The sequence below is a fragment of the Mycobacterium sp. SMC-19 genome (assembly GCF_045310815.1).
Taxonomy (GTDB): Bacteria; Actinomycetota; Actinomycetes; order Mycobacteriales; family Mycobacteriaceae; genus Mycobacterium.
In genome coordinates, this window is sequence record NZ_JBJIAM010000003.1 from 282,778 (window position 1) to 339,112 (window position 56,335).

A 56,335-nucleotide genomic window follows, 5' to 3' on the forward strand; every position below is an offset into this window, starting at 1 on the left:
CCTGGCGATCGGCGGCGACCTGTCGATGATGGTGGCCCCCACCGATGAGCAGGCCGTCGCGCGCCTTGGAGTCGGAGGTGGATTCTTCTCGTTCGGGATCATGCACTACTACATGACCGGCGAGCACACCCCGGGCCGGACCGGGGTGTGGAACCGCTACCTCGAAGAGGTCGAGAAGGACCCGACGCTGGCCTATGGGCCGGGCCGCGGGGCGATCGGAAGCCCAGCGACCGCAAGGGAGTTCCTGCGCGGCTACGAAGAGAGCGGCGTCGATGAGCTGATCCTGTTGCTCAACCCGCGCAGCCATGAGGCGACCATGGAGGCCATCGAGCTGATGGGCAAGGAGGTGCTGCCGGAGTTCATCGAACGCGATGAGAAGGCGGTCGCCGAGAAGGCCAAGCGGCTCGAACCGGTGCTGGAAAAGCTCGAGGCCCGCCGACCCGCGCCCACCGCGCCGGCATTCGATGAGTCCTACTCGTTCGGCGGACTGCCGACCGGTCGAGGCGGCACGTTCACCGCCACCGAGATCCCCGAGGCGATGGCCGAGATGAACGAGGGTCGGGTGCAGGCTGCGCAGCTGGCCAAAGAAGAGAGAGCACGCGGCCAGCAGTGAGCGCAGCGTCCGCGCTGTGGCGCTACGACGGGCGACGAACCGTGGTCACCGGCTGCGCGTCGGGAATCGGCGCCGCGCTGGTGACGCAGCTCGGCGAACTCGGAGCGCAGGTCGTCGGCGTGGACCGGGTCGAACCCGCGGCTAGTGCCGACGAGTTTCACGCGACAGATCTGGCGGATTCGGCGTCCATCGACCGCGCCGTGGCTGCCATCTGCGAGGTGGGGCGGGTCGACGCGCTGTTCAACGTCGCGGGGGTGTCCTCGGGCATCGGTGACCCGGAGCGGGTGGTCACGATCAATTTTCTGGGCTTGCGTCATCTCACTGAAGCGCTGCTGCCGGTGATGCCGGCAGGTTCGGCGATCGCCAATGTGTCCTCGCTGGCGGCGACGGCCTACCGCGAGAACGCGCAGACAACCGTCGGCCTGTTGAACTCGCAGGGCATGGCTGCCGGATTACAGTGGTGCCGTGCCAATCCCGCCGCGCTCGTCGACGGCGGCTACCGACTTTCCAAGGAAGCGATCATCCTCTACGGCATGCTCAACGCCGGCCCGCTGGCGCATCGCGGGATCCGGATCAACTGCACGGCGCCCGGCGTCACCGAGACCCCGATCCTCGACCAACTGCGCAGCAGCTATGGGCAGGGGTTTCTCGATGACATTCCCAAACCGCTGGGGCGGGTCGCCAGCGCGGGCGAACAGGCTGCGCCACTGGTGTTTCTGAACAGCCCGGCCGCCGGATACATCACGGGGCAGGTGCTCTGGGTCGACGGCGGCAACATCAGCGGCCGAGCCGCCGCCGCACTGACCGACGGGTCGGTGCCGTGGCCAGCCTGACCGAGTTCCGGCGAGTGGCCGAGACGGTCCGCAACTGGGGGCGGTGGGGCGACGCCGACGAACTGGGCACCCTGAACCTCATCACGCCGCAGAAGGTCGCCGAGGCGGCCGGCCTGGTTCGACGCGGCAAGGTGTTCCCGCTCGGGGTGGACTTCGGGTCCTCGGGACCGCAGGGCGCGCTCCAGTTCCGGAACAACCCGATTCACGTGATGACCGTCGACGGCGGTGACGTCAGCACGCTGGCGCAGTACGGCCCGGAATGGCACCGCAACATCGCGGCGCAGCAACTGGGCGAGTTCTTCGTCGACAACCCGTTCCGGTTCAACGACGACATGATCGTGATGCCGTTGCAGGCCGCCAGTCAGTGGGATGCGCTCTCGCATGTCTACTACGACGACCAGCTCTACAACGGCTTCCCGGCGGGTTCGGTGACCAGCCTGGGCGCCTACCACTGCGGTATCGACAAAGTCGACGGCAAGGGGATCACCTCGCGGGGAGTGCTGCTCGACGTGGTCGCCCACCGCGGAGCGGACACCTTCCTGCCCTTGGGGACCCCGATCACCCCGGAGGAACTCGACGACGTCGCCCGAGCCCAACAGGTCAGCGTGGAACCCGGTGACATCGTGGTGGTTCGAACCGGTTGGTGGGAAAGGTTTTCGCAAACCGGCAACGGTGCCGAACCGGGTGCCGGACTGGACTGGCGGTGCGCCTCCTGGCTGCACGCCCATGACGTCGCGGCTGTGGCCGCGGACAACTTGATGGTCGAGGACCCGGTTTCGGGCGTCGAGGGAACGTATCTGCCCCTGCATATGTTGTGCCTGCGCGACATGGGGTTGATGCTCGGGGAGTACTGGGACCTCGGTGCGCTCGCCGCGGATTGCGCCGCCGACGGCCGTTACGAATTTCAGTTGGTTGCACCGCCTTTGCGGGTGACCGGCGGAGTCGGGTCCCCGGTGAATCCGATCGCGATCAAGTAACCCGGGGCAGGAGCAGCATGCGATTCGTCTTTGTGCACGGTGGATTTCATGCGGGCTGGTGTTGGAGTCGCACCATCGCGGAGTTGGCGAAGATCGGCCACACCGGTATCGCCGTCGACCTACCCGGCCACGGCGCCCGGCTCCACGAGGAGTCCACCCTGGCCAACCGCCGGGAGGCCGTGGCCGCGGTGCTGCAAACCGGCGACGTCCTGGTAGGGCACTCCGGCGGTGGGTTCGACGCCACCCTGGGCGCCGACAGTGCCCCGGATCTGGTGCGCCACATCATCTATCTTGCCGCGGCTCTGCCCAGAGAGGGCCGCAGCTACACCGATGCGATGACGATGGGTAGCGAGGGAGCCCAGTTCTTCGACACCGCGGCCGCTGACATGCTGAGCCATCTGCACTTCGCCGACGACGGGACGATGACCTTCGCCGACATCGGCGGGGCACGGCAGTACTTCTACCACGATTGCGATGACGAAACGCTGCGGTGGGCCTTCGAACGGCTCGGGCCGGAACGGTTTGGCGAGACCACGGTTGCGCCAGTGTCGGTGCCGCACTTCTGGGCGGCCGATATCGGCCGCAGCTTCATTCGCTGCGAACAGGACCGGGCCTATCCGCGCTGGCTGGCCGACCTGGTCTGCACGCGGCTCGGCGTCGAACCGCTGACCATCGACGCCTCGCACTCGCCGTTCCTGAGCCGCCCCGCCGAACTGGCCGAACTGCTGGTGCACGCCACCACGACCCGGCCGATCGGCCCGCTGATCCCTGACTGAGGAGTCCCCGTGCCGGTTACCCGCAAGTCCGTCGTCGTGGACGGCCTGAGCACTTCCTACCTGGAGGCAGGCGACCCGGCGGCCCCCGCGGTGGTCCTGTTGCACGGCGGTGAGTTCGGTGCCGGCGCCGAGATCGGCTGGGAACGCACCATTCCCGCGCTGGCCCAACGCCACCGGGTGCTCGCACCCGACCTGCTCGGGTTCGGGGAATCGGCCAAGGTGATCGATTTCAACGACGGGCGCGGCATGCGGGTCCGGCACGTCGCACGGCTCTGCGCGGCGCTGGGGGTCGAATCGGCGGATTTCGTCGGCAATTCGATGGGCGCGATCATGCTGCTGGTCGATACCACCTCGGAGGCGCCGCTGTTGCCGGTGCGGCGACTGGTAGCCATCTGCGGTGGCGGCGACATCCAGCAGAACGAGCACATGGCCGCGCTCTACGACTACGACGCGACGGTGCCGGCGATGCGCCGGATCGTGGCAGCGCTGTTTCACGACCCGGCCTATCCGGCCGACGACGAGTACGTGGGACGGCGCTACGCGTCGAGCACCGCACCCGGGGCCTGGGAGGCGATCGCGGCGGCGCGGTTCCGCAGGCCCGGTGCCGAACCGCCGCCACCGGCGTCGAGCAGTCGCCGCTACGACCGCATTTCGGTACCGACGCTGGTGATTGAAGGTGGCTGCGACAAGCTGCTCCCGCCCGGCTGGGCGGCCCAGATCGCCGATCAGATACCCGGCGGGCGCGCGACGGTCGTCGCCGACGCCGGCCACTGCCCGCAGATCGAACAGGCCGAACAGGTCAACGGCTTACTGCTGGATTTCTGTGCCGGGTGATCGGCCGAGTGCGATCGAAATATCGGATCTAGTTGGTTGTCGGTGGTGCTTGCGGTTGGAAAGGTTGGTACCACCACCATTGGGCGCGTTCGCCGGTGGGCCCAGGACACGGCGCCACTGTGGGCGGGGGCTGCTTGGGTGGGCGGGCCAGTGATGCGGAGCTTAGTGGTCGGCCGCTGTTGTCGGTGATGATGAGGTGGGCGGCGCCTCCGGTGATGGTGATGAGACCGCGGTGGTGTAGCCGATGATGGTAGGGGCAGACCAGCACCAGGTTGGCGAGCTCGGTCTCGCCACCGTCTTCCCAGTGCCGGATGTGATGGGCATGCAGCCCCCGGGTCGCCCCACAGCCGGGAACCACGCAGCAGCGGTCGCGGTGCTCAAGGGCGCGGCGCAGCCGACGGTTGATTGCGCGGGTGGCGCGACCGGCGCCGATGACCTCACCGTTGCGCTCGAACCACACCTCAAAGCTGGCGTCGCACAGCAGGTATTGGCGTTCGTCATCGGAGAGCAGCGGACCTAGGTGCAGCGCCGCGGCCCGTTCTTTGACGTCGAGGTGCGCCACCACGGTGGTGTGCTGCCCGTGGGGCCGGCGGGCGGTCTCGGAGTCCCATCGGCCTCGACCAGACGCATGAATGCATCAGCCGTCGTCGGTGGCGGGGACGCTTGATCTGTTGCGCAGCCGTCATGGTCGTGTTTCCACTCGGCCAGCAGGGCATCCAGATGAGACTGCAGTGCCGCGTCGAACTTGGCCGCGTCGAGGTGATCGAGTTTGATCCGCCAGCAGCTGGACTGCTCGTCGGTGATTTTGGTGATCGAGCGCGCCGGCTGCGGCCGGGGCTCGGGTTCGGGTCGCGGTTCGAGCTTGACCGCGGTGCGCAGCTGGTTGACCGTGGCAGAAGCCGCCAGCTGCGCATAGTGCTCATCGGAGCCGTCGCCGGCCCGCCCCGCGATGACGCCGACCTGATCGAGCGACAGACGGCCTTCCCGCATGCCTTCGGCGCAGCGGGGGAACTCGGCAAGCCGGTGTGCGACGGTGCTGATCGTGTGGGCGTTTCCCGGTGACACACCGGTTTTCCAGGCCACGAGCGCCGCGATCGATCGTGCGCCGGTAGAACCCCACAGCTCGTCGCGTTCGATCTGGGCGATGATCTCCACCATGCGCGCATCGACAGCATTGCGCTGACCGGTCAACTCCGCCAACTCCTCGAAGAGCACCTCGAGAGGCGTGCCACCACGCGCTTCGGCGCTGGCTGCCGGTGCGATCGAGGTCATAGCCAAAGCATTGCAGGGGGGTCTGACAACTCTGTGCCGCCGAATCTGCGATGGCTTAACCGACGTCGTGACGGACCGGGGGATTGGTGAACCAGACGTTCTCCTCGCGCAGGTTTGCGCTGCGCCAGCCATTTTCGGCGCGGACCAGCTCGTGGTGGTAATAGCCACCGCAGTAGCTCAAGCCCGTCATGCCGGGCAGCTGCATCGGGTTGTAGAACATCGCCCGCACGAGCGCTGCATCGCCGGTGTATTCCAACACCTCGATGTTGGTGATGTAGTGCATCGACATCGGGATTGCCTGGAAACCGGTCGCCAGCCAATCGGCGACTTCGTCACGCGTGCCGCGGATCGCGCCCGCTGACGTGTAGTCGATGACGGCGTTCTCGGTGAATACCGATCGATACAGCGCCCAGTCCTTGGAGTCGACGGCGCGGGCGTAGCGATAGAGCAGGGCGGAGATCTCCAGCCGAGCATCAGCCGAGACGGGGCCTGTCATCTTGCCGACTCTAGGTCGACTGGCCATTTAAATCAGTCGCTTGACTGAACTCGGGGAAACGGGTTGAGTCGAACGACGAGCGCGGTCGCGGCGGAAGGGTGCAGATGGGCAACGAATTGGCCGGCAAGGTGGCAATCGTCACCGGAGGTGCATCGGGTATCGGCCGCGGGATCGCCGAGCGATTCCTCGCCGAGGGGGCACGCGTCGTCATCGCCGATCTGGATCGCGAACGCGGCGAAGCGCTCGCGGGACAACTCGGTGCGGATGCGACGTTCCGGGTCGCCGACGTCTCCGAACCGGCCCAAGTGGGCGCGCTGGTCGAAACGGCCGTCGAGACGTTCGGGGGACTGGACGTCATGGTCAACAACGCCGGGGTCTCGGGCACCATGCACAACAGGTTTCTCGACGACGACCTGGCGGACTTCCACCGCATCATGGCGGTCAACGTGCTCGGCGTGATGGCCGGTACCCGCGACGCGGCCCGGCAGATGTCCAAGGCCGGCGGCGGGTCGATCCTCAATCTGACCTCGATCGGCGGCATCCAGGCCGGCGGCGGGGTGATGACCTATCGCGCCTCGAAAGCCGCGGTCATCCAATTCACCAAGTCCGCGGCGATTGAGCTGGCCCATTACGACATCCGGGTCAATGCCATTGCGCCCGGCAACGTTCCGACGCCATTCGTGGCGTCGTCGGCAGCGACGAACCTGGATCCAGATGACCTGGCGCGGTACGAAGCGGCGATTCGCGAGACGATGCGGGCCGACCGGCCCCTGAAGCGGGAGGGCACCGCGGCCGACGTCGCCGAAGCCGCGCTCTACCTCGCCGGCGAGCGCTCCCGGTACGTGACCGGCGTGGTGCTGCCGGTGGACGGCGGGACTGTCGCGGGCAAAGCGATCCGGCGGCGCAGCAAGCCGGCGGACGGCGCAGGCAATTAAATCAATCGCTTGACTTAAAACGTGAACCACGATTGACTGACGTCGTGACTACCGCTGATCGAGCCGTGCGGGCTGAGCGGGCCAACAGCACGCGGGAGGCGATCCTGACCGCGGCCGAACAGCTGTTCGCCGAACATGGGGTTTTCGCGGTCTCCAACCGGCAGGTCAGTGAAGCTGCCGGCCAGGGCAACAACGCCGCCGTCGGGTACCACTTCGGCACGAAGACCGACCTGGTCCGCGAGATCGAGCGCCGCCACCGGGTGCCGGTCGAGCGGCTGCGCGAAGAGATGGTGTCGGCTGCGGTGGATTCCACCGAACTGCGCCACTGGGTGTCGTGCCTGGTCCGTCCGCTCACCGATCACCTTGCCGCGTTGGGCAATCCGACCTGGTACGCGCGATTTGCCGCACAGGTGATGGCCGATCCGGCCTACCACAACATCGTCGTCAAGGACGCGCTGAGTTCGCCGTCTCTGGTGCAGGTCGTCGATGGCATCAACGCCTGCCTGCCGGATCTTCCGGTCCGGGTCCACCAGGCCCGCAATGTGATGGCCCGAAACCTGTTGATGCACAGCTGCGCCGAACACGAACGAGCGCTGGCGTCCGGAGCGTCGACATCCGCCAGCTGGACCGAAGCCGGCTCCGACCTGATCGACGCAATCGTGGGGCTGTGGCTCGCTCCGGTCACCGGAGTTCCAGGAGGTTAGCAATGAAAGTCGCTGCCGACCAAGACATCTGCGCGTCATCGGGGCAATGCGTGGGATTTGCGCCGCGCGTGTTCGACCAGCGTGATGAGGACGGCGTCGTCGTCCTGCTCGATCAGTCCCCGCCGCAAGAGTTGGCCGACGCCGTGCGCCAGGCGGCCCGCGTCTGTCCGTCCGGAGCCATCAAGATCGTCGAGGAGTGAGCGTGACCGAAGCGTCCACCATTGCCAGTACCGCAACACCGGAGTACCCGATGAGCCGGGACGGCCGGTGCCCCTTTGCGCCGCCGCCGGAGACCATGGCGCTGGCCGCGCAGCGGCCGCTGAGCCGGGTACGGATCTGGGACGGCAGCACACCGTGGCTGATCACCGGCTACGAGGCGGTGCGCACCCTGTTCTCCGATCCCCGCGTCAGCGTCGACGATCACCAGCCCGGCTTCCCGCACTGGAACGAGGGCATGCGCGCCAGTGTCGATCACCGCCCCAAGTCGGTGTTCACCTCCGACGGCGCCGAGCACATCCGGTATCGCCGAATCCTGTCGCCCGCACTGACCATGAAGCGCGTCGAGGCGATGAAGCCAGTGGCGCAACGGATCACCGACGAATACATCGACGCGATCTTGGCCGGTCCGCAACCGGCCGACCTGATCGAGGGATTCGCGCTGCCGATTCCCTCCCTGGTGATCAGTGAACTGCTGGGCGTGCCGTACGAGGACCATGAGTTCTTCCAGCAGCACGCCACCATGGGGGTGGATCGATACGCCACCTCCGACGACCTTGCCGCGGGTGCCACCGAGCTGTCCAAGTACCTGGTGCGGCTGCTGGAGGCCAAGATGGCCGACCCGGCCGAGGACATGGTCTCCGACCTGGGGAAGCGCGTGTCGAACGGTGATCTGTCGGTACGGGAGGCCACCCAGCTGGGCACGGGGATGCTCATCGCCGGACACGAGACCACTGCGAACATGATCGGTTTGGGTATCGCGGCGCTGTTGCGCGAGCCGGACAGGATCGCCGAGAAGACCGCGGTGTTCCGCGACGGCGACGACGCCGCGATCGCCAACGCCGTCGAGGAACTGCTGCGCTACCTGTCGATCATCCAGAACGGCCAGCGCCGGGTCGCCCTCGATGACATCGAGATCGCCGGCGAGACCATTCGCGCCGGCGAGGGCATCATCATCGACTTGGCGCCGGCCAATTGGGACGCCTCGGTCTTCCCCGACCCGGACGCGCTGGACCTGGCGCGCCCGGCCCGCCAGCACATGGCGTTTGGGTTCGGCCCGCACCAGTGCGTCGGTCAGCAGCTGGCCCGCGCCGAGATGGTGATCGCCTTCCGCACCCTGTTCCAGCGCATCCCCACCCTGAAGCTGGCGGTGGACATCGACGAGATTCCGTTCAAGAACGACCGGCTCGCCTACGGCGTCTACGAGCTCCCCGTCACCTGGTAACCGCCCGATTGGAAGTGGATTGACATGTCCAGCACATCAACTGAAGCCGCCGCGTTCTATCCCGCCGGCGGCTACGGGGCGCCCAAGGACCGGCACGGCCAGGCCGAGGCGGGCTTCGGCAACGTCGGGCTGCCTGCGGGAACCGAGGTGTTCTCCGCCGACAATCACATCTCGATCGCCGACGACATCTTCTACCAGCGGTTTCCCGAGGACCTCAAGGACAAGGCGCCCCGGATCTGGTACGAGGACGGCGCGTACATGGTCGGCCGCAAGGGACAGTCATTCCTGCCGGGCGACTTCTCGGCGGTCCTGATGCAATACGACGATCTGGCCGGTGCGGCCAGCAGCAATATCGAGGCCCGGATCCAGGAGCTGGCCACCGACGGCGTCGACAAGGAACTGGCGTTTCCGAACGCTGTACTCGCTTTGTTTCATTTCCCCGACAAGGAGCTTCGGGAGCGGGTGTTCCGCATCTACAACGAGTACATGGCGGAGCTGCAGGAGCGGTCGAACGGTCACTTCTACGGGGTGGGTCTGATCAACTGGTGGGACCCCGCAGGTACCCGGCGCACGCTGGACGAATTGAAATCCTTGGGACTCAAGACATTCCTACTGCCGCTGAACCCCGGCAAGGACGACGACGGCAACATCATCGACTTCGGCGCCCGGGTGATGGATCCGGTGTGGGACGAGATCGAGCAGGCCGGGCTGCCGATCACCCACCACATCGGTGAAACCCCGCCGAAGACGCCCTGCGAAGTCAACAGCGTGGTAGTGGGCATGATGGTCAACGTCGACTCATTCCGCGAGCAGTTCGCCAAGTACATCTTCTCCGGCATCCTGGACCGTCACCCGGCACTGCGGATCGGTTGGTTCGAAGGCGGGATCGCGTGGGTTCCGACCGCTTTGCAGGACGCCGAACACCTACTCGCCTCCTACCAACACATGTTCACCCACCAGCTGCAGTACGACATCCGGCATTATTGGGACACCCACATGAACGCTTCGTTCATGGTCGACCCCCTTGGCCTGCGGCTGATCGACCAGATCGGGGTGGACAAGGTCATGTGGTCCTCGGACTACCCGCACAACGAGAGCACCTTCGGCTACTCGGAGAAGTCGCTGGCCAGCGTTGTCGCAGCACTGGGACCGCAGGACGCGGCGAAAGTGGTGAGCGCCAACATCAAAGCATTCCTGGGTGTCTGATGGCGGCTGCTGCGGCAACGCTGTCGGCCGTGGCCGGCGGCGTAGAGATCGCAGAAGTCCCGGACCGAGCCCGGCTGCGCCGGGAAACGGGCACCCGGCTGCGAGCGGCGATGGCCGAGCGGGGTATCGATGCCCTGGTGCTGTTAGGCAATAGCGCCGTCACCTATGCCACCGGTACCAGCTGGCGGCTGGGTGACGCCGGCCTGTCCCACATCGATCGACCGGTCGCCGTGGTGCTTGCCGACGACCCGTGGACGCACCTGTTCGCCCCGTTGCGGAACGCCTGGGACACAGATCTGGCCGCCGATCACTTGCACGCACCGGCGTTCCTCGAATGCGACGAAGGTGTCGACCAATTCGCCCGAACCATCGCCGAATTGATCCCGGGCACCGCCGTGGTCGGGGTCGACGAATGCACCGGCGCCATGCGGCGTGCTCACCAGCGGCTGTTCGCGGCGCGCCGGCCGGTCGATGCGGCTCAGGTGGTCAACGCCGCCAAACTGACCAAGACCGCCGATGAACTGTCGTGCATCCGTACCGCATGCCGGATCACCGCACGGGCGATGGCCGCGGTGCACGCGACGCTGGATCCCGGTATCCGGCCACGCGACCTGTCGGCGCACTTCCTGCGGCGGGCTTTCGAATTCGGTGCCGACGCCATCATGCTCGAACCGATCTGGCAGGTGACGAATGACGGCAGAGCCCGCGGCGACCTGCCGCTGTTGGCCTCCGATCGGGAGCTGGCCGTGGGTGACGTGGTGTGGTCTGACACCTCGATCAGTTACGGCGGATACTGCTCGGCATTCGGACGCACCTGGTTCGTCGGAGCCGACCCGAACCCACACCAGCAGAAGCAGTTTCGACAATGGCATGCGGTGCTCTCCGCGGTGCTGGACGTGACGCGGGCCGGTGTCACCGCCGGAGACCTGGCCCGGGTGGCCAGTACCGCCAACGGTGGACGGCGGCCATGGTTGCCCCACGGCTACCTCGGCCACGGCCTTGGCGTGACTGCGGGCGAGGCGCCGATGATCGGCACCGACCTGGGTACCGAATTCGACGAGAACTTTGTGTTCGAGCCGGGCATGGTGTTGGTGCTGGAGCCGATGGTGTGGGGGAACGGCACCGGCGGATACCGCAGCAAGCACGTTGTGGTGATCACCGAGGACGGCTTCCTCTCGCTGACCGACGACCCTCAGGCGCCGTATGCGTACTGAGGTTGCGCCGGATGCGCTGGCGCTGGGTTGCGGGCGACGTGAGCGCGCGCTGGCTCAGATGGAAGCGCATGATCTCGATGTGCTGGTGTTGGGGCGCCAGGCCAATGTCCGCTACCTGACCGGCACTCCGCAACGCTGGATGGCGGGCACCCGTTCGTTTGCCCCCAACGGCGTACTGGTGCGTGCGAGCGGCGCGGTTCATCTGCTGAGCTCGTCGGATCAAGGTGTACCCGAGGACATTCCGCACGATCACCTGAACGAGGCTTCGTGGAATCCGACGAACATCATTGCCGCGCTAGCGCATCTCGACGGGGCGCTGACCGCGCGACGGGTCGGAACCGATGCGATGTCACCGCTGTTCGCCCAACTGCTTCCGCTGGCGTTCCCGCAAGCCGACCTCGTTGACGGGGAGCCCGCCATGCGGGCCGCGCGGTCCATCAAGACCGCCGAGGAGATCGCCGCGCTGCGGACCGCGGTGGCGGCCGCCCAGTCGGCGTTGGCAGCGGCGGCGGGAGCGTTGGAAGACGGTGTCAGCGAACAGACGTTGGCCGGGGTGCTGATGGAGGCGATGACCGCGGGAGGGGACAGCGCCCCGGCCAACCAAGACGCCGCCTGGGTGACCTCGCGGGAACATCCGTGGCGGCGTGCGAGCGGCGACGGCCGGGTCCGGACCGGTGACCTGGTAGCGATCTCGGCAGCTGTGCTCGCCGGCGGCTACCTCGCCGAGGTCGGACGCACCTTTCCGGTCGGCGGTCGGGCCGACGCCAACACCGCTGCTCTCTACCGGCGCTGGGATGGTCTGTGGGAGAGGCTGTCCGGTGCCTGCAGTCCCGGCGCATCGTGCAGCGCGCTGCTGAGTGCCTACGCCGACGCCGGGGAGCCGCTGCCGCCGGTTCCGGTGGCGCATGGTCTGGGGCTGGGATTCGACCCGCCGGTAGTGTCGGCTCATCTGCCGCGGACCGCGGCGTCCGGCAGGTTGGAGCCGGGCATGGTGCTGGCCGTCACCGGTTATGTGTTCGAACCCGGGGTGGGTGCGGTATTCGGGCGTGAGGCCGTATTGATCACCGAGGACGGCCACGAAGTGTTGACCACCAGTCCGAGTTGAAGGAGCAGTTCGCGAATGTCAGACACGCCAGGGTCTTCCCAGCGGCCGTCCGCGGAAGAGATCATCCGCTACCACAAGGATCCGGCCACCAAGATCGCCACCATCACCTTCGACCGCCCCGAATACCTCAATGCTCCGACGTCATCGGCGCGGCTGCGCTACGCGGACCTGCTGCGTGGGGCCAGTGTGGACAACGACGTCAAAGTGGTGGTGATCCGCGGTGTCGGGGACAACCTGGGTAGCGGTGCGGATCTTCCCGAGTTCATGGAGGGCGTAGACGAGCCGGAAAAGCGTTTGGCCGAGCTGCGTTTGGAAGGTATGGACGTCAACTATCCGCCCAAAGGCACCTTTCGCAACGGCGCCACCATCAGCGCCTGGTACGCCAACGTGCAAGCCGGCAACCGGCCGCTGCAGGAGCTCAAGAAGATCAGCATCGTGGAAGCAAAGGGCTACTGCTATGGCTGGCACTTCTATCAGGCCGCCGACGCCGATCTGGTGATCTCCAGCGACGACGCACTGTTCGGCCACCCGTCGTTCCGTTACTACGGCTGGGGACCGCGGATGTGGACCTGGGTGCAGATGATGGGGCTGCGAAAGTTCTCCGAAATGGTGTTCACCGGACGGCCTTTCACCGCCGCCGACATGGAGAAGTGCAACTTCCTCAACAAGGTGGTCACGCGCGAGGAGCTCGAAGCCGAGGTCGACAAGTACGCGCTGGCCTGCGCGCGCAACCGCCCGGTGGACACCGTGTTCATGCAGAAGATGTTCTTCGAGGTATACAAGCAGCATCAGGGCGAGTACATGGGCAGTCTGCTGTCGGCGTTCTTCGAGTCGATGGGTTCCGGCGTGGCACCCGACGCTGATGACCTGATGCTCGACGACACCATCGAATCCGGTCTGTCCGGAGCGGTCAAGGACAACGACTCGAGGTTTCCTCCCGACTTCCGGCTGAGCAAGTCAAGCCGCAACAAGGAATCCTGACGCCGTGGAACCACTGCACGGCTACACCGTCGTCGACCTGTCCGACGGTATCGCCGGCGCCTATGCCACCAAGATGCTCGCCGACGGGGGAGCGACGGTGGTTGATGTCGAACCCCCGCACGGTGGTTCATTGCGCGGATGGTCGGCCTCGGGGGCCGAGGTCGACGTCGACGCCGGCGGTGTCCTGTTCAGCTTCCTGGGCTGTTCCAAACACAGTGTCGTCGCCGACCCGGGCAGCACCGAAGACATCGAGTTGGTGCACCGGCTGCTGGCATCCGCCGATGCGGTGGTGTGGTCGCCCGATGGAGCTGTCGGTCGCCACCCGTCGCTGGCGCCCGCCGAGATCCACCGGCGTCACCCGCACCTGGTGGTCACCACGATCACGCCGTTCGGACTGCATGGGGCGTGGCGGGATCGCCCGGCCACCGAGTTCACCTTGCAGGCCTGGTCGGGGGGAGCTGTCGGCCTGGGACGGGGTTCGCAGGACCGCGCTCCGGTACACATCGGCGGGCAGGTCGGCGACTGGCTCGCTGGGGCCTACGCGGCCGCGATGACGTTGGCGTCGCGGGTCCGCGCGCTGCGCGACGGGTGCGGGGAACTGATCGACCTGTCCGCGCTGGAAGCCCAGATCCTCGGCCTCACTTACTATCCCGTCACCTACTTTCAGGTCCTCGATCGCCCTTGGCGGTCCGAACGCCGACCGACGGTGCCCGGTGTGGCCGAGGCCGCCGACGGTCTGGTCGCGCTGGGCTGCGGCACCGCGCAGCAGTGGTTCGACCTGTGTGCGATGTCGGGTCACGACGAGTGGATCGACGAGAACTCGCCGCTGTCGATCACCGAGCAGGCGAACCTGCACGCAGCGGAGCTGTACGAGTGGGTACGCAGTCACAAGATCGACGATGTCCGCGACCTGGCGTCGGCGTTCCGGATACCCAACTCGCCGGTCGGCAACGGGGAGAACGTACCGACATTTGACCATTTCCGGCATCGCCAGGTGTTCACCCGCAATCCACGGGACGGGTTCCTCCAGCCGGTTCCGCCCTATCGGCTCAGCGGTGTGGCGCTGCAGGCACCGACCTCGGCGCCGCGACTGGGTGAACACACCGACCACTACCGGCAGATGCCGCCGTCGCGACGTGACGCCCCGGCTTCGGGATCGGCCGGGGAACGGCTGCCGCTGAGTGGCATACGCGTGCTGGACATGACCACCTTCTGGGCCGGACCGTCGTGCACGCACCTGCTGGCCATGCTCGGCGCCGAGGTGATCCATCTCGAGTCGACCCGGCATCCCGACGGCACCCGGCTGATCGCCGGGATACCGGTCAGCGAGGAGTCGTGGTGGGAGAAGTCCCCGATCTTCTCGGCGCTCAACACCAACAAGAAGGGTCTGACGCTGGACTTCCAGACACAGGCCGGCCGCGAGGTGCTGCACCGCCTGATCGCCACCTGCGATGTCGTCGTCGAGAACTTCACCCCCCGTGTCATCGAGAATCTGGGTCTGGACTTCGAATTCGTGCAGTCGCTGCGCAGCGACGTGATCATGCTGCGGATGCCCGGATTCGGCCTGAACGGCCCGTGGCGGGACAACCCGGCGTTCGCCTACGTCATCGAGGACGCCGCCGGGCTGAGCTGGCTGACCGGCTACCCCGATCGCAACCCTTATGAGCCGTATTCCATCGGGGACCCGAATGCGGGCGTGCATGCGCTGACGGGTCTGCTGCTGGCACTGGAGCATCGCCGCCGCACCGGGCAGGGCGTGCTGGTGGAGGCGGCCATGATCGACGCCGCACTCAATATCGCCGCCGAGCAGGTGATCGAATACTCCGCCAACGGTGCGCTGCTGCAACGTGACGGAAACCGCGGGCCCGCAGCCGCCCCGCAGAACTTCTATCAGACCGCCGGCATCGACGAATTCGGCCGGGACGACTGCTGGGTTGCGATCGCGGTCGCCACCGATGAGCAGTGGGGCAGCCTGCGTGTCGCACTGGGCGACCCGTCCTGGGCCGCCGATCCGGCCCTGGCGGACGCGGCCGGACGGCGCGCACGCCACGACCTCATCGACCAGGAGCTGTCCGGCTGGTGCGCGACCCGCAGCGCCGACGACGTCGTCGAAACACTGTGGAACGCTGACGTTCCGGTCGCCAAGGTCATGCAACCGCATCGCCAGACCGAGTTGGCGCAGTTGGCCGAGCGGGGCTTCTTCGAGCAGGTCGATCACCCGGTCAACGGCCCCGCGCCACACAGCACACTGCCCGCCCGGATGTCGCAGCGCCCGCACCGTACTCATACCCGCCACGCACCGCTGCTGGGCCAGCACAATCATGAGCTGCTCAGCGAGCTGGGCCTTTCCGAGACCGAGATCGCTGCCTTGGCTGCCGACGGGGTTATCGGCAGCTCACCCGGCTAGCCGGGCCGCTACCGCCCGGCGGGTTTGATCGAGTGCACCAGTTCGATCGCGGCGCCCAGCGTGGCGATCCGATCTTCGAGACGCTCCCCGGCCGGGTAGACCCGCACGGTGTCCACGCCGGTGTCGCACCAGACCTGCAGGCGGTCCCGGACCATCGCGGGGGTGCCGATCAAGGTGGTGGCCAGCACCATCTCGTCGGTGATCAGCGCGGCGGCGCCCTCCCGGTCGCCGGCCTGCCAGCGTTGCTTCACCGCGGCGGAGACATCCGACCAGCCCTGGCGACTGTAGGCCTGGTTGTAGAAATTGGTGCTGGTCGAACCCATTCCGCCCAGGCTGAAGGCCAGTTCGGCCTTGCGGCTGTCGATCAGTTCCTTCAGATGCCTCTCGTCGCTGGCGAACGACACTTCCGCGCCCTGGCAGATGTCCAGGTCCGCCCGGGTGCGCCCGGAGCGGGCCAGGCCGTTGTCGAGGTGGGTGAAGTAGGCCGCGTCGGCACCCTCGGGGACGAAGCTGGTGCCCAGCCAGCCGTCGGCGACCTCGCCGGTCAGCGCCAGCATCGCCGGGGTCAGGCTGGCCAGATACAGCGGAATCCGGTGTTCGGCGCGCATGGACAGCCGCATAGGCTTGGTGGCGGAATCGGGGCGGGGTATCTGGAAGTGCTTGCCGCTATAGGCGATTCGATCTCCGGAGATCGCCTGCCGGATGATCTCGATGGTCTCGCGCATCCGGCCGAGCGGCCGGTCGAAGGACTGACCGTGTAGCCCCTCGATGACCTGCGGGCCCGAGGCGCCCAGGCCGAGCAGGAACCGTCCTCCGGAGAGGTTGGACAGCGTGATGGCGGCTTGGGCGATGGCGATCGGAGTGCGGGTGGACAGCTGGATGATTCCGGATCCCAGCAGCATGCGATCGGTGCACGCGGCGTAATAGCCCAATGCGGAGACCGCGTCCGCGCCCCAGGCCTCGGCGACCCAGCAGATGTCCAGACCCATCTTCTCGGCCTCGCGGACCAGCAGCTTCTGGTGTTCCCAACTGCCGACACTGGCCGCTTCCAGCGTGATCGCCGCGCGCATCAGTTCTCGGCGCGCCGTTTGAGGTGATCGAGGGTGGCCGCCATGCCCGCCTCGAATTCGCGCATCCGCACGAACACGATCTTCTGTTCCTTGTCCGGCATCGCGGAGATGGCCAGCGAAAGGCCCGACGGCGCGGGCCCCAGCTGCATCCATTCGGTCAAGCGGGTGCCGGTTCCCTCCGGCTTCAGGCTCAACCGCCACGAGGAAGTGGGATGGTCGGGATCGCTTACCGCCCAACCGAACACCGTCAGCGGTTCGAACTCGACCACTTCGGAGACCGTGGACCATTCCCCGAGGGCGGGATGCCGGTTGTAGCCGGTAAACCGAGCACCCAACCGGGGCCCGTCACCGTCGGCCCATTCGACGCGCTGGAGTTCCTGACTGCTCTCGGCGACCGCGTGGATATCAATGGCCAGTTCCCAGACGCGTTCCGGCGGGGCATCGATCCAAGTGGAAACCTGCACCGTCGGCGCGTCGGCGTACACCGCTCCGGTCCACTCCATACGGAGATTCTCTCACTTGCTGCCGGGGCGACCGGCCGGTTCGGCTGTCCCAGCATGTCCGGCTCGTTGACTCTGCGCTCAGGGCGGTGGCTTCTCGCACTTTCCCGCCCTGGACGCAGAGTCAACGGGGTGACGCGGCTACTTCAGGCAGCTTCCCGCGTCGACCGGCAGCGTGACGCCGGTGATGTAGCGGGCCTCATCGGAGGCCAGGAACAGCACGGCGTTGCTGATATCGATCGCGTCCACCCACGGCACCGGCAGGGTGTGGAACATCTGGCAGATCGGTGCCATGTCATCGGGGCCCGGGTTCTCCAGGTCCGGGCGGAACATCTTCCAGGTGCCCTCGTTCATGATCATGCCGGTGCTGACGTGAGTGGGGTGCACGGTGTTGACGCGAATGTTCTGGTGTCCCAACTCGACGGCGAACGAGCGCATGATGCCCACCACGCCGTGCTTGGCGGCGACGTAGTTGCCGCAGTGCGGGTAGGCCTTCAGTCCGCCGACCGAGCTGGTCAGGATGATCGACCCGCCCTTGCCGCTGGAAATAAGATGTGGGACACCCGCTTTGACCGTCTTCCACACGCCCGACAGGTTGATGTCGATCATCTCCTGCCAGTCGTGTTCGCTGCACTGGTCCAGGGTGTCGCCACCGTTGCCGATGCCGGCATTGGCAACGATGATGTCCAGACCGCCCAGCTCCTCCACGCCGGCGTCCACCGCGGCCTTGAGCCCGTCGAAGTCGCGTACATCGACCTCGGCCGTGAAGATCCGGCGCCCCCGTGCCTTGACCAGGTCGACGGTCTCGGCCAGTTCCTCCGGGGTGGCCGGCGGGATGGGCGAGTTCTGCACGATCGGCTTACAGACGTCGATAGCGATGATGTCGGCGCCCTCCTCGGCCAGCCGCACCGCGTGGCTGCGGCCCTGACCGTGGGCCGCGCCGGTGACGAATGCGACCTTGCCCTCAACACGTCCAGCCATGGAAACCCTCAATTCGTAACTAGTAGAAGTGGATTCATCCGACCGAAGCGGGCATGGACTCCCACCCGCGGACAGTCGAAGTTGGTGACAGCGCTGCCTTGCTGAGGTCGACCTCCCAGTCGGGGAAGCGTTTGAGGATCTCCTCCAGCGCGATGCGCCCTTCCAGGCGGGCCAGTGCGGCACCCAGGCAGTAGTGCGCGCCCACGCTGAAGGTCAGATGCTGGCGGGCTTCGCGGTGGATGTCGAAAACGTCACCGTCGGGAGCGAATCGGCGGTGGTCGCGGTTGGCCGCGCCGATCAGCATCATCATCACGCTGCCCTCGGGCACGGTCTGGCCGTAGTACTCCACATCCCGGGTGACGTAGCGCGCCACGTGCGGTGCCGGTGGCTCGTAGCGCAACAGCTCTTCGATCGCCTGCGGGACCAACGCCGGGTTTGCCACCAACGCGCGGCGCTGGTCGGCATGCTCGGCCAGCACCTTGCCGGTCCAGCCGATCAGCCGGGTGGTTGTCTCGTTTCCGGCCCCGGCCACCAGCATCACGTACATCAGCAGCTCGTCGCGGGTCAGCCGCCGCGTGGTGCCGGATTCGTCGGTGAATTCGACATTGAGCAGTTCGGTCATGATGTCGTCGGACGGGTGCTCGACGCGCCAGTCCAGATAGTCGGCGAAGATCGATCCGTCATCGAATCCCTCGGACGCAACCGTCATCGGCTTGCCCGCTTCGGTGCGCATGTTGTCATTCGAGCGGTCCCGGATGACCTCCTGATCTGCTTCGGGAATGCCCACCAGCATGCCGATCACCCGCATGGGCATCTGCGCGCCCAGGTCGGCCACGAAATCGAGGCGTCCGGTACCGATCAGCGGATCCAGGCAACGGGCGCAGTACTCGCGGATCTTGGATTCGAGTTCGGAGATCTTGCGCGGGGTGAACATTCGGGCCAGCAGCTTGCGGTGAATGTCGTGGATGGGCGGATCCTCGAACAGAATCAGCCCCGGCGGGATCGGGGTGTTGGCCTTGATCAGTTCCAGAATCGCGCCGCGCGCCGAGCTGAACGTCTGGTGATCGACCAGGGCCTTGTTGACGTCGTCGAAGCGGCTCAGCGCGTAGAAATCGTGCTCGGCGTTGTAGTACAACGGTGCCTCTTCGCGAAGCCGGCGAAACATCGGGTACGGATCGCTGTTGAGGTCAACGTCATACGGGTCATAGCGCGCTTCGTCGGTGGTGGTCACCGTCATGTTGTTCGTCCCTTCGGCGGAGCTGCGGTCTACAGGCCGGCGGTGACTGGAGCCGCCACCGGGGTGAATTCCAGGTGCAGTTCGGTCAATCCGCGCAGGATGAAAGTCGGCTCGAAGGTGAACCGGCGCTCGCCGGCCGGGCCGTGTTGGGATTCGTCGAGCCGGATATCGGTCATGCGATCCAGGATTCGTTCCAATGAGATGCGGCTCTCGGCGCGTGCCAGCGGTGAGCCCGGGCAGGTGTGGCTGCCGCGGGCAAAAGCCAGGTGCTCGCGCACATTGGGACGGTCGATCCGCAGTTCGTGCGGGTTGTCGAACTTGCGAGGATCGCGGTTGACCGCGCCGGGGAACATCACCACGACGGTGCCGGCCTTCAGCTCCACCCCGCCCAGCGTGGTGGTCTTGCGCACCAATCGGGGGTCGGTCTTCACCGGGCTTTCCAGCCGCAGGGTCTCCTCGAGGAAGTTCGGGATCTTGCTGCGGTCGCTGCGCAGCGCCTCGACCAGGGCCGGGTCCTCGGCCATGAATCGCAATGCGGCACTGAGCAGTTTGGTGGTGGTCTCCTGACCGGCGCCGAACAGGAACGTGGCGCTCTTGACCACGTCGGCGATCTCGGGAATCGAGCCGTCCTCGTAGGTGGCGGTGGCCAGGTCGGTCAGCACGTCGCCGCGAGGGCTTTCCCGCCGGTCGGACAGGTAGCGGCTGAACTTGTCATCCAGCCAGGCCAGCGGATCGTGGGCGAGCTCCTCATGGTCCAGCGCGCCGATGCGGGCACCGGGCTGTGGTGCGCCGAGCACCTCCTGGAACACCGGCCGGTCCTCTTCGGGCACACCGAGCAGGTCGGCGACCACCAGCATGGCGAACGGGCGGGCATAGGAGGTGAGGAATTCGCAGCTGCCGCTGTCGATGAAGTAGTCGAGCTGGCGATCGGCCAGCTGCCACATGAAGTCCTGGTTCTCCTTGAGCCGCTTGGGCGTGAGCAGTCGGCTCAGTATCGATCGGGCCTTGGTGTGCATCGGCGGGTCCATCGTCACCATGTGCTCGGTCATCGGCATCAGGTGGCGGTTGGCCTCGATCTGAGCGCTGATGTCGTCGCCCTCGGGGGTGAACGGCAGCGGCGGGAACGGTCCGCCGACCGCGACCAGGTTGGAGTAGGTGTCGGAGTCGCGGTAGATCTCGTTGGCCTCTTCGTGGCCGGTTACCGCGACCACGTCGTACACGCCCAGCGGCGTGACCGGGTTCTGAGCCCGCAGATAGTCGAAGTATGGGTGGGGATCGGGTACCAGGGACTGATCGGTGAAGAAGTCGATCGTCGCGAAGTCAGTCAACATGGACCTCTCTGCAGAACGGGCTGACAGCTGCTGTGCACCTGCTTAGCATGGGCGGGGTTGGGGGGTCAAGGGTTGCGACGCCACTACGATGGCCGCCGGACATGTAAAGGTGACGACAACGATGCGGAGCGAACTGTATGTCCGAATCGGCTAAGGGACAGCGCAGAATTGGGGCACCGGACGCGAAGAACCGGACCCTGTTGCTCGACGCTGCCGAAGAGCTTCTGCTGACCGCCGGCGCCGGCGCGGTGAGTTCGCGCCGTGTCGCCGAGCGGGCGGGCCTCAAGCATCAGCTCGTGCACTATTACTTCCGCACCATGGACGACCTGTTCCTGGCGATGTTCCGGCGGCGCGGCGATCAGGGATTGGCCGAACAGGCGGCGGTGCTGGCGTCGCCGCAGCCGCTCTGGGCGCTGTGGCGATTCAACACCGACCCGGCGTGGACGGCGCTGACCATGCAATTCATCACCGTGGCCAACGAGCGCGAGGCCTTGCGGGCCGAGATCGCCAACTACGCCGAGCGGCTTCGCGCCGAACAGATCGCGGCGGTTTCCGGGCTGTTCGCCCGGTATGGCGTCGACGACGCGGAGTTCCCGCCGACGGTGTTGATGGTGCTCATGACCAGCGCCTCGCGGATGCTGATCATCGAGCAGGAGGCGCTGGGCATGACCCTCGGCCACGCCGAGACCGTGGAGTTCGTCGAGCGCTGGCTGCAACGGCTCGAGGGCGACCCGCCACCGCACGCGCCGCTCGCCGGCGTCGCGCTGGCCTCGGGGCCCGCCCCGCATTAGCGCTGCTTCCTGCCTTGTTGGAGGCGATCCGCGGCCTCCCAATGCGCGTCGGCGACCCACAACCGGGCGAATGCCGCCACCGCCTCGTCTGCCGATGCGCCACCGAGCACGCGCTTGATCTCACCGGCCGAGGGATTGGCCAATGACCGGCCCAGGGCACGCCATTCGGCGTCGAAAGACTCCCGGGGGACCACCCGGTTGATCAGGCCGATGCGTTCGGCCGCCGGCGCGTCCAGCATGGTTCCGGTGCCGGCCAGCAGCAGCGCCTGACTGTGTCCGATCAGCTTGCCCAGCCGCTCGGCGCCGCCCCAGGCCGGCATGATCGCCAGGGACACCTGATTGAACGCGATCTTGATGTCCGCGGCCGCGATGCGGATGTCGGCGGCGACCGCGACTTCGGCGCCACCACCTAATGCGTGGCCGTTCAAGGCGGCGATCACCGGTGCCGGGAACGCGGCGATCCGATCGCACAGCGTGCGCATCCGCCAGGCCATCGCCGCCGCTTCGGCCTCGGTGCGCAGGGCGGCGAGCTGCTTGAGGTCGCCGCCGGAGACGAAGGCGCGGTCGCCTCCGCCGGTGATCACCAGCGCCTGCGCCCCAGCGACCTTGTCCAGCGCCCGGTCGAGTTGCTCCATGGTTTCGGGGGCGATGGCGTTGCGGGCCTGGGGCCGGTCGATGGTGATGATGGCCAGGCCGTCATCCAGTTGCACGTCCAGCTCGTCCGGACAGTCCTGGCCCATGGCTCTCCACTCAAGATATTGGCATTCTCAAAAACGGAGAATAGCATCACGGGCAAGATGCGAAAGATTCCTGCCGACCTGGTTCGGCACTATGAAGAGCAGGGATGGTGGACCCGCGAAACCCTCGGTGACCTGCTCGCCACCGGGCTGGCGGCGAGCGCCGAGACCGGGTTCGAGGTGCACTCGGCGGTACGGCCGTGGCGGGGCAGTTTTGCCGACGTGGAGCTCGTCGCCCGCCGGCTGGCGGCCGGGCTGCGGGCCCGCGGCGTCGGCCCGGGTGATGTGGTGGCCCTGCAGCTGCCCAACTGGATGGAGGCCGCCGCGGCGTTCTGGGCGGCGGCGTTCCTGGGTGCGGTCGTGGTGCCCGTCGTGCACTTCTACGGCCCACGGGAACTGGGCTTCATCCTGTCTGCCAGCCGGCCGCGGGTGTTCATCACCGCCGAACGATTCGGGCGGATGAGCTTTCGGCCCGAGCTGTGCGCCCACATCCCGATCATCGGGGTGGTGGGCGGGAACGATGCGAGCGTGGTGGGCGGGAACGACGCCAGCGTGGTGGGCGGGAACGACGCCAGCGTGGTGGGCGGGAACGTTGTCGACTTCGAAGACCTGCTCGCCGATGAACCGATGGCGGGCACGCTGCATACCGACCCCGGTGCACCGGCGTTGATCGCGTTCACCTCCGGGACCACCCGCGAACCCAAGGGCGTGATCCACAGTCACCAGACCCTGTGCTGCGAGACCCGCCAGCTGCTGGCCAACTACCCCAAGGATCGCGGTCGCCAGCTCACCGCCACCCCGGTCGGGCACTTCATCGGCATGGTCGGGGCGTTCCTCATCCCGGTACTGGAGGGAGCGCCGATCGACCTCGCCGACGTCTGGGACCCCGCCAAGGTGTTGGCGCTGATGGCCGAGCAGGGCGTGTCGATCGGTGGCGGGCCGCCGTACTTCGTCACCAGCCTGCTCGACCACCCGGACTTCACCGACGCGCACCTGCGCCATATCCGCCACGTCGGTCTGGGCGGGTCGACGGTGCCCGGGGCGGTCACCCGACGACTCGCCGACCTGGGCATCTTCGTCTTCCGTTCCTACGGCAGCACCGAGCATCCGTCGATCACCGGTTCACGCCCGAGCGCGCCCGAGGACAAGCGATTGTTCACCGACGGCAATGCGCGGCCCGGCGTGGAGGTGCGGTTGGCCGACGACGGCGAAATCCTGAGCCGCGGACCCGACCTATGTCTGGGCTACACCGATGACGCGCTGACCGCGGCGGCGTTCGACGCCGAGGGCTGGTACCACACCGGGGACATCGGGGTGCTCGACGCCGACGGGTATCTGACCATCACCGACCGCAAAGCCGATGTGATCATCCGCGGCGGCGAGAACATCAGCGCCGTGGAGGTCGAGGACGTCCTGTTGGCGATGCCGGCGGTGGCCGAGGCGGTCGTGGTCGCGGCGCCGGATGCCCGGCTGGGGGAGCGGGCGGTCGCGGTGCTGCGCCTCAAGCCGGGGTGCGTGCTGCCGGCCATGGCGCAAGTGCGGGAGCACTTCGAGCGGCTGGGCGTCGCGCGGCAGAAGTGGCCCGAGGAACTGCGTGAGGTCGAGGACTTCCCGCGCACCGCCAGCGGCAAGGTGCAGAAGTACCTGGTGCGCAACCAGCTCGCCGAGAGTGTTGCAACGACACCTATGTGAGAATAAGATTCTCATGAACCGAAAAGGAGCATTTCATGGGTCAACTGTCACATCGCGTGGACGTCCCGTTCCCCTTGTTTGATGCGGATAACCACCTTTACGAGCCGCCGGAAGCGCTGACCAAGTACTTGCCCAAGGAGTACAAGGACGTCGTCCAGTACGTGGAGATCAACGGGCGCACCAAGATCGCCATCCGCGGCCAGATCAGCAACTACATTCCGAACCCCACCTTCTCGGTGGTCGCCAAGCCGGGCGCCTGGGAGGAATACTTCAAGTACGGCAACCCCGACGGCAAGAGCAAGCGCGAACTGTTCGGCGAGCCGATGAAGTCCATCCCGGCGTTCTTCGAGCCCGCTCCGCGGCTGGAGCTGATGAACGAGCTGGGCATCGACCGCTCGCTGATGTTCCCGACCCTGGCCAGTCTCATCGAGGAGCGGCTGCGCGATGACCCGGTCACCATCCACGTCATCATCCACGCCTTGAACCAGTGGCTGGACGAGGTCTGGGGCTTCAACTACCAGAACCGCATCTTCACCACGCCGGTCATCACGCTCCCGATCGTCGAGAAGGCCATCGAGGAACTGGAGTGGGCGGTCAAGCGCGGTGCCCGCGCCATTCTGATCCGGCCGGCCCCGGTGCCCGGCTTCCGGGGCCCGCGTTCGTTCGCGCTGCCCGAGTTCGACCCGTTCTGGGAGAGGTGCGTCGAGCACGACGTCTTCATCGGGATGCACTCGTCGGACAGCGGCTACTCCCGCTACACCTCCGAGTGGGACGGTTCGGTGGAGGAGATGCTGCCGTTCCAGACCAACGCCATGGGCATTCTCAACGAGTGGCGCCCGATCCAGGATGCGGTGGCTTCGTGGGTGATTCACGGTGCCCTGTTCCGCCACCCCAAGCTGAAGGTCGGCATTGTGGAAGCCGGCTCCAAGTGGATGTTCCCGCTGCTGGACTCCATGACCGAGGTCTATCGGAAGGCGCCCGAGGCGTTCCTGGGCAACCCGATGGAGGAGATCAAGAACCGGATCTACGTCAGCCCGTTCTACGAGGAGGGCATCGACGACTTGATCAACCTGGTGGGCGTGGAGCAGGTGCTCTACGGTTCGGACTGGCCGCACCCGGAGGGCTTGGCCGAGCCGACGCACTACATCACCGCGCTGTCGCACCTGCCCATCGAGGACCAGGCCAAGATCATGGGCGGTAACCTCGGTCGGCTCGTCACCGTCTAGCGGTGCCCCGCTGGCAGACCATTCCCGAGATGGTCCTGAGCGCCGGCGATCGCTTCGGGGACGCCGAGGCGATCGCCGACGGTCCGGTACGGCTGAGCTTCGCCGCGCTGGCCGACCGGGTTCGTTGCGCTGCAGGAGCATTCGCCGCGGCGGGTGTCGCCAAGGGCGATCGGGTGGCGATCTGGGCACCGAACTCGGCGGATTGGATCATCGCCGCTTTCGGGCTGCTGACCGCCGGCGGCGTCTTGGTTCCGGTCAACACCCGGTTCAAACCGAGCGAGGCCGAGGACATCATCCGCCGTAGCGGCGCCAAGCTCGTCCTGGTGGAGAAGGGCTTTCTCGGAATGGATTTCAGTGCCCCGCCCGGTGTGCCGGTGGTCGACCTGAGATCGGATTTCCTGAGCAGTGGTTCGCCGCTGCAGCGCAGTGTCGGCGGGGGCGACGTCGCCGACATCATCTTCACCTCGGGCACGACGGGCCGGCCCAAAGGCGTGATGATGACCCATCAACAGAACCTGCGGCTCTATGCCGAGTGGTGCGATCTGGCCGACCTGCGCGAGGGCGACCGGTACCTGATGGTCAACCCCTACTTCCACACGTTCGGCTACAAGGCGGGCTGCATCGCCGCATGCATCCGCGGTGCCACCATGGTTCCGGTGCGGGTCTTCGAGGTCGACGCCGTCCTGGAACTCATTGAAGCCGAACGCATCACCATGCTTCCTGGCCCGCCGACGCTGTATCAGTCACTGCTGGATGCGCGCGGTACGCACGACCTGTCGTCGCTGCGTGCCGCGGTAACCGGCGCCGCGGACATCCCGGTGGACCTGATCCGGCGTATTCGCAACGAGTTGCCGTTCCGATCCATCATGACCGGTTACGGGCTCACCGAAGCCGGTACGGTGACGGCCTCGCGGCGCGGCGACTCGTTCGAGGACATCGCGACCACGGCGGGGCAGGCCTGCGAAGGCATCGAGGTGAGCATTGCCGCTGACGGCGAAGTCCTGGTGCGCGGCTACAACGTGATGGTCGGCTACCTCGACGACCCGGCGGCGACCGCCGAGGTCATCGATGCACAGGGCTGGTTGCACACCGGGGACGTCGGCACGCTGGATGCCGCCGGCCGATTGCGGATCGTCGGTCGCAAGAAGGACATGTTCATCGTTGGCGGCTTCAACGCCTACCCCGCCGAGATCGAGGGCTTCCTGCTGGAGCATCCGGGGATCTCGCAGGTTGCGGTGATCGGCGTGCCCGATGCGCGAATGGGTCAGGTCGGCAAGGCGTTTGTGGTGAAAAATGCCGGGGATGCGCCGCTCTCCGAGACCGACCTGATCGCTTGGAGCCGCGACCGAATGGCCGGTTTCAAGGTGCCGCGCTCGGTGTGTTTCGTCGACGCGCTGCCGTTGAATGCCACGGGCAAGGTGGACAAAGTGCAGCTGGAGGCAAAGGCCCTCGAGACCGGGGCCTGACGCGCTGTGTACGTCTGCTTGTGTGCCGGGGTGACCAGTCAGCAGGTCATCGACGCGGCCCGAGCCGGTGCCACGACCACCAAGCAGGTCGGTGAGCGCACCGGAGCCGGGACGGTGTGTGGACGCTGCCGAAACAACATCCGGGCCCTGATCTCGACCACCCTGCAGGAATCCAAAACGCTGACTTAAGTCATCTAATGTGCGCGGCCGCCGGAAGGCGATACTGTCGTGGCGGCGGATGGCGCAGGGTCGGTGGACAGAGGGATCAAAGCATGGCGGTGGCGGACAAGCCGGCGAAGGTGACGGCGCGCGAAGCTCGGCGCCTGCAGACGCGCGAGCGGTTGCTGGGTGCGGCGACTGCCGAATTCAAGCGGACCGGGATGGCCCAGGCCGACGTCGGCGCCATCGTCGCCGCCGCCGGCGTCGCGCACGGCACATTCTTCTTTCACTTCCCCACCAAGGAGCACGTGCTGCTGGAGTTGGAGCGCCGGGAGGAAGAACGAATCACCAGGCAGTTCGAGAAATTTCTTAGTGAGCGCCAAGGGCTTTCGGACATCTTGGCTGAGTCCGCCCGCCTGATCATCGATCTGGAGCGACGTCTGGGCGATCCGCTGTTCACCGAATTCCTGGCGCTGCACTTCTCGCCGACCCGACCGCCAGCCGAGAACGGCGAGCATCACCCGTTGATCGTGCTGATCTCCGAGCGTATCGAAGTGGCGCGGGAGCGCGGCGAGATCGACGACGATGTGGTCGCCATGAACAGTGCGGTTTTCTTCCTGCTCGGCCTCTACGCCCTGCTCATCACCACCCATGACTGGCCATCTCGTCCGGAGTTGGTCGCCGACTACCTGGCCAGGACCTTGCGTGGCCTGGGTGCTGCGCACTGAACTCGCCAAAAGTCATTGACTTAAGTCAGTGATTTCCCTACCGTCGTAGGCGTTCCTCAAACGGCGAGGGGGCGGCTATTGCCTACGGCACCGCAGCAACAGCGCGACGGGCTCGGACTCGACGAGCACCTGGAGCTGTCGCAGGCTGCCCAGCGCCGAGCGGACCGGTGGCTGATCTGTGGCGGCATGCTCATCGGCACGGCAGCGGCGGGCATCTTCGGCCTCCCACTGTTCCTGCGCGGAATTTGGCTGCAGCGCAAGGCCCAACGCGACGGTCTGGCGGTGCGGCCCATGCTGGTGACGTTGCTGGGCTACCTGGTCATCATCGACGCCGCGATCAACGCAGTGGGCTGGGCGCTGGACATGGTGGCCGGCCACACCCTGCTGGCCCGCGTGCTGCTCAACGGGTGGGGGGCGATGTTCGATGGTGGCTATTTCTGGCACTACAACGAGCTGTGGATCGGCGGAGCGGCCGGCCCGGGGGAGAAGGGCTGGGAGATCGGGCTGATCTTCACCGTCTTCACCATGCGCATCGCGGCGGCGATCGGGTTTTTGCAGATGAAACGGTGGGGTCACCAATGGATGGTGGTGACCTGCTGGATGGGCGTGGTGATCTGGATCGGCTACGTGTTCAACATGACCATGTATGCCGATGTGCGTTATGCCGGTGTGGTGTTCCCGGTGATCGGCTGGTGGCTCTACGACATCTTCTACATCACACCGTTTTTGGCGATCCCGTACCTGCACACCGTCAACCGCGAGATCTTCTCCGACTGACCGACGATAGGAAACTCTGATGACCTGGCTCTGGGAGATTCTCCGTTACGTCGCCGCATGGGGCGGAACGTGTTTGATCATCGCGTTCTGGTACTGGATGTTCTCCAGCATCGGAACCTTCTGACCGGGGTAGGCGTGGACCCCCTGGCGCTGGAGATCAGCTGCGCGCTGACGGCCGTCGCACTGAGCGACCGGCGTCGCGACGGCGCACGGCTGATGACCGGTGCCCAAAGAAGTTTCAGCCTCAACCCGAACCTGTCCACCGTCTATGTTCCCCATCCTGCGGAACCGGGCTGGACCAGACGGACGCTGACCTGCGGGGTGGCGCTGCAATGCTCACCCTCCAAAGAGAGAATTGCCCAGTACCGGTTGGCCGACCTGTCGCCACGTGAGCGTCAAGCCCTGACGCTCGTCGAGGCGCAGGTGGCCCTCGGTTGGGTGGCTGGGCGGTGGCCGGGACTGGTGGCCGAGCTGCAACGGGTGCTGCCGGATCTCGATCCCGCCGATCCCGAGATGCCGGCCGCCGAGATGTTCGATCGTGCGACCGCATTGGCGCGCACCCGGCAACCCCTGGCCGGGCATTCGCTGACCGGGACGCTGCCGGCCGCCTGGACCGAGCCGGGACGACTGGCTTCCTCGGTGCGCCGCCTCGGCCGCATGCCATGGTCCAGCAACCAGAAGCGCCGCCCTCGCCCGTATTCGGTACCGGTCGGTGGTGACGGAGGAGTTCGCAACACCACCATGCCGCCACCGAGCCGACCCGAAGACGACGATCGCTCTCTCGGTCGCGACCGGCGAGCCGGCATCCCCTACCCAGAGTGGAACATGCACACCGGCACCCTGCTGCCCGACCATGTCGCCGTCGTGGAATGCGACCGGCGCACGCCATCGGGCGAGCCGTCCCCGGCCGCGGTCGATCTGCGTAAGTGGTTCGAGCAACACACCGTCCGTGCCATGACCAATCGGCTCGCCGACGGATCAGACCTCGACGTGGATGCCTACGTCAGCCACCGCCTGGACGTGTTGGCCGGGGCGGCGGGGGAACCCCGGATCTTCCGGGAGCTGCTGCCGGCGGATAGGGATGTGACCGTCGCGGTGCTGCTCGACGCGAGCTCGTCACTGGGAGTGCACGGTGGCCGGCTGTTCGGCCTGGAACTGGCCTGCGCGGACGCGCTTTCGGGAGCAATGACCAGCGCGCGTCAGCGCCACGGCGTCTTCGCGTTCACCGGCAACACCCGTCACCACGTGGAAGTGCACTGCCTCAAGGACTTCGGTGACCGGAATTTCGTGGCGCCGAGTGGCCTGGGCCTGCGCACCGGTGGCTACACCCGACTGGGGGCGCCGCTGCGGCATCTGACCAGCCGGCTGCTGGCCCAGTCCGGCGAGCGGCGGCTGCTCCTCATGATCGGCGACGGACTGATGTCCGACGAAGGCTATGAAGGCCGATACGCCTGGGCCGACGTTGCGCATGCCGTCGAAGAAGCCGACCGGGCCGGTGTGTGCGTGTACTACGTCGGAGTCGGACCGGTCCGGGTGGATCCACTTCCCGAAGTGTTCGGACCGCGCCGCTCCCAACGGATTCGGCGGGTCGCGGAGCTACCGCGAGTACTGGCCCACGTGCACCGCGAACTGACCGCGGCATGACCGACGACGTGCGAGGAGTCCGATGAGCAGCGATGTTTACTTCGCCAACGGCAACGAAGTGCAGTTGTTCGAGAAGGCGCACCTGCGCCGCATCCCGGTGATGCTCACCGGTCCGACCGGCTGCGGCAAGACCCGGCTCGTTGAGCACATGGGCTTGCTGCTGGGGCGACCGGTGATCACCATCAGTTGCCACGACGACCTGACCAGCTCGGATCTGGTGGGCCGATTCCTGGTGGCCGGCGGTGACGTGGTGTGGAACGACGGGCCGCTGACTCAAGCGGTGAAGTCCGGGGCGATCTGCTACCTGGACGAAGTCGTGGAGGCACGGCATGACTCGCTGGCCGTGCTGCATTCACTGACCGATCACCGTCGCACTCTGTACCTGGACCGGGCAGGTGAAACCATCACGGCCCCAGACACCTTCATGCTGGTGTGCTCCTATAACCCGGCCTACCGCAGCTCGCTCAAAGAGCTGAAGCCGTCCTTCCGGCAACGGTTCGCCACGCTGCCCATGCACTACCTGCCGCCCGAGCGCGAGGCGCAGGTGATCGTCGCCGAGACCGGTATCGAACCGCAGATCGCCGGTCGCCTGGTGCAGTGTGCCACTGCGCTGCGCACCGCAGACCAGGCGTTGCACTTCGAACCGCCGTCGACCCGCACCTTGGTCAACGCTGCGCAGCTGGTCGGCGCCGGCGCGAGCGAGCTCGAGGCAGCCGAGGCGTGCATCCTGGCGCCGCTGACCACCGACGGCGGAATCCACGACGGCCTGCGTGAAGTGGCCGCCGGCGTGTTCACCACCCAGACCGAGCGCCCCTAGGAAAGGAAGCTGCGAAGTGGACCAGCAAGAACGCAACCGCAAGCGAGCGCTGATCGTCTTTCAGATCTTCATCTACGGCTATCTGGCCATCATGTTCGGCATCCAGCTATACATGTCGTTCGCCCGGGGCTGGTGGCTGTTATGAGCCCGACCGCGTCCGGTTCGACAACGGATTTCGCCGGGATCGAGGAGCACGAGACGCAATCGCGTGCCGCCCAACGCCGGGCCGACCGCTGGATGATCGCCGGCGCGGCGCTGATGGGAATGTGGGTGCCGGGCATCATCGGCTTGCCGATCTTCTTGCGCGGCGTGGGGCTGCAGCGCGAGGCGCAGCGTGCGGGTCTGGCAGTGCGGCCCATGATCGTCACCCTGATCGGTTACCTGGTGCTGATCGACGGCATGCTCAACAGCCTGGGTTGGTCGCTGGACCTGGTCGCCAACCACACCCTGATCAACCGGGTGCTGATGATCGGCTGGGGCCACATGTTCGACGCCGGCTATTTCTGGCACTACAACGAACTGTGGGTGGGCGGCGCCGCCGGGCCGGGCGAGAAATCCATGGTCTTCGGCATGATCCTTACGGTCTTCGCGATGCGCTGCGCCGCCGCGATCGGCTTCTTGCAGATGAAGCGTTGGGGCCACCAGTGGATGATCGTCACCTGCTGGATGGGTGTACTCATCTGGATTCTCTACGTCTTCAACATGACCATGTACGCCGACGTGCGCTATGCCGGGGTGATCTTCCCGGTGATCGGCTGGTGGCTCTACGACATCTTCTACATCACACCGTTTTTGGCGATCCCGTACCTGCACACCGTCAACCGGGAAATCTTCTCCGACTGATAAAGGAGTCCCACGATGGAAACACCTGCCGCCGAGGCACTGCCTCCGGGCACCACCCCCTACTACGCGCGGATGCACAAGTGGATCAAACGCGCCACCTTGGTGTGCCTGGTGGCGCTCGTCATCGAGGGAGCGTTCACCCTGCCGTTCATGGCGGTGTACTACGGCTACCCGACGCTGAGCCTCACCCAGATCTGCAGCGAACTGCTCAAGGTGCGCTACTCCGACGACGACCTCGAATGCAAGTATCCGTATCCGCCGCTCGGGCCCCCAGAGGGCGCCGAGGGAAGGGACACCGCCAAGGACATCTGGGGTATCCAGCCGGTCCCGCAATACGATCGGCTCGGATTTCGGGAGTTGGTGGACCGGTATCAGGCCCGCCAGGCCAAACAGCAGGCCGAACAACAGGCCGGCGGTTGAGGACTGCTGCGCCGATGACCGATGCACGCATAGCGCCGGAACTGCCGTACGTGGCCTACGCCGACCTGCCAATGTCCCGCGATCGCGGTGAAGGCTGGGCGGCGTTGCGTGATCTCGGTCCGGTGCTGGCCGGCGACGGCTGGTACTACCTGACTCGCCGCGAAGATGTTCTCGCCGCCCTACGCAATTGGGAGGTGTTCTCGTCGAGGATCCCCTACGACGACATGATCAGCCCCGTCCCGCTGGTTCCGTTGGGGTTCGATCCCCCCGAGCACACCCGCTATCGGCAGCTGCTGCATCGCTACTTCAGTCCCCAGACCCTGATCGCCCTGCTGCCCTCGCTGCAGGCGCAGGCCGCTGAGATCATCTCCGAGATCGCTCAGCGTGATCGGTGTGAGGTAATGGCGCAGCTGGCCACCCCCTATCCGTCGCAGGTATTCCTCACGCTGTTCGGGCTGCCTCTCGAGGATCGAGACCGTCTGGTCGCCTGGAAGGACGCGATCATCGCGTTGAGCCTTGCCGATGATCCCGCCAGCGTGGATCTGAGCCCCACCGTGGAACTGTACGGATATCTCGCCGAAGCGGTTGCGCAACAACGGAAGGATCCGTTTCCCGGCATTCTCTCGGAGCTCCTGCGGGGTGCGGACGCGCTGAGCGACAACGAGGCGATCGGGCTGTCTCTGGTGTTCGTGCTGGCAGGTCTGGACACCGTCACCGCAACGATAGGCGCAACGATGCTGGAATTGGCCCGCCGACCCGAGTTGCGTGCCAGGTTGCGCGACGATGCCGACGGCATCGCGGTCTTTGTCGAGGAGATGATCCGCCTCGAACCTGCGGCACCGGTCGTCGGAAGAGCGACCACTCGCCCGGTCACGGTTGCCGGCGTCGAACTTCCGGCGGGCGCCCAGGTGCGCCTCTGTCTCGGTGCGATCAATAGGGACGGGACCGACGAGCGCTCCGTGGATGATCTGGTTCTCGACGGAAAGGTCCACAAACACTGGGGATTCGGCGGCGGACCGCACCGCTGCCTGGGTTCGCACCTGGCTCGCATGGAACTCAAGCTCGTCGTCTCGGAATGGCTGTCTCGTGTTCCCGAGTTCGAGCTCGTACCTGGCTTCGTTCCGGAGATCACCTGGCCGTCTGCGACGTGCGCACTGCCCACGCTGCCGTTAAGGATCGGGCCGGCGTCATGATGATCGCGCCTCCAACAACGCAGCGACGTCGGCGGGGCGTACCTTCAGCGCGGCATTGCGCGGCAACTCATCGACGACCGCAACGGCGACGGGCACATGGTGGCTGGGCAGCGTCTCGCGCACCAAGCCGATGAGCTCATCGGCCGACGGCGGCGGAGTGCCTCCCCGCAGTTCGACCGCGGCGGCCGGCACCTGGCCGAGCCGGCTATCGGGGATGGCGACCACACAGGCGTCTCGAACAGCCGGATGCGTGAGCAGTACGGCGCGCACCGTCTCGGGCAGGATCTTGAACCCACCGCGATTGATCGCCCCGTCGCCCCTGCCGTGCAAAGTGATGAACCCGTCGGAGTCCACCGATGCGACGTCGGTGGTGCGAATCCAGTCCGGCCGTACCACCTCGATCCGGGCCTCCAGCACCCCGTGCGCACCGACAGGCACCTCGCGGCCGGTGCCTGGATCAACGATGCGCACCTGCACGCCGGGTAGCGGCTTTCCCGAGCTGGCCGGCTTGTCAGCACCGTATTGGCGGTACAGCTCCGGTGTCCAGGCGCAGACGGATCCGGCGAACTCGGTTGCGCCGTAAGCCCACAGCAGGGGAGTGCCGAAGCGGGCCTCGAACTCCTCGCGCAGCTGCGGCTCGAGCGGTCCCGAACCCCCGGGCAGGTACTCCAAGGACGCGAGGTCCTCTTTGGCTACGTCGGCGTCGAGAAGCATCCGCAGGATGGCGGGCTGCACACCGGTCCGCCTGATCCGGTGGGTCTTGACCGCATGCACCCACGCTTCGACGGTGAACTTCTCCAGCAGCACCACCCGCTTGCGCAGGTAAGGGCCGACCAGGAGTTGGCAGACCCCGATGCTGCCGAACGGCCAGTACACCAGTTCCGGCGGATCGTCGGGGAGCGGAGTCCGTCCGACCGTCATGGTCAACACGGTGTGCTGCAACGCCGATGTGTCGACCGGCACCCGTTTGGGTGGTCCGGTGGTTCCACTGCTCAGGATGTGTAATCCAGGCCGGTGCGGTGACGTTTCCTGCCGGAGATCGGCGAGCTGTGCTCGCCGGGTAAGCGTTTCGACTCCGAGCGGTCGATCGGAGAGCGCGATCACGGCAGATCCGTGATGGCCGGCCGCCGCGATCGCCGCGTCGCTCCAGTCCTGCCGGTCGGCCAGGACCGCCGGTAGCCGTAGCGCGTCGATGTCGCGCGCGATCGCCTGCGCCGATTGGTAGGAGTAGATCATCACGATCGGCCGCTCGGCGGCAATGAGCCCCAGGATGACTGCGGCGTGGGGGACCCGGTTGCGCACCACCAGTCCGACCGGTTCGCCGGGGCCGATTCCCGCCTGGCGCAGGTGATCCTCGACGGAAGCGATGTATCCGGTGATGTCGTCTCCGGAATACCACCGTCGTTCGAACTCGATACACGGTGCTGCGCCGTAGCTGTTCAAGCTCGCGGACAGTGCAGCGCTGAACCGTTCCATGGCGTGCTCAGTACTGTGTGCAGCCTTGATCCACCGGAATGGCGGCGGCGGTGACCAGATGCGAGTCGGTGCTGGCCAGCCAGCACACGGTGCCGGCGATGTCCTCCGGTTCGGCTACCCAGGTGGGCAGGAAGGGCGTGAGCATCTGCGACAGTTGAGGATTGGTCTCCATCGCCTGGCCCAGCGCGCTGACCATGTCGCCGGTGCCCATGTCGGTGTTGACCGGACCGGGGTGCACGCTGTTGACCCGAATCGCGTGTTTGCCCAGTTCGGCGGCGAACGCACGGGCCATCCCGGTGACGGCGTGCTTGCTGGCCGTGTAGTGGACCATGAACGGCTGCATCTTGATGCCGGCCGCCGAACTGATCAAGATGATCGAGCCGCCGCGCTTCCCGGCGATGATGTGTGGGGCGCCGGCCATCACGGTGTTCCAGGTGCCGGTCACGTTGATGTCCATGACATCGCGAAAGTTCTCCGGCGAGATGGCATCCCAGGCCTGCGGGGCAGCAACACCGGCGTTGGCCACGATGATGTCGAGGCGGCCGAGTTCTGCCACGCCGTCGGCGACCGCCTCACGCAAGCCGTCGTAGTCGCGGGTGTCGACGATCGAGGACACCATGCGTGCTCCGGTGTCCTGCACCAATCGGACGGTTTCGGCCAGATCCTCGGGGCTTGCCGGGTTGTACGGCACGCAGTCGGGCAGTTTCCCGGCCACGTCGACGGCGATGATGTCGGCGCCTTCACTGGCCATCCGTACCGCGTGGGCGCGTCCCTGTCCCCGCGCCGCGCCGGTGACGAATGCCACCCTGCCTGTCAGTCGGCCTGTCATATCCGTTCCCTCCGTTGTTGGTTCACGCCTGTATCGGCGTGGCATCCAGTCGTCAACATCTCCCGCACCCGCCGTTTGTCGACCTTGCCGGTTGGCCCGTACGGGATGGCATCGGTGCCGGCGACGATCAGCCATACCGCCGGCACTTTGAACGAGCTCACCAGATCGCGACACCGATCGCGCAGTCCGTCGATGGTCAAGCCGTCGCCGGCCACCACCACTCCCACCCGGTTCCGTGTTCCGTCGGGCACGTTGGTGACGACCGCAGCCTCGACCCCGGCGATGCTGCGCAGGGCCTTCTCGACTTCGCTCGGATAGACCGTGGCGCCACTGACCTTGAACATGTCATCGGATCTGCCGTGATAGAACAGGAATCCGTCGGGATCGAGCCGGCCCAGGTCGCCAGTCGGGTAGAAGCCGTCGACGGTAAAGACCGCTTCCCGCGTGCGACCGCAGATGCCGCGCAACGTGTGCGGCCCGCGCAGCTGGATCATCCCAACCGTGTCGGGGGCCACCGGAACGCCGCTGTCGGTGTCGACGATCCGAACCTCCATGCCGGCAAACGGTTTACCGCAGCTTCCCCACGCCGAACGTGGCAGGTCGGTATCAGCGGCATAGCCACAGTACGGCCCGAAGGCCTCGGTCATCCCGAACAGATTGGCGCGCGCCCCGGGCTCGGCGCGCAATCGCGGCGGCAGCAGCGCCTCCAGGCTGCCGGGCCGCAGCGCCGACAGGTCAGTGGAACCGGCGTGGCGGGCCAACGCTTCGGCCTGGTCCGGCCAGCCACGGAACAAGGTGACCCGCTCGGATTCCAGCAGGCTCAACGTGGTCTCGGGTTGCGCAATCTCCTCGGTGATCAGGGTCGCCCCGGCCAGCAGCGCCGAAAGCACCCCGCCGCCGAAACCGCCGACCCAGAAGAACGGCATCGGCAGATACAGCCGGGTGTCGGCGTCGATGCAGCGGGCGGCCAGCCCGGATGAGACCGCACCCAGAGCGCTGCCGTGTGAGTGCAGCACCCCCTTGGGTGTGCCGCTGCTGCCGGAGGTGAACATGATCAGCATCGGGTCGGCGGGATTCACGGTCGCGGTCATGGCGTCGACGATCTCGCCCGCGCCGTCGCCGGCGGAGGCCAAGCTTTGCGTGGACCAGACATGTTGCAGTGCGGGAAGGTCCCGCGGCAGTGACGAATCCGCGCGTAGATCGTCGAGGTAGCGGTGGCCCCGGAACTCCTCGACGCTGATCAGAAACCGCACCGCAGCGACCCGAAGTTGCGCGCGGAGTTCCGGCGGGGTCAGCAAGGTGCTCAGGGGAACCAATACCGCGCCGATCCGGGTCACGGCGACCGCTGTTCGGACCCAGTCGACGCAGTTGGGCATGATCAGCCCCACCCGGGTGCCCTTGCCGACACCGGCCTGCACCAGGATTGCGGCCAGTTCCCGAGACGACGCATCCAGATCCGCGTAGCTCAGGCGGTCGGTCGAGTCGATCACCATCGGTTTGTCCGGGTCGGCGGCGGCACCCGATCGCACCACGGCATCGATGGTCAGCGGGGACGGCACGAGATCAGGCATTGAGCACCTCCGCCAACCGGCGCAGGTCGACCTTCCCGCTGGCCAGCAGCGGGACCCGGGCGGCGGGGACACAGGCGATCCGGCGCGGGATCTTGTAGGCGGACAGCTCGGTGGCAAGCCGCGTGCGTAGCTGCTGCGCGTCGATCTCGGTGTTGCCGGCCACGATGATCGCGGCCACCAGCTGGCCCCGGTCCGGGTCAGGCACGGCGAACACATGCGCGACGGCGCCGTCGGTCACCTTGGCGATGGCTTGCTCCACCTCGATGGCGGACACATTGGCGCCGGCCGTCTTGATCACCCTGTCGTGTCGGCCCAGGTAGTAGTAGAAGCCGTCGGCGTCGGTGCGGACCAGATCGCCGGTATGGAACCAGCCGTCGGCGTCGAAACACTCCTCGCGGCTGCGCTTGTGGTAGCGCTGCATCAGGTAGGGGCCGCGTACCCACAGTTCGCCGGACTCGACTCGGCACTCGAAACCGGGGGCCGGCATGCCGAAGCTTCCGCGTCGGTGTTCGGGCTGGTCGGTTTCGTCGCCGCTGAGCAGTACGACGCCGCCGGTCTCGGTCAGCCCCAGCATGTTGTGCCGCAACTCGGGATCGGCCGGGCGGGTGCCTGGCGCCATGATCGGATAGAGGTTGCCGCGGCGCAGGGTGGACAGATCGCGCCCGGCGAAGCTCGGGTGCTGCGCAAGGGGGGTGATGCCGGCGACGTAACCATTGGTCATCGTGGGCTTCTCGGCTTCGAGCAGGTCCAGCGTGACAGCGGGGTCGACGGCATTGGAACACAGCAGTGTCGATCCGGCCAGCATCGTGGCCATCAGCGCGAACGCGAACCCACCGATCCAGAAGAACGGGGAGTTGCAGAACAAGATGTCCTCGGTGGTGAGCCGCCGGATTGCGTTGAGGTTGCGTTGATGCCCGATCAGGCCGGCATGAGTGTGCACCGCGCCCTTGGGCGTGCCGCTGGAGCCGGAGGTATAGATGATCGCCAGCGGGTCGCCGCCGTCGACATCGGCTTCCAGGTCCTCCAGGGTTTCGAGGGTGTCCTGGTCGTCGGGTGTTCCCCGGTGGTCGGCGTCGAACAGCACATGGCGAAGCTGCGGCGCGTAGGTGCTGAACAGCGTTGCTGCACGGACGATATCGACATCGCCGAGGACTTCGGTCAACCGTGCCCGATAGTCGTGTGATCGGTAGGACGCGGTGGCCAGCAGGATCTGCACGTCGCTGTGCACCAGTTGGTCACGCAGCTCCGGCGCCGTTGACAGGGTGGGGAATGGGACCACCACCGCGCCGATCCGGCAGGCGGCGAGCAAGCCGACCACGAACGCTGGGCCGTTGGGATACAACAGGCCGATGTGGCTGCCCTTGCCGGCTCCCAGCGCAACCAGTCGGCGGGCCAACGCCGCGGAGCGCTCCTCAGCGTCGGCGTAGCTGATCCGCTCGGTGTCGCAGATCAGCAGCGGGTGGACGCCGCGGGCCTGCGCCTGAGTGCGCAGCAGCTGCGGCAGGGTTTCAGCGGGCATGCTTACTCGACAGGTCGATCAGGTCCCGAACCGCGCTCAGGTCGGCCTTGCCCGACGGCGTCCGCGGGATGACGTCGACGATCACGATCTCGGTCGGAATCTCATAACCGGCCAGCCGGCCGCGCAGAAACTCGGTCAGCGTCACGGCGTCGGCGAAGACTCCAGAGCGCAGCTCGACCGCCGCCACCGGCGTCTGTCCCAGACGCTCGTCGGCACGGCCCACCACCGCGGCACCCTTGACCGCCGGGTGTGCCTCCAGCGCGACCCGAACATCGTCGGGCAACACCTTGAATCCGCCGCGGATGATGGCCTGATCCGCCCGGCCCAGGATCCACAGGAAGCCGTCGGCGTCGATACGGGCCACATCGGTGGTGCGCATCCAGTCCGCGGCGGGCCCCAGCTGGCCAGGCTTGACCTCGAGCAGCCCGGGCTGATCGGCGCCGAGCGGGGCGCCGTCGTCGTCGACCACACGCAGTTGCGCGCCGAGGCTGGCGCGCCCGACACTGCCGCGTTTGTCCTGCCAGAACTGTTTGTGATCGGCCAGCGTCCAGCCGGCCACGCCGCCGCCGAATTCTGTGGCGGCGTAAGAGGTCAGCACCGGGATACCGAACTTGGCGGTGAACGCGTCGGCGTCGTCGGCGGACAGCGGCGCGGTCCCGGAGGTGACCGCCCGGATCCCGGCCAGGTCCTCGCGGCCCAGATCCGAATGCAGCACCGCGCGCAGCGCGGCCGGCACCAACGAGACGGCGCGTGGCCGGCAGGTTCGTACCGCCTCGGCCCAGCGCTGCAGCTCGAATCGCTCCAGCAGCACAAACGATCGTGCCTCGGCGATGCACTGCAACACCCGGTACACGCCGCCGATGTGCACCAGCGGCGCGTTGACGATCGCGATGCCGCGGCGCAATTGGGTGGGTGCGGGGAGATGCTCGGGATCGGGGCCGATCACGCTGTGCGCCAACATGTCGTAACGCAGGTCGACGCGCTTGGGTGGCCCGGTGGTTCCGCTGGTCAGCATCCACACCGCCACGTCGGGGCGCCCGGGATCGGAGCTGGGCTCGCCTGCCGCGGTGATCTGCGGGTCGGCGGTGAGATCGGAGATCGTCACCACCGTGGTGCGCGGTGTCGCGGTGACCAGGGCGGCCAGATCATCGGCCTGCCCGACGATCACCGGGAGTTGCAGCGCGGCGATCTCGGTGCGGGTGCGGTCGTCGCCGCGGGACGGATTGATCACCACCACGCAGCCCCCGGCGAGCAACACCCCCAGCAATGCGGCCACCTGCGGGGGGCGGTTGCGCAGCAGGATCCCGACGCGTCCACCAGGCGGTGTCAGTTCCGCGATGCGCTCCGCCAGGGCTCCGAGTTGCGACCAGGAATGCCACCGGCCGTCGTACTGCAATGCCGGTTCCTCGGGCGCCAGATCGAGCACGTCGGCAATGCGCCGGCTCAGCGGATGCGCCATCAGCGGATCCGTGGCGATGCGGCGGGGCGCGGCGGTCGTGCGTCGAGTTCGGCCTTGCCCAGCGGGTTGCCCAGCCTGGTGTAGATCAGGCCCTGGTCCAGGGCGGCACGGTACGGCTTGTCCAAGGACTCCCAGATCGCTTTGACCGTGCCCTGGGTGGCCGAGGGCGGCTTGGCCGCGATGGTGGCGGCGATCTCGTGCGCTCGCGTCCAAAGCTGATCGCGCGCCACGATTTCCGTCACCAGGCCGATGCGCAACGCGGTGTCGGCGCTGAGCCGTTCATCGTTGCCCATCAGTGCGATCCGCAGGGTTTCACCCAACCCGATTCGGCGCATCAGCCCGATCGGCTCGAGTGCGCAGACCAGCCCGGCCGAGACGTGGGAGTCGAAGAACGTGGCCTCGTCCGAGCAGATCACTACGTCGGCCTCGTTGATGAAGTAGAACGCACCCGCGGTGCACATGCCTTGGACGGCGCAGATCACCGGCTTGAACATCTTCTGCCACTTGGGACTCAGCAACTCGCCGGGATCTTCATGGTTCCAGATGTTGTCGGGCTGGCCGTAGGAGGACTTGATGTCCAGTCCGGCGCTGAATGCCCGCTCACCCGCGGCACGCAGCACGACGGCGTTGACCTCAGTATCGAGTTTGACGATCCGCCATGCCGCGGCCATCTCCTCGCACATGGTGCGGTCGAACGCGTTGAGGCGGTCCGGCCGGTTCAACGTGATGGTGGCGACGCGTGCGGCGCGGTCGAAGTCGAGCAGGATCGTGGTGAACTCCGTGCTCATCGGCACTGCCATTCCGGTGCGCGCTTCTCGACGAAGGCCCGGGGGCCCTCCAGGGAATCCGCGGTGTGCAGGTTACGTTCCCGGAATGATTCGGCGAGCATCTCCGCCTCGTGCAGTGGCAGGTCCAAGCCCTTGAGGATCGCCAGCCGGGTTCCGCGTACCGCCAGCGGCGCGTTGGAGTTCAGCACGTCGGCGATCTCGTGTGCGCGGGTCAGCAATCGGTCATGCTCCACCACCTCGCTGATCATGCCGAGGTCATAGGCGCGTTGCGCGTCCATGCGCTCATGCTTGCCCATCATGGCCATCCGTAGCGCGATGGAGCGGGGTAGCACCCGGGCCAGCCGCACCACTTCACGTCCGGCGACCAGGCCGATCGAGACGTGCGGGTCGAAGAACGTCGCGCGGTCCGAGGCGATCACGATGTCACAGGTGGTAACCCAGTCCAGCCCTGCGCCGCAACAGATCCCGTTGATGGCCGCCAGCACCGGTTTGGCCATCGTCCGGAACGGGGGAGTGCCCTCCTGCGGCGCCTCCCACTGCTCGTAGGTGGACAGATAGGGCCGTTCATTGACCACCTTGCCGTCGCCGGGGATCTCCTTCACGTCGGCGCCGGTGCAGAACGCCCGCCCGTTGCCGGTGACGATGACCACCCACACCGCCTCGTCGCTCTCGGCCTCGGCGTAGGCGGACCGCAGTTCGGTGACCATGTGCGGGCTCAACGCATTGAGCGCCTCGGGACGGTTCAGCGTGATGGTGGCGGTGTGCCCGCGCACGTCGTAGTCGATGGTGTCGAACATCGGCATTGCCGTCTCTTTCCTTCTCAGCGGCCGGTGAAGCCAGGTGGTCGCCGCTGCGCAAACGCGGCTAGGCCCTCTTTGAAATCCCCGGTACGGCAGCTGAGTTCAAGGTTTAACAGCTCCTGGGTCAGGGCTTGCGGCAGCGTTGCCTGCTGTGCGTAGTGCAGCGCCTGCTTGGTCAGGCCGATCGCGACCGTGGGCCCCTGTGTCAAGGCGGCCAGCAGCTCTTCGGTGGCCGAGTCCACATCTGCCGGCGCCACCGCCTGGTGGATCAATCCCCAATCCTGCGCGGATGCGCCACTGACCTGCTCACCCAGCAGCAACATGCGCCTGGCCCGAGCCAGTCCCACCAGCCGTGGCAGCAGCCAGGTCGATCCCGAGTCGGGGCTGAAGCCGCGCGCCACGAACGGTTCCCAGAACACCGCGTCGGTGGCGGCCACCGTGAAGTCGGCGGCCAGCGCCAGATTGCAACCCAGGCCCACCGCCCAGCCTCGGACGCTGCATACGACCGGCAGCGCGATGGTCTGCAGCAGCTCGATCACCCGGTGCGCGCCGTGTGGGACGCGGCGAACCAGATCGCCGGTGCGGGGTCGTTGGCCGCCGGCATTGGTGGCCACCCAGTCGGCCCCCGCGCAGAAATCATGGCCGGCGCCCCGGATATGGAGGGCGCGCAACGTGTCGTCGCTTGCCGCCTCGGTCAGGGCCGTGACCAGTGCATCGGTCATCGACGAGCTCAGGCTATTCCGGCGTTCCGGGCGCGCCAGGGTCAGCCGGAGCAGCGTGCCGTCACGTTGCGCCGTCACTGCGCCATCGGGGGCGGAGCCGGACCCGGAATCGGGGGAGTCGGCCACGGTGCTGTCCACCTTTCAACGCTATATCGTGATAGCTACAGTAGGCTATACGATTAGCGCGATTCGGCGGAGAAAGGCCTATGGCGGACGGTTCGGGGAACTCTGTGGTTTCGGCCGGCGATGCCGCCCGTTTCGGCGAGCAGCCGCTGGGGCAGACCGTCGCGGTGGCCGGCGCCATGCGGCGCCTGACCGGGCTGCTGCTCGCCTTGGAACACCCGCATCCGCTGGTGGACGACATGCTGACGCAGTTCGCCGACTGGGAACGGCAACTGGCTGCAGTGGCCCCGGTGGAGGCCATGCCCCGCTTGGAAGACGCTGACGACCCGGCGGGCCGGGTCTACCTGGGGCACGCGTTCGACGTCGGGTCGTTCAACCCCTGCTTCCCGGAGTATCGCTTCGACCACCTCGATGGCCAGACAGCCTCGGGCACAGTCACGTTCCCGCTGCCCTACGAAGGGCCTCCGGGGCTGGTGCACGGCGGCTTTCTCGGAGTGTTCTTCGACTGCGTGACGCAGCATCAGAGCTGCGCGGCCGGCTCGGCCGGGCGTACCCGCTCACTGCTGGTCAGCTACCGGCGCCCGACACCCATTCTCACCGAGCTGGACTTCGACATCGTGCGAACCGCGGTAGAGCGGGGTATCGCTTCCACGGCGCGACTTCTCTATCGCGGCGAGGTGCTGTGCACCGGCGAGGTCACCACGGCGGCGGCGCCGCCGAACAAATTGAGTGCCATTCGATTCGGCCGCAGACAGGATGAGGAGTCCCACCGATGAGCGCTGCCGAGACCACCGACGACCGTGTGCTTTTCGATGTCGACCTCGACGGGCGCATCGCCACCGTCACGCTGAACAATCCCGGGCGGCGCAATTCCTACGATGCCGCAATGCGCGACGCGGTCGCCCGCTGCCTGGACCGGGTCGCCGAGGACGACGATCTGGTCGTGGTGCTGCTGCGCGGCACCGAAGGGGTGTTCAGCACCGGAGCCGACATGAACAACGCCTACGGCTGGTACGGCGAGCGCGGGGAGACCGCGCAGCCGGCGGACAAGGGCAGGCCCAGCCAGCGACGCCGACTTACCGTGGACCGCAAATCGTTCGGCTTCTATCACAATCTGATGGGCTTCCCGAAGGTCACAGTGGGTGAGATCAGCGGGTATGCGCTCGGCGGCGGTTTCGAGATGGCGCTGATGACCGACATTTCGGTGATTGCGCGTGACACCAAGATCGGCATGCCCGCGACGCGGTTTCTGGGCCCGGCGCTGGGCAGCCTGCACATGTTCTTTCATCGGCTCGGCCCCGTGCTGGCGCGGCGCCTGTTGTTGACCGGGGATATCGTCGAGGCCGCCGCGGTCGAACACCTGGGTGTGTTCACCGAGACCTGCGATCCGGCGGCGGTGACCGCGCGGGCCCGATACTGGGCGTGCAAGGCCGCGAAGATGCCCGCCGACGGCGTCGTCATCGCCAAGGAGGCGTTCCGGCTCGTCGAGCAGAGTCAGGCGTATCAGGGCGAAGAGGTGGCCAGCTACCTGTTTCACGCCTACGGCACCAACCTGCAGTTCGCGCCGGGGGAGTTCAACTTCGTCAAGACCCGGGCGCAGCACGGAACCAAGGAGGCGTTCCGGCTGCGTGACGAGCACTTTCACGTCCCCGAGCCGTGAGGCTTCGGCGGCGCAGCGGCCAGACTCACGCGTCTACTTTACAAAAATAGCGAATAATGTAAGGTCGGAAAAATGCCTACACCTGTCATCGTCGGCGCCGTTCGCACGGCCATCGGACGTTCGTTCAAGGGAACATTGGTCAACACGCCCCCGGAGACGCTGATCACCACGGTGCTGCCCGAGGTGGTGCGCCGGGCCGGCATCGATCCGGCCGAGATCGACGACATCATCTTCGCCGAATCGCATTACGGTGGAGGCGATCTCGCTCGCTACGCGGCTGCTGCCTGCGGCATGGAGTCGGTTCCCGGTCAGTCGGTCAACCGGCATTGCGCCGGCAGCCTGACCGCGATCGGCAACGCGTCGGCGCAGATCGGTTCCGGGATGGAGCGGGTGCTGATCGCCGGCGGCGTGCAATCACTGTCGATGACGCCGCTGACGAACTGGCGCATCCCTGGCCCCGAGCTGAAGTTCGAGGAGCGCTGGATGCCCCCGACGCACCCGGAGACCCCGGATGCGCCCACCCGCGACATGTCGATCACGGTGGGGTGGAACACCGCGCAGGCGGCGGGCATCACCCGCGAGGAGATGGACGCCTGGGCCGCGCGCTCGCACCAGCGGGCGATCGCCGCGATCGATGCCGGCAAGTTCGTCGACGAGATCATCCCGCTGAAGGTCGAACTGCCCGACGGCTCGGTAGCCGAGTTCAAGGTCGACGAATTCCCCCGCCGCGAAACCACCGTGGAGAAGCTGGCGGGCCTGAAGGTGCTGCACCCCGAGATCGATGGCTTCTCGATCACCGCCGGCAACAGTAGCGGCACCAACGACGCCGCGGCCGCAGTCGCGATCGTCGACTCCGACTACGCCCGCGACAAGGGCCTGACTGTCATGGGCACAGTCAAGGCCTGGGCCTCGGTCGGTGTCGCTCCCCGCGACACCGGGCTCGGCGGCGTCAAGGTGATCGGCAAGGTGCTCCAGCGGGCCGGGCTGTCCGTCGGCGACGTCGCGCTGTGGGAGATCAACGAGGCCTTCGCCTCGGTGCCGATCGCGGCGTGCAAGGAATACGGCATCGACGAAGAGCTGGTGAACTTCTCCGGCAGCGGTTGCAGTCTCGGGCACCCCATCGCCGCATCCGGCGCCCGGATGGTGACCACGCTGCTCTACGAACTCAAGCGGCGCGGCGGGGGCATCGGTGTGGCCGCCATGTGCGCCGGTGGCGGCCAGGGTGGCGCTGTGGTGATCGAGGTCTAGCTAGCGCTTGGCCGAAGCCGGCGTGGCGCGACGCCGCGCCGGCTTGGAGTTCTGCTCGATCAGCCGCTCGGCGTGATCGAGAATGCAGTTGAGCCCGTAGTCAAAGTTGGCGTCATCTGCTGCGCCGATTCGATGCCCCTGCCTGGTGGTCTCTGCCAGCAGCGGGGTCACGGCCGGGTCGATGACGAGGGCCTCCTCGAAATCGGACGGCCCCTCGGCGTCCGATGCCCGGTTCTTCTCGTAGAGGCGCTGCAGCACCACCGACCCGCGGATGTGCACCGAGACCGTCGAATAGGTGTCGAAGGCGTCCTGCGGCGACAAGCCGGCCTCCACCAGGCTGGCGATCGCCCGCTCCACTTCCTGGACGCCGAGCTGCGCGGCCCGCGGGCTCAGCGCGGCCCGAATCAGGATGAGATCACACAAGATCGGATTGCCCAGGAACGTCGACCGCATGCTGTGTGCGTGATTGCTCAACGTCTGACGCCAGTCCTTGGCCTCCACATATGGGGTGGCGAACGTGTACTGGCGCAGGGCCCGGGTGGTCATCGCATTGAGGAGGTCATCCTTTTTGCGGAAGTACCAGTAGATGCTCGTCACGCCGACACCGAGATGCTTGCCGAGCAACGGCATGCTCAGGTTGTCGACCCCGATCTGTTCGGCGAGCTCGAACGCGCCGTCGATGATGTCGTCGGGGTTGATCGATCCGCGTTCGCGCCGTTGGCGTTTCTCGGCGACTGGCTGCTTTGCCACTGCGGATACCTCCAGTTCTGGTCGACACGGCCGGTTCGTCGCCGTCAAACCTACCTGTACCGCTCGCCTGCGCGGGGTAATGAGCTTCTCTTACCGTAAAGCCTATGGTAAGCATTTTGATATACCTTGTCACAACGCCTGAAGGGTGAGCCGTGTCAGAAGCGGTACTGCGTGAGCGTCGCGGACGGATTCTCGTCATCACTATCAACCGGCCGGAAGCGCGCAATGCGGCCAACAAGGCGGTCGCCGAGGGGTTGGCTGCGGCCTGCGACGAACTGGACGACACTCCCGAACTGTCGGTCGGGGTGCTGACCGGAGCCGGCGGCAATTTCTGTGCAGGAATGGATCTCAAGGCGTTCGCGGCAGGGGAGTTGGCGTATGTGCCGGGACGTGGGCTCGGCTTCACCGAGCGCCCGCCGCGCAAACCGCTCATCTCCGCGGTTGAAGGACACGCGGTGGCCGGTGGCACCGAGCTGGTGCTGGCCACCGACCTGGTGGTGGCCGCCCAGGGCGCGAAATTCGGTATCCCCGAGGTCAAGCGGGGGCTGGTGGCCGCCGGCGGTGGCCTGTTGCGGTTGCCGCACCGCATTCCGTATCAGAAGGCGCTCGAATTGGCTTTGACCGGTGAGAGTTTCACCGCCGAACAGGGCGCCCAGTGGGGCTTCGTCAACGTGCTCACCGAGCCGGGCGAAGCGCTGGACGGGGCGATCGCCCTGGCCGAACGGATCACCGCCAATGGCCCGCTGGCCGTCGCGGTGACCAAGGAGATCATGGTGAAGTCCGCCGGCTGGAGTCAGGATGAGATCTGGCAGAAGCAGGGCGAACTGATCGCGCCGGTGTTCACCTCCCATGACGCCAAGGAGGGTGCCATCGCGTTCGCCGAGAAACGCGCCCCGAACTGGACCGGCGCCTGACCCTGGTCTGCGGCCGTGGATCTGGGGTTGCACAACGCGCGCGCCGTCGTCGTCGGTGGTGGCCGGGGGATGGGACTGGCCACCGCTCGTTGTCTGGCCGACGACGGGGCTCGGGTGGCGGTCATGGCACGCTCGGCTGCCGACCTGGACCGCGCGTGTGACGACCTGAGGGGACGCGGCAGTCCGGAGGCGATCGGCATAGTCGCCGATGCCTGCGACGAGCAGCGGGTGCACGAAGCCTTCGCCGAACTCGGGAGACGGTGGGGCGGCGAGCTCAACATTCTGATCAACGCGGCCGGCCCCGACGTGCAGGGCACCTTCGAGGATCTCACCGATGAGCAGTGGCGCCGGGCGATCGACCAGGGCGCGATGGGGATGGTGCATACCGTGCAGGCGGCGCTGCCGTTGCTGCGCAAGGCCGAATGGGCTCGAATCGTCAATTTCTCGGCGCAGTCGACGCAGCGCCAGAGCACAGTCCTGGTTGCCTACACCGCGGCCAAGGCGATGGTGAACAGCATCTCGAAGAACCTGGCACTGCTCCTGGCGCCCGAGGAGATTCTGGTCAACGTGGTCTCGCCCGGAAGCGTCGCCTCCGAGGCGCTGGTCGGCTGGGCTCGCTCGGTCGGGGTGGACGGGGAGGACCCCTACCGGCTGATGGAGGCTATCGCCGAGCATTTTGGCCACCCGGCGCAGCTGCCACGGGCGGGCCTGCCGGACGAAGTGGGCGCGGTCGCAGCCTTTCTGGCCTCCCGTCGCAACGCCTACATGACCGGCGCCAACGTCAACGTTGACGGCGGCTCGGATTTCACCTGATCGGCTGACCCGAATTTGCCCCTGACCTGCGTGCATAGTGGCTTGAGGCAGGAACCTCGGAGGTTGCGGAATGCGCTACCGAAAGGTATACAGTAAGAACTATCCGGTTGCTTCGAGGCGGAGGTTGCGGGGTCGATGACCGCGGTGCTCTACGACGTGCGTGACGGCGTCGGGCTGATCACCTTCAACCGTCCGGAGCGGCTCAACTCCTGGGGCCCCGATATCGCCGCCGGTTTCTACTCCGCCATCGATGGTGCCGAGGCGGATCCCGCGGTGCGGGCGATCGTGGTGACCGGTAGTGGCCGGGGATTCTGCGCCGGTGCGGATCTGGGTGGCGGCACTCAAACGGGTCCCGACGCCGTCGACGCATCCGGCACCGACGTGTCCCAACTGGTCGGGGACCGCCCCCCGCATTTCCTGACCGAGTTGCGCAAACCCGTGATCGCGGCCATCAACGGCTCCTGTGTCGGGATCGGGCTGACCCATGCGCTGATGTGCGACGTGCGGTTCGCCGCGGCCGGTGCCAAATTCGCCACCGCATTCACCCGGCGCGGACTTGTCGCCGAGCACGGAATCACGTGGATACTGCCGCGATTGGCGGGCATGGGCCCGGCGATGGATCTGCTGCTGTCCGGACGCACCTTCCTCGCCGAGGAAGCCCGCGAGCTGGGTCTGGTCAACCATGTCGTGGCGCCCGAGCTGCTGCTTGAACGTGCGATGGCGTACGCCGCCGACATCGCCGCGAACTGCTCACCGGCCTCGCTGGCGGTGATCAAAGCGCAGGCCTACGGTGACGCACTCGACGACGTCGCAGCGGTCAGCGCCCGCGCCGAAACCCTGATGTACGAATCGCTGTCGCGGCCCGACCTGATCGAAGGAATCACCAGTTTTTTCGAGAAACGCCCGCCGAACTTCCCGCCCCTGTCTTGAGAAAGGTTGAGCACATGACTGCCGCAGCTGAACGGCTTCCGTACTTGGCCGTCGACGTCGACAACCACTACTACGAGCCGCTGGACGCCTTCACTCGGCACCTGCCCAAGGAATTCCGCAGCCGCGGTGTCCAGATGGTGCAGGACGGCCATCGCACCCTGGCGGTGTTCGGCGGGGTCGTCAACCACTTCATCCCGAACCCGAACTTCGACCCGATCATCGAACCCGGCTGCCTGGATCTGCTGTTCCGCGGCGAGATCCCCGAAGGCGTGGAGCCGGCGTCGTTGATGAAGCTCGACAGGCTCTCCGAGCATCCTGAATACCAGAACCGCGACGCCCGCGTGCAGGTCCTCGACCGGCAGCGGCTGGAGACGGTGTTCATGCTGCCGACCTTCGCCTGTGGTGTGGAGGAGGGGCTCAAACACGACATCCCCGCCACCATTGCATCGGTGCACGCGTTCAACCTGTGGCTCGACGAGGACTGGGGCTTCGACCGTCCCGACGGCCGCGTGATATCCGCACCGATCATCTCGCTGGCTGACCCCGAAAAAGCCGTCGACGAAGTCGAATTCGTGATCAGCCGCGGCGCCAAGCTGGTGTGTGTGCGCCCGGCACCGGTGCCCGGCGAGGTTCGGGCCCGGTCCCTCGGTGACCCGGTGCATGACCCGGTGTGGGCGCGCCTCGCCGAGGCGGGCGTCGCAGTCGTCTTCCATCTGTCTGACTCCGGTTACATGGCAATCCCGGCGTTGTGGGGCGGTAGCGGCGTGTTCAAGGGATTCGGTAAGCGCGACCCGCTGGACATGGTGATCATGGACGATCGGGCGATCCACGACACCATCGCCTCGATGATCGTGCACCAGGTGTTCACCCGTCACCCCAAGCTCAAGGTGGTCAGCATCGAGAACGGCTCGTACTTCGTTTACCGGCTGATCAAGCGGTTGAAGAAGTCGGCCAACAATGCGCCGTATCATTACAAGGAAGATCCGATCGAGCAGCTGCGCACCAACGTCTGGATTGCCCCCTACTACGAGGACGACGTGAAGCTGCTGGCCGACACCATTGGCGTCGACAAGATCCTGTTCGGCTCGGACTGGCCGCACGGTGAGGGACTCGCCGACCCGACGACTTTCACCGCAGACATCCCGCAGTTCCCTGAGTTCAGCGCGGAAGATACCCGAATGGTGATGCGGGACAACGCATTGACCCTTCTGGGTGATCCGAACCGTGCCGCACCGGGCGCCGCTCACCTGGCAGCTTCGGTCTGAAAGTGGGCGAATGGACCCTCGGCGCGGTCCTCGACGCGATCGCCGAGGCCGTACCCGACCGGGCTATGACGATCTGCGGGGATCGGCGCAGCACGTTCGCGCAATCCGCGGAGCGCACCCGCCGGCTGGCCAACTACCTGGCCGGCCGCGGGCTCGGCGCCCAGCGTGAGCGTTCGGAGTTGCGCAACTGGGAGTGCGGCCAGGACCGGGTCGCGCTGCTCATGCACAACGACCTGTACCCCGACATGGTGATCGGCTGTCTCAAGGCCCGCGCGGTCCCGGTCAACGTCAACCACTACTACACCCCGGCCGAGGCCGGTGAGCTCCTGGACTATCTGCGTCCCCGAGCGGTCATCTACCACGCCTCGCTCGAGGCGAAATTTATTGACACACTACATGAATCCGGCGCTGACCTGCTGATCAGGATCGACGACGGCGCAGCCGACCCCGGACTCGATGCGGTAGCGCTGGACGATGCGCTGGCGCAGGGCGACGCCGATCAGCCGGTGGCGCCGTCGCCGGACGATCTGCTGATGATCTGCACCGGGGGAACCACCGGGCGTCCGAAGGGCGTGCTGTGGCGACAAAGCGACATCTACGTGTCGTCGATGGTCGGTGACGATCACGCCGGCGTGGCGGAGATCCACCAGAAGGTGCAGCATGCCGGTCCGCACTGGTTCGCGCTGTCGCCGCTGATGCACGCCGCCGGGCTGTGGACCGCGTTCTCGGCGATCCTGTCCGGCCAGACGGTGATCCTCAATGACAGCCGCGCCAGGTTCGACCCCCGTACGGTGCTGGAGACCGCCGCGCGCGAAAAGGTCGGGCTCATGACCATGGTGGGCGACGCGTACGCCGCGCCCCTGGTCGCCGAACTGCGCAACGCGACCTATGACCTGACGTCCTTGCACTCGATCGCAACCGGCGGTGCCGCAACCAATCCGAAGTATCAGGCCGCGTTGCTGGAACTGCTTCCGCAGATCACCCTGATCAACGGGTACGGCTCCTCGGAGACCGGCAATCTGGGCTTCGGGCGCAGCCAGCGCGACGCGCGGCGTGACACATTCGATCTACGGACCGGGGGATCGGTGGTGTCGCGGGACCGCACCCGGTTCCTGGAACCCGGTGATCCCGAGGTGGGTTGGGTGGTGCGGACCGGACGGATCCCGCTCGGATACTTCGACGACGCCGACGCGACGCAGCGCACCTTCGGTCAGATCGACGGTCAACGGATGGTGATCTCCGGCGACCGCGCCAGCATCGAGAAGGACGGCACGCTGCGGTTGTTCGGGCGCGACGCTCTGGTGGTCAACACCGGCGGGGAGAAGGTGTTCGTCGAAGAGGTCGAGGGCGTGCTGCGTGCTCACCCGGCGGTGGCCGACGCGCTGGTGGTGGGCCGCCCGAGCGAGCGCTGGGGCGAGGAACTGGTGGCGCTGGTTGTTCCGCAACCGGATTCGGGTGTTACCGACGAGCAACTGGACGCACACTGTCGATCGGTGCTGGCGGGCTTCAAGGTGCCCAAGGCGTACGTCATGGTGGCGCAGGTGCGCCGACTGGGCAATGGCAAGGCCGACTACCGCTGGGCCAAACGACAGGTGAATGAGGTGGCTACGGCATGACGGGCATGAGCGAGCAGTCACGAGTCATCGATTGTCTGGTGAACGTGCACTTCGGCGAGAATGAGCAGCCGTCCTGGATGGTCAGAACGCGCGATGACTACTTCAAGGGACCCGAGTCGATGTTCGCGCCGGTCGACATGTCGGCGCTGCTCGACGAGATGGACACCCACGGCGTGACCAAGGCGGTCCTGATGGACAACCTGGTCAAACCCTCGGTGACCGCCCGGAAGTTCGTCGAAGCCCGGCCGGATCGGTTCGCGCTGGCAATGGGCGGCATGAACCTGCTGCGTCCGGTGCCCGCGCTTCGGGAATTGAGTGCTGTCGCGGTCGACCTGCCGGTGGTCTACGCCGTTGTGGGGCCAAGCTTCTGGGGCGATGGCCAATATCCGCCCAGCGACGCCGTCTACTACCCGCTCTACGCCAAGTGCGCCGAACTGGATCTGCCGCTGTGCGTCAACACCGGCATTCCGGGGCCGCCGATCCCCGGTGAGGTGCAGCACCCGATCCACCTGGACCGGGTCTGCGTGCGCTTTCCCGAATTGCGGCTGTGCATGATCCACGGCGCCGACCCCTGGTGGGACGTCGCGATCCGCCTGCTCATCAAGTACCGCAACCTGCGGTTGATGACCTCGGCCTGGTCGCCGAAACGTCTGCCGGAAGCCCTGCTGCACTTCATGCGCACCCGGGGTGCCGGCAAGGTCATCTTCGCCTCGGACTGGCCGGTGCTGCGGATGGACCGGGTGGTGCCCGAGGCGCGCGCTCTGGACCTGCCGCCCGACGTGCTCGACAAATACCTCTACCGCAATGCAGCCGACTTCTTCTTTGCCGAACGCGGCACCGTACCCGAACAGGAGAGCTGAGATGGATCGCTTCGAACTGCGCAGGCTGGACTACAGCCTGACCGAGGACCACGTAGCGTTGCAGGCTGCCTACAAGCAGTTCTTCACCACGCACTGTCCGATCGAAACGGTGCGCGCCGCAGAGGAATCCGGCTTCGACAAGAACCTGTGGGAGCGACTCTGCGCGATGGGCGCCACGACCATGGCATTGCCGGAATCGGTCGGCGGCGACGGTGCCACCCTGGTCGACCTTGCGTTGGTCGCCGAGGAGATCGGTCGATCGCTGGCGCCGGTGCCCTGGATCGACCAGGTCTGTGCGGCACGGCTACTGCAACGGCTTGGAGGCTTGCCGCCGGAGGCGGACGACACCGCCGACATCGTGAGCGGGACTCGTCTGATTGCGTTCGACCCGCACCAGGAGGCCACCGCCGGACGCCGACTGCTGCCGACCGGATCGATCGCCGACACGATCATCGTCCGTGAGGGTGATGCGGTGGTGCGACTTTCCTTCGGTACCCGGCCGGTTCGGGTCGACAATATCGGTCGGTTGCCGATGGCCTGGGTCGACCCGGCCGACGCCGACGCGGCGACCGTGCTGGCCAGCGGGCCTCAGGCGCTGGCGGAATATCAGCGGGCGCTGGATGAATGGCGACTGCTGACCGCCTCCGCGCTGGTCGGGATGGTGGAGCAGACCATGACCATCGCCGCGGAGTTCGCCAAGACCCGCTACACCCTCGGGGTTCCGATCGGCACCCTGCAGGCGATCTCGCATCCGTTGGCGAATATGGCGATCACGGTCGCCTCCGGCCGCAACCTGGCCTACCGCGCCGGATGGTTCATGGACAACGAGCCCGATGAGCGTCCGGAGCTGGCGGCCTCGGCCTTCGTCTTCATGGCAGAGGAGGCCGCCAAGGCCGCCACCATGGCGGTGCACATCCAGGGCGGCCTGGGCGTGTCCGCCGAAGCCGCGGCCACCGCCTACCTGGTTCGGGCCCGCGGCTGGCCACTGGCCGGGGGTGATCCCGGAGCCACCGCCTGCCGCATAGGGGAGCTCGTCGCCGTTCGTGAAACAGCCGCCCGCGAAACCGCCGCTTACGCAGCCGAATAGGACACCAACGATCATGGACTTCTCACAACCGCAGCTGACCGACGATGACTTGGCTTTCCGCGACGAGGTGCGCGCATTCCTGGCCACCCACGTGACTGAGGACGTCAAGCGCCGCGACCGCGAGACCGGGGACAACTTCGACGAGGGCGTCCACCTGGCGCTGGGTGCCGCCGGTTACCTGGAATCGGAGTGGAAAACCGAAGCCGATGGCGGCTTCCCCCGCGTCCGCCGACGCATCTGGGAACTGGAGAAGCGCCGCGCCCACGTGCCCTGGGTCACCTGGGGAACCACGGCGATGGTAGCCCGCTCCGTCGCATCCTTCGGCTCGCCCGAGTTGTGCGAGGAGATTCTGCCCGGCGTCTTCAGCGGCCACATCCGGCTCTGCCTGGGCTACACCGAGCCCGAAGGCGGCTCCGACGTCGCAACCTGCAAGACCCGCGCGGTGCGCGAGCCGGATGGATCTAGCTGGGTTATTAATGGCTCCAAGATGTTCACCACCGGAGCCCACAACTGCCAGTACGTCTTCCTGATCACCAACACCGATCCGGACGCGCGGAAACACAAGAGCCTCACCATGTTCCTGGTGCCGTTGAACACTCCGGGCATCGAGATCCAGGGCCTGCGGACCGTCGACGGTGACCGTACCAACATCGTCTATTACAGCGATGTCCGCGTCGACGACAAATACCGACTCGGCGAGGTCAATGGCGGGTGGACCGTGCTGCGCGAGCCGCTCAACGTCGAACACGGTGCGGTGGACGCCAATCCCGATGGATTGCAGGACGTCTCGATCATGATGCACCAGGCGAACTTCATGGCCGTCGCAGTCGACAAGGCGGGCGAGGTGGCCGGGCGGTCGGGGAGCATCGCGGATCGTTCGGTGGCCTACCGACTGGGCAAGGCAGCAGCTCGGGTGGAGGCGTCGCTGTCGGCGCCATCAATTTTCGGACGGGTGGCGCTGGCGCAGGCGATGCGCGACGTCTCGCCGGACCTGATGGACCTGCTCGGAAGTGCATCGGCGCTGCCGATCGACACCGACGGTGCCATCGATGGTGGGGCAAGCGACTACGTCTTCCGGTTCGCTCCACTGGTCGGCATCTACGGCGGGACCCTGGAGGTGTTCCGCAACATGATCGCTCAATACGTGTTGGGTCTGGGCAAACCGAATTACTCTGCGCCGCTGGTGAAGTAGCTGGTAGTCACGACGCCGTGATCCTGCGGCGGTTCCAGCTTCGGCTCTCCTGCGTCGAGCCTCGCTAAACCGCCGTGATCCGGCGGTGGTAGCTCGACGGCGCCTCGCCGGCGAATCGGGTGAACGCTCGGGTGAAGGCAGACAGGCTGTCGAACCCGACGGCGGTAGCGGTCTGCTGCACGCCTTGATCCGGGGCGGCCAGCAGTGCCATCGCCTGCAGCATCCGGGCGTTGAGCAGGTAGGTCCGCCACGACATGCCGATCACCGCTTCGAACTGACGGCGCAGGGTGCGCTCGGACACGGCGACGGCGTGGCACACCTCAGCCACGGTCACCGAGGCCAGGTGTGCCTTGGTGTAGGCCATGGCCGCGCCGACGATCGGATGATCGGAGATCGGCAGGCTCAGTGGCGCCTCGTGGTCCAGGGCGTCGGAGACAAGGTGCCCCAGGGTGCGGAAGAAGTCGTCGGAGACGGCGTCGCCGTCGGCCCGCTCGATCGGCCAGCGCACCGAATGCAGCATCATCTCCCGGATCAGCGGCGAGACCGTCAGGATGCGCGCCCGGTCGCCGGCGACCGGAACCAACTCGGGGTCGAACATGACCGCGACGGTGCGGACTTCCGGGCGCATGGTGGCCTGATGCTCCAGGCCGGCCGGGATCCAGGCCGCCTGCTGCGGCGGCAGGAGATAGTGCGCCGCGGCGGTCTCGACTTCGACCACGCCGCCGACCGCGTACTCGATCTGGTGCATGTCGTGGGAATGCCACCCGGTGACCAGATGCTGCCCCTCGTAGAGGTAGCTGCCGGCCCGGGCACGGCCGCCGCGACGCAGATCGATGTTGGCCGGTTCTGCAAACTCTATGGCCGATCGCGCGGAGACGGTCACGGTTTTCCAGGGTACTAGTAAAGGCATGAACATCGACGACTTGATCCTGGTCAGCATCGACGACCACGTGGTGGAGCCGCCCGACATGTTCCTCAACCATGTCCCGGCCAAGTTCAAAGCGGAGGCGCCGATCGTCGTCACCGACGAAAAAGGCGTCGACCAGTGGATGTATCAGGGCCGCCCGCAAGGCGTCAGCGGGCTCAACGCGGTGGTGTCCTGGCCGGCCGAGGAGTGGGGCCGAGACCCGGCCGGCTTCGCCGAGATGCGCCCCGGGGTCTACGACGTGCACGAGCGGGTCCGCGACATGAACCGCAACGGCATCCTTGCCTCGATGTGCTTCCCGACCTTCACCGGGTTCTCCGCGCGGCATCTGAACATGACCCGCGAACATGTCACCTTGGTGATGGTGTCGGCCTACAACGAC

The 56,335-nt window shown here is 66.6% G+C and carries 56 protein-coding genes and 1 pseudogene (2 of these 57 running past the window's edge); 39 read left to right on the plus strand and 18 right to left on the minus strand.

The window, feature by feature from the left end:
- The 5 genes in view from ACJH5R_RS08870 to ACJH5R_RS08890 are tightly spaced (at most 17 nt apart) and all read left to right on the plus strand, a layout consistent with a single transcriptional unit that may run on beyond the window.
- Positions 1-613, plus strand: partial view of an LLM class flavin-dependent oxidoreductase gene (locus tag ACJH5R_RS08870; RefSeq protein WP_406757850.1) — the end only. It extends 701 nt beyond the left edge of the window; the window shows 613 of its 1,314 coding nt (coding positions 702-1,314); its start codon lies off the left edge, out of view; its stop codon occupies positions 611-613.
- Positions 610-1,446: a coniferyl-alcohol dehydrogenase gene (locus ACJH5R_RS08875; RefSeq protein WP_406757849.1), complete on the plus strand. Its 837-nt coding sequence runs from the start codon at positions 610-612 to the stop codon at positions 1,444-1,446. The genes ACJH5R_RS08870 and ACJH5R_RS08875 overlap by 4 nt, the downstream gene beginning before the upstream one ends.
- Positions 1,434-2,423, plus strand: a complete 990-nt coding sequence (locus ACJH5R_RS08880) for a cyclase family protein (protein ID WP_406757848.1) — start codon at positions 1,434-1,436, stop codon at positions 2,421-2,423. The genes ACJH5R_RS08875 and ACJH5R_RS08880 overlap by 13 nt, the downstream gene beginning before the upstream one ends.
- Before the next feature lie 17 nt (positions 2,424-2,440).
- On the plus strand, positions 2,441-3,199 hold the full coding sequence (locus ACJH5R_RS08885; RefSeq protein ID WP_406757847.1) for an alpha/beta fold hydrolase: 759 nt from the start codon (positions 2,441-2,443) through the stop codon (positions 3,197-3,199).
- Positions 3,200-3,208: 9 nt separating this feature from the next.
- Positions 3,209-4,033, plus strand: coding sequence for an alpha/beta fold hydrolase (locus ACJH5R_RS08890; protein ID WP_406757846.1), 825 nt, complete (start codon positions 3,209-3,211; stop codon positions 4,031-4,033).
- A gap of 28 nt (positions 4,034-4,061) precedes the next feature.
- On the opposite strand, the pseudogene ACJH5R_RS08895 reads toward ACJH5R_RS08890, so the two are convergent.
- Positions 4,062-5,305 (minus strand): annotated as a pseudogene (locus ACJH5R_RS08895) (HNH endonuclease signature motif containing protein).
- Positions 5,306-5,360: 55 nt separating this feature from the next.
- A complete protein-coding gene (locus tag ACJH5R_RS08900) occupies positions 5,361-5,801 on the minus strand; it encodes a nuclear transport factor 2 family protein (RefSeq protein ID WP_406757845.1) in 441 nt (146 codons plus the stop codon).
- A gap of 104 nt (positions 5,802-5,905) precedes the next feature.
- Here ACJH5R_RS08900 and ACJH5R_RS08905 point away from each other — a divergent pair, with 104 nt between their 5' ends.
- The 9 genes from ACJH5R_RS08905 to ACJH5R_RS08945 are packed head-to-tail and all read left to right on the plus strand — an operon-like array spanning position 5,906 to position 15,794.
- A complete protein-coding gene (locus tag ACJH5R_RS08905; protein ID WP_406757844.1) occupies positions 5,906-6,736 on the plus strand; it encodes an SDR family NAD(P)-dependent oxidoreductase in 831 nt (276 codons plus the stop codon).
- A 44-nt stretch (positions 6,737-6,780) separates the two neighbouring features.
- Positions 6,781-7,440, plus strand: coding sequence for a TetR family transcriptional regulator (locus ACJH5R_RS08910; RefSeq protein WP_406757843.1), 660 nt, complete (start codon positions 6,781-6,783; stop codon positions 7,438-7,440).
- A gap of 2 nt (positions 7,441-7,442) precedes the next feature.
- Complete coding sequence (locus ACJH5R_RS08915; RefSeq protein WP_406757842.1) at positions 7,443-7,640, plus strand: ferredoxin; 198 nt, start codon at positions 7,443-7,445, stop codon at positions 7,638-7,640.
- A 50-nt stretch (positions 7,641-7,690) separates the two neighbouring features.
- On the plus strand, positions 7,691-8,881 hold the full coding sequence (locus ACJH5R_RS08920) for a cytochrome P450 (protein WP_406757928.1): 1,191 nt from the start codon (positions 7,691-7,693) through the stop codon (positions 8,879-8,881).
- A gap of 24 nt (positions 8,882-8,905) precedes the next feature.
- A complete protein-coding gene (locus ACJH5R_RS08925; protein ID WP_406757841.1) occupies positions 8,906-10,087 on the plus strand; it encodes an amidohydrolase family protein in 1,182 nt (393 codons plus the stop codon).
- Positions 10,087-11,301 (plus strand): M24 family metallopeptidase, encoded by a 1,215-nt coding sequence (locus ACJH5R_RS08930; RefSeq protein ID WP_406757840.1) that lies wholly within the window; start codon positions 10,087-10,089, stop codon positions 11,299-11,301. The genes ACJH5R_RS08925 and ACJH5R_RS08930 overlap by 1 nt, the downstream gene beginning before the upstream one ends.
- On the plus strand, positions 11,291-12,406 hold the full coding sequence (locus tag ACJH5R_RS08935; RefSeq protein WP_406757839.1) for a M24 family metallopeptidase: 1,116 nt from the start codon (positions 11,291-11,293) through the stop codon (positions 12,404-12,406). The genes ACJH5R_RS08930 and ACJH5R_RS08935 overlap by 11 nt, the downstream gene beginning before the upstream one ends.
- 15 nt (positions 12,407-12,421) lie before the next feature.
- Positions 12,422-13,387, plus strand: coding sequence for an enoyl-CoA hydratase/isomerase family protein (locus ACJH5R_RS08940; protein WP_406781773.1), 966 nt, complete (start codon positions 12,422-12,424; stop codon positions 13,385-13,387).
- 4 nt (positions 13,388-13,391) lie between these two features.
- On the plus strand, positions 13,392-15,794 hold the full coding sequence (locus ACJH5R_RS08945; RefSeq protein WP_406757837.1) for a CoA transferase: 2,403 nt from the start codon (positions 13,392-13,394) through the stop codon (positions 15,792-15,794).
- A gap of 8 nt (positions 15,795-15,802) precedes the next feature.
- Here ACJH5R_RS08945 and ACJH5R_RS08950 read toward each other — a convergent pair whose 3' ends face one another.
- The 5 genes from ACJH5R_RS08950 to ACJH5R_RS08970 form a co-directional block, all read right to left on the minus strand.
- Positions 15,803-16,864 carry an LLM class flavin-dependent oxidoreductase gene (locus tag ACJH5R_RS08950; RefSeq protein WP_406757836.1) on the minus strand — a complete coding sequence of 354 codons (1,062 nt, stop codon included), beginning with the start codon at positions 16,862-16,864 and terminating at the stop codon, positions 15,803-15,805.
- Positions 16,864-17,367, minus strand: coding sequence for an SRPBCC family protein (locus ACJH5R_RS08955; protein ID WP_406757835.1), 504 nt, complete (start codon positions 17,365-17,367; stop codon positions 16,864-16,866). The genes ACJH5R_RS08950 and ACJH5R_RS08955 overlap by 1 nt, the downstream gene beginning before the upstream one ends.
- A gap of 138 nt (positions 17,368-17,505) precedes the next feature.
- Positions 17,506-18,345: a mycofactocin-coupled SDR family oxidoreductase gene (locus ACJH5R_RS08960; protein WP_406781774.1), complete on the minus strand. Its 840-nt coding sequence runs from the start codon at positions 18,343-18,345 to the stop codon at positions 17,506-17,508.
- Positions 18,346-18,379: 34 nt separating this feature from the next.
- A complete protein-coding gene (locus tag ACJH5R_RS08965; RefSeq protein WP_406781775.1) occupies positions 18,380-19,582 on the minus strand; it encodes a cytochrome P450 in 1,203 nt (400 codons plus the stop codon).
- A 29-nt stretch (positions 19,583-19,611) separates the two neighbouring features.
- Positions 19,612-20,913: a cytochrome P450 gene (locus ACJH5R_RS08970; protein ID WP_406757831.1), complete on the minus strand. Its 1,302-nt coding sequence runs from the start codon at positions 20,911-20,913 to the stop codon at positions 19,612-19,614.
- A gap of 137 nt (positions 20,914-21,050) precedes the next feature.
- Between ACJH5R_RS08970 and ACJH5R_RS08975 the strand changes: the two genes are divergently transcribed.
- On the plus strand, positions 21,051-21,704 hold the full coding sequence (locus ACJH5R_RS08975) for a TetR family transcriptional regulator (RefSeq protein ID WP_406757830.1): 654 nt from the start codon (positions 21,051-21,053) through the stop codon (positions 21,702-21,704).
- Here the strand turns inward: ACJH5R_RS08975 and ACJH5R_RS08980 are convergent.
- Positions 21,701-22,444, minus strand: coding sequence for an enoyl-CoA hydratase/isomerase family protein (locus tag ACJH5R_RS08980; RefSeq protein ID WP_406781776.1), 744 nt, complete (start codon positions 22,442-22,444; stop codon positions 21,701-21,703). The two genes, ACJH5R_RS08975 and ACJH5R_RS08980, sit on opposite strands and share 4 nt — an antisense overlap.
- Positions 22,445-22,501: 57 nt before the next feature.
- Between ACJH5R_RS08980 and ACJH5R_RS08985 the strand changes: the two genes are divergently transcribed.
- From ACJH5R_RS08985 to ACJH5R_RS09040, 12 genes are all read left to right on the plus strand, one after another.
- Entirely contained in the window at positions 22,502-24,133 is a 1,632-nt protein-coding gene (locus tag ACJH5R_RS08985; protein WP_406781777.1) for an AMP-binding protein, read from the plus strand.
- Between the two features lie 35 nt (positions 24,134-24,168).
- Positions 24,169-25,359, plus strand: a complete 1,191-nt coding sequence (locus ACJH5R_RS08990; RefSeq protein WP_406757827.1) for an amidohydrolase family protein — start codon at positions 24,169-24,171, stop codon at positions 25,357-25,359.
- Between the two features lie 2 nt (positions 25,360-25,361).
- Positions 25,362-26,825 carry a FadD3 family acyl-CoA ligase gene (locus ACJH5R_RS08995; protein ID WP_406781778.1) on the plus strand — a complete coding sequence of 488 codons (1,464 nt, stop codon included), beginning with the start codon at positions 25,362-25,364 and terminating at the stop codon, positions 26,823-26,825.
- Positions 26,826-26,831: 6 nt separating this feature from the next.
- Positions 26,832-27,014 carry a bacterioferritin-associated ferredoxin gene (locus ACJH5R_RS09000; protein WP_308484323.1) on the plus strand — a complete coding sequence of 61 codons (183 nt, stop codon included), beginning with the start codon at positions 26,832-26,834 and terminating at the stop codon, positions 27,012-27,014.
- Positions 27,015-27,097: 83 nt separating this feature from the next.
- Positions 27,098-27,712, plus strand: a complete 615-nt coding sequence (locus ACJH5R_RS09005) for a TetR family transcriptional regulator (RefSeq protein ID WP_406781779.1) — start codon at positions 27,098-27,100, stop codon at positions 27,710-27,712.
- Between the two features lie 186 nt (positions 27,713-27,898).
- Positions 27,899-28,489 carry a hypothetical protein gene (locus tag ACJH5R_RS09010; RefSeq protein ID WP_406781850.1) on the plus strand — a complete coding sequence of 197 codons (591 nt, stop codon included), beginning with the start codon at positions 27,899-27,901 and terminating at the stop codon, positions 28,487-28,489.
- Positions 28,490-28,624: 135 nt separating this feature from the next.
- Entirely contained in the window at positions 28,625-30,133 is a 1,509-nt protein-coding gene (locus ACJH5R_RS09015) for a nitric oxide reductase activation protein NorD (RefSeq protein WP_406781780.1), read from the plus strand.
- A gap of 22 nt (positions 30,134-30,155) precedes the next feature.
- The gene (locus ACJH5R_RS09020; RefSeq protein ID WP_406757823.1) at positions 30,156-30,950 is read left to right on the plus strand and encodes a CbbQ/NirQ/NorQ/GpvN family protein; all 795 of its coding nucleotides are present in this window, start codon (positions 30,156-30,158) and stop codon (positions 30,948-30,950) included.
- A gap of 16 nt (positions 30,951-30,966) precedes the next feature.
- Complete coding sequence (locus ACJH5R_RS09025; RefSeq protein ID WP_406757822.1) at positions 30,967-31,095, plus strand: hypothetical protein; 129 nt, start codon at positions 30,967-30,969, stop codon at positions 31,093-31,095.
- Positions 31,092-31,793 carry a hypothetical protein gene (locus ACJH5R_RS09030; RefSeq protein WP_406757821.1) on the plus strand — a complete coding sequence of 234 codons (702 nt, stop codon included), beginning with the start codon at positions 31,092-31,094 and terminating at the stop codon, positions 31,791-31,793. The genes ACJH5R_RS09025 and ACJH5R_RS09030 overlap by 4 nt, the downstream gene beginning before the upstream one ends.
- Before the next feature lie 15 nt (positions 31,794-31,808).
- Complete coding sequence (locus ACJH5R_RS09035) at positions 31,809-32,213, plus strand: hypothetical protein (protein WP_406757820.1); 405 nt, start codon at positions 31,809-31,811, stop codon at positions 32,211-32,213.
- Positions 32,214-32,227: 14 nt separating this feature from the next.
- Complete coding sequence (locus tag ACJH5R_RS09040) at positions 32,228-33,406, plus strand: cytochrome P450 (protein WP_406757819.1); 1,179 nt, start codon at positions 32,228-32,230, stop codon at positions 33,404-33,406.
- On the opposite strand, the gene ACJH5R_RS09045 is transcribed toward ACJH5R_RS09040, so the two are convergent.
- The 8 genes from ACJH5R_RS09045 to ACJH5R_RS09080 are packed head-to-tail and all read right to left on the minus strand — an operon-like array spanning position 33,401 to position 42,708.
- Complete coding sequence (locus ACJH5R_RS09045; protein ID WP_406757818.1) at positions 33,401-34,882, minus strand: class I adenylate-forming enzyme family protein; 1,482 nt, start codon at positions 34,880-34,882, stop codon at positions 33,401-33,403. The genes ACJH5R_RS09040 and ACJH5R_RS09045 overlap by 6 nt on opposite strands.
- Before the next feature lie 7 nt (positions 34,883-34,889).
- Positions 34,890-35,711: a mycofactocin-coupled SDR family oxidoreductase gene (locus tag ACJH5R_RS09050; RefSeq protein ID WP_406757817.1), complete on the minus strand. Its 822-nt coding sequence runs from the start codon at positions 35,709-35,711 to the stop codon at positions 34,890-34,892.
- Positions 35,708-37,282 carry a class I adenylate-forming enzyme family protein gene (locus tag ACJH5R_RS09055; protein ID WP_406757816.1) on the minus strand — a complete coding sequence of 525 codons (1,575 nt, stop codon included), beginning with the start codon at positions 37,280-37,282 and terminating at the stop codon, positions 35,708-35,710. The genes ACJH5R_RS09050 and ACJH5R_RS09055 overlap by 4 nt, the downstream gene beginning before the upstream one ends.
- Positions 37,275-38,801, minus strand: coding sequence for a class I adenylate-forming enzyme family protein (locus tag ACJH5R_RS09060; RefSeq protein ID WP_406757815.1), 1,527 nt, complete (start codon positions 38,799-38,801; stop codon positions 37,275-37,277). Before ACJH5R_RS09060 ends, ACJH5R_RS09055 begins: the two co-directional genes overlap by 8 nt.
- Positions 38,791-40,260, minus strand: a complete 1,470-nt coding sequence (locus tag ACJH5R_RS09065; protein WP_406757814.1) for a class I adenylate-forming enzyme family protein — start codon at positions 40,258-40,260, stop codon at positions 38,791-38,793. The genes ACJH5R_RS09060 and ACJH5R_RS09065 overlap by 11 nt, the downstream gene beginning before the upstream one ends.
- Positions 40,260-41,048, minus strand: coding sequence for an enoyl-CoA hydratase/isomerase family protein (locus tag ACJH5R_RS09070; RefSeq protein ID WP_406757813.1), 789 nt, complete (start codon positions 41,046-41,048; stop codon positions 40,260-40,262). Before ACJH5R_RS09070 ends, ACJH5R_RS09065 begins: the two co-directional genes overlap by 1 nt.
- A complete protein-coding gene (locus ACJH5R_RS09075) occupies positions 41,045-41,851 on the minus strand; it encodes an enoyl-CoA hydratase/isomerase family protein (protein WP_406781781.1) in 807 nt (268 codons plus the stop codon). Before ACJH5R_RS09075 ends, ACJH5R_RS09070 begins: the two co-directional genes overlap by 4 nt.
- A gap of 17 nt (positions 41,852-41,868) precedes the next feature.
- On the minus strand, positions 41,869-42,708 hold the full coding sequence (locus ACJH5R_RS09080) for an enoyl-CoA hydratase/isomerase family protein (protein WP_406781782.1): 840 nt from the start codon (positions 42,706-42,708) through the stop codon (positions 41,869-41,871).
- 68 nt (positions 42,709-42,776) lie between these two features.
- Here ACJH5R_RS09080 and ACJH5R_RS09085 point away from each other — a divergent pair, with 68 nt between their 5' ends.
- The 3 genes from ACJH5R_RS09085 (at position 42,777) to ACJH5R_RS09095 (ending at position 45,601) form a co-directional block, all read left to right on the plus strand.
- A complete protein-coding gene (locus tag ACJH5R_RS09085; protein WP_406781783.1) occupies positions 42,777-43,469 on the plus strand; it encodes a hypothetical protein in 693 nt (230 codons plus the stop codon).
- A complete protein-coding gene (locus ACJH5R_RS09090) occupies positions 43,466-44,353 on the plus strand; it encodes an enoyl-CoA hydratase/isomerase family protein (protein WP_406781784.1) in 888 nt (295 codons plus the stop codon). Before ACJH5R_RS09085 ends, ACJH5R_RS09090 begins: the two co-directional genes overlap by 4 nt.
- A 72-nt stretch (positions 44,354-44,425) precedes the next feature.
- Positions 44,426-45,601 carry a thiolase family protein gene (locus tag ACJH5R_RS09095; RefSeq protein ID WP_406781785.1) on the plus strand — a complete coding sequence of 392 codons (1,176 nt, stop codon included), beginning with the start codon at positions 44,426-44,428 and terminating at the stop codon, positions 45,599-45,601.
- Here the strand turns inward: ACJH5R_RS09095 and ACJH5R_RS09100 are convergent, their stop codons facing one another.
- Positions 45,602-46,351 (minus strand): TetR/AcrR family transcriptional regulator, encoded by a 750-nt coding sequence (locus tag ACJH5R_RS09100; RefSeq protein WP_406757804.1) that lies wholly within the window; start codon positions 46,349-46,351, stop codon positions 45,602-45,604.
- A 152-nt stretch (positions 46,352-46,503) separates the two neighbouring features.
- On the opposite strand from ACJH5R_RS09100, the gene ACJH5R_RS09105 reads away from it, so the two are divergent.
- From ACJH5R_RS09105 to ACJH5R_RS09140, 8 genes are all read left to right on the plus strand, one after another.
- Positions 46,504-47,265: a crotonase/enoyl-CoA hydratase family protein gene (locus ACJH5R_RS09105; RefSeq protein WP_406757803.1), complete on the plus strand. Its 762-nt coding sequence runs from the start codon at positions 46,504-46,506 to the stop codon at positions 47,263-47,265.
- A gap of 15 nt (positions 47,266-47,280) precedes the next feature.
- Entirely contained in the window at positions 47,281-48,078 is a 798-nt protein-coding gene (locus ACJH5R_RS09110; RefSeq protein WP_406757802.1) for an SDR family NAD(P)-dependent oxidoreductase, read from the plus strand.
- 135 nt (positions 48,079-48,213) lie between these two features.
- Positions 48,214-49,008 (plus strand): enoyl-CoA hydratase, encoded by a 795-nt coding sequence (locus ACJH5R_RS09115; protein ID WP_406757801.1) that lies wholly within the window; start codon positions 48,214-48,216, stop codon positions 49,006-49,008.
- 14 nt (positions 49,009-49,022) lie between these two features.
- On the plus strand, positions 49,023-50,273 hold the full coding sequence (locus ACJH5R_RS09120) for an amidohydrolase family protein (RefSeq protein ID WP_406757800.1): 1,251 nt from the start codon (positions 49,023-49,025) through the stop codon (positions 50,271-50,273).
- A gap of 2 nt (positions 50,274-50,275) precedes the next feature.
- Complete coding sequence (locus ACJH5R_RS09125; RefSeq protein ID WP_406781786.1) at positions 50,276-51,889, plus strand: acyl-CoA synthetase; 1,614 nt, start codon at positions 50,276-50,278, stop codon at positions 51,887-51,889.
- Positions 51,886-52,749 (plus strand): amidohydrolase family protein, encoded by an 864-nt coding sequence (locus ACJH5R_RS09130; RefSeq protein ID WP_406757798.1) that lies wholly within the window; start codon positions 51,886-51,888, stop codon positions 52,747-52,749. The genes ACJH5R_RS09125 and ACJH5R_RS09130 overlap by 4 nt, the downstream gene beginning before the upstream one ends.
- A gap of 1 nt (position 52,750) precedes the next feature.
- Positions 52,751-53,836 (plus strand): acyl-CoA dehydrogenase family protein, encoded by a 1,086-nt coding sequence (locus tag ACJH5R_RS09135; RefSeq protein WP_406757797.1) that lies wholly within the window; start codon positions 52,751-52,753, stop codon positions 53,834-53,836.
- A gap of 13 nt (positions 53,837-53,849) precedes the next feature.
- Positions 53,850-55,028 carry an acyl-CoA dehydrogenase family protein gene (locus ACJH5R_RS09140; protein WP_406757796.1) on the plus strand — a complete coding sequence of 393 codons (1,179 nt, stop codon included), beginning with the start codon at positions 53,850-53,852 and terminating at the stop codon, positions 55,026-55,028.
- A gap of 64 nt (positions 55,029-55,092) precedes the next feature.
- Here ACJH5R_RS09140 and ACJH5R_RS09145 read toward each other — a convergent pair whose 3' ends face one another.
- Positions 55,093-55,911, minus strand: coding sequence for an AraC family transcriptional regulator (locus tag ACJH5R_RS09145; RefSeq protein WP_406757795.1), 819 nt, complete (start codon positions 55,909-55,911; stop codon positions 55,093-55,095).
- A gap of 25 nt (positions 55,912-55,936) precedes the next feature.
- On the opposite strand from ACJH5R_RS09145, the gene ACJH5R_RS09150 reads away from it, so the two are divergent.
- Positions 55,937-56,335: the 5' portion of an amidohydrolase family protein gene (locus tag ACJH5R_RS09150; RefSeq protein WP_406757794.1), read on the plus strand. The gene runs 864 nt beyond the window's last position; the window shows 399 of its 1,263 coding nt (coding positions 1-399); the start codon lies at positions 55,937-55,939; its stop codon lies off the right edge, out of view.

What these genes read in the sequence shown, in the direction of transcription:
- ACJH5R_RS08885 (WP_406757847.1), top strand. Translation starts at nt 2,441, where the DNA reads ATGCGATTCGTCTTTGTGCACGGTGGATTTCATGCGGGCTGGTGTTGG.
- ACJH5R_RS08900 (WP_406757845.1), bottom strand. Translation starts at nt 5,801, where the DNA reads ATGACAGGCCCCGTCTCGGCTGATGCTCGGCTGGAGATCTCCGCCCTG.
- ACJH5R_RS08905 (WP_406757844.1), top strand. Translation starts at nt 5,906, where the DNA reads ATGGGCAACGAATTGGCCGGCAAGGTGGCAATCGTCACCGGAGGTGCA.
- ACJH5R_RS08915 (WP_406757842.1), top strand. Translation starts at nt 7,443, where the DNA reads ATGAAAGTCGCTGCCGACCAAGACATCTGCGCGTCATCGGGGCAATGC.
- ACJH5R_RS08920 (WP_406757928.1), top strand. Translation starts at nt 7,691, where the DNA reads ATGAGCCGGGACGGCCGGTGCCCCTTTGCGCCGCCGCCGGAGACCATG.
- ACJH5R_RS08925 (WP_406757841.1), top strand. Translation starts at nt 8,906, where the DNA reads ATGTCCAGCACATCAACTGAAGCCGCCGCGTTCTATCCCGCCGGCGGC.
- ACJH5R_RS08930 (WP_406757840.1), top strand. Translation starts at nt 10,087, where the DNA reads ATGGCGGCTGCTGCGGCAACGCTGTCGGCCGTGGCCGGCGGCGTAGAG.
- ACJH5R_RS08935 (WP_406757839.1), top strand. Translation starts at nt 11,291, where the DNA reads ATGCGTACTGAGGTTGCGCCGGATGCGCTGGCGCTGGGTTGCGGGCGA.
- ACJH5R_RS08940 (WP_406781773.1), top strand. Translation starts at nt 12,422, where the DNA reads ATGTCAGACACGCCAGGGTCTTCCCAGCGGCCGTCCGCGGAAGAGATC.
- ACJH5R_RS08950 (WP_406757836.1), bottom strand. Translation starts at nt 16,864, where the DNA reads ATGCGCGCGGCGATCACGCTGGAAGCGGCCAGTGTCGGCAGTTGGGAA.
- ACJH5R_RS08955 (WP_406757835.1), bottom strand. Translation starts at nt 17,367, where the DNA reads ATGGAGTGGACCGGAGCGGTGTACGCCGACGCGCCGACGGTGCAGGTT.
- ACJH5R_RS08960 (WP_406781774.1), bottom strand. Translation starts at nt 18,345, where the DNA reads ATGGCTGGACGTGTTGAGGGCAAGGTCGCATTCGTCACCGGCGCGGCC.
- ACJH5R_RS08965 (WP_406781775.1), bottom strand. Translation starts at nt 19,582, where the DNA reads ATGACGGTGACCACCACCGACGAAGCGCGCTATGACCCGTATGACGTT.
- ACJH5R_RS08970 (WP_406757831.1), bottom strand. Translation starts at nt 20,913, where the DNA reads ATGTTGACTGACTTCGCGACGATCGACTTCTTCACCGATCAGTCCCTG.
- ACJH5R_RS08975 (WP_406757830.1), top strand. Translation starts at nt 21,051, where the DNA reads ATGTCCGAATCGGCTAAGGGACAGCGCAGAATTGGGGCACCGGACGCG.
- ACJH5R_RS08980 (WP_406781776.1), bottom strand. Translation starts at nt 22,444, where the DNA reads ATGGGCCAGGACTGTCCGGACGAGCTGGACGTGCAACTGGATGACGGC.
- ACJH5R_RS08985 (WP_406781777.1), top strand. Translation starts at nt 22,502, where the DNA reads ATGCGAAAGATTCCTGCCGACCTGGTTCGGCACTATGAAGAGCAGGGA.
- ACJH5R_RS08990 (WP_406757827.1), top strand. Translation starts at nt 24,169, where the DNA reads ATGGGTCAACTGTCACATCGCGTGGACGTCCCGTTCCCCTTGTTTGAT.
- ACJH5R_RS09005 (WP_406781779.1), top strand. Translation starts at nt 27,098, where the DNA reads ATGGCGGTGGCGGACAAGCCGGCGAAGGTGACGGCGCGCGAAGCTCGG.
- ACJH5R_RS09010 (WP_406781850.1), top strand. Translation starts at nt 27,899, where the DNA reads ATGCTCATCGGCACGGCAGCGGCGGGCATCTTCGGCCTCCCACTGTTC.
- ACJH5R_RS09020 (WP_406757823.1), top strand. Translation starts at nt 30,156, where the DNA reads ATGAGCAGCGATGTTTACTTCGCCAACGGCAACGAAGTGCAGTTGTTC.
- ACJH5R_RS09030 (WP_406757821.1), top strand. Translation starts at nt 31,092, where the DNA reads ATGAGCCCGACCGCGTCCGGTTCGACAACGGATTTCGCCGGGATCGAG.
- ACJH5R_RS09035 (WP_406757820.1), top strand. Translation starts at nt 31,809, where the DNA reads ATGGAAACACCTGCCGCCGAGGCACTGCCTCCGGGCACCACCCCCTAC.
- ACJH5R_RS09040 (WP_406757819.1), top strand. Translation starts at nt 32,228, where the DNA reads ATGACCGATGCACGCATAGCGCCGGAACTGCCGTACGTGGCCTACGCC.
- ACJH5R_RS09045 (WP_406757818.1), bottom strand. Translation starts at nt 34,882, where the DNA reads ATGGAACGGTTCAGCGCTGCACTGTCCGCGAGCTTGAACAGCTACGGC.
- ACJH5R_RS09050 (WP_406757817.1), bottom strand. Translation starts at nt 35,711, where the DNA reads ATGACAGGCCGACTGACAGGCAGGGTGGCATTCGTCACCGGCGCGGCG.
- ACJH5R_RS09055 (WP_406757816.1), bottom strand. Translation starts at nt 37,282, where the DNA reads ATGCCTGATCTCGTGCCGTCCCCGCTGACCATCGATGCCGTGGTGCGA.
- ACJH5R_RS09060 (WP_406757815.1), bottom strand. Translation starts at nt 38,801, where the DNA reads ATGCCCGCTGAAACCCTGCCGCAGCTGCTGCGCACTCAGGCGCAGGCC.
- ACJH5R_RS09065 (WP_406757814.1), bottom strand. Translation starts at nt 40,260, where the DNA reads ATGGCGCATCCGCTGAGCCGGCGCATTGCCGACGTGCTCGATCTGGCG.
- ACJH5R_RS09070 (WP_406757813.1), bottom strand. Translation starts at nt 41,048, where the DNA reads ATGAGCACGGAGTTCACCACGATCCTGCTCGACTTCGACCGCGCCGCA.
- ACJH5R_RS09075 (WP_406781781.1), bottom strand. Translation starts at nt 41,851, where the DNA reads ATGCCGATGTTCGACACCATCGACTACGACGTGCGCGGGCACACCGCC.
- ACJH5R_RS09085 (WP_406781783.1), top strand. Translation starts at nt 42,777, where the DNA reads ATGGCGGACGGTTCGGGGAACTCTGTGGTTTCGGCCGGCGATGCCGCC.
- ACJH5R_RS09090 (WP_406781784.1), top strand. Translation starts at nt 43,466, where the DNA reads ATGAGCGCTGCCGAGACCACCGACGACCGTGTGCTTTTCGATGTCGAC.
- ACJH5R_RS09095 (WP_406781785.1), top strand. Translation starts at nt 44,426, where the DNA reads ATGCCTACACCTGTCATCGTCGGCGCCGTTCGCACGGCCATCGGACGT.
- ACJH5R_RS09115 (WP_406757801.1), top strand. Translation starts at nt 48,214, where the DNA reads ATGACCGCGGTGCTCTACGACGTGCGTGACGGCGTCGGGCTGATCACC.
- ACJH5R_RS09120 (WP_406757800.1), top strand. Translation starts at nt 49,023, where the DNA reads ATGACTGCCGCAGCTGAACGGCTTCCGTACTTGGCCGTCGACGTCGAC.
- ACJH5R_RS09130 (WP_406757798.1), top strand. Translation starts at nt 51,886, where the DNA reads ATGACGGGCATGAGCGAGCAGTCACGAGTCATCGATTGTCTGGTGAAC.
- ACJH5R_RS09135 (WP_406757797.1), top strand. Translation starts at nt 52,751, where the DNA reads ATGGATCGCTTCGAACTGCGCAGGCTGGACTACAGCCTGACCGAGGAC.
- ACJH5R_RS09140 (WP_406757796.1), top strand. Translation starts at nt 53,850, where the DNA reads ATGGACTTCTCACAACCGCAGCTGACCGACGATGACTTGGCTTTCCGC.